The organism is Brevundimonas sp. Root1423, from assembly GCF_001426805.1.
The window spans coordinates 1-52752 of the sequence record NZ_LMFL01000010.1; the positions used below are offsets into that span (position 1 = coordinate 1).

Annotated in this window: 60 protein-coding genes, 1 tRNA gene and 8 pseudogenes (1 of these 69 only partly in view); 28 read left to right on the top strand and 41 right to left on the bottom strand. The window is 69.5% G+C overall.

From position 1 onward, the window contains the following. Window positions 1–273 precede the first annotated feature (273 nt). The 15 genes and pseudogenes from recF to ASD25_RS06390 all read right to left on the bottom strand — a co-directional run bounded on the left by recF (window position 274) and on the right by ASD25_RS06390 (window position 11508). On the bottom strand, window positions 274–1422 hold the full coding sequence (gene recF, locus ASD25_RS06330; RefSeq protein ID WP_055827145.1) for a DNA replication/repair protein RecF: 1149 nt from the start codon (window positions 1420–1422) through the stop codon (window positions 274–276). Next, on the bottom strand, window positions 1419–1718 hold the full coding sequence (locus tag ASD25_RS06335) for a hypothetical protein (protein WP_156376878.1): 300 nt from the start codon (window positions 1716–1718) through the stop codon (window positions 1419–1421). Before ASD25_RS06335 ends, recF begins: the two co-directional genes overlap by 4 nt. A 176-nt stretch (window positions 1719–1894) precedes the next feature. After that, on the bottom strand, window positions 1895–3013 hold the full coding sequence (dnaN, locus tag ASD25_RS06340) for a DNA polymerase III subunit beta (protein ID WP_055827139.1): 1119 nt from the start codon (window positions 3011–3013) through the stop codon (window positions 1895–1897). A gap of 234 nt (window positions 3014–3247) precedes the next feature. Beyond that, the coding region (locus tag ASD25_RS29200; RefSeq protein WP_304439648.1) for a helix-turn-helix domain-containing protein at window positions 3248–3403 on the bottom strand (156 nt) is incomplete at its 5' end. Window positions 3404–3409: 6 nt separating this feature from the next. Next, window positions 3410–3914 (bottom strand): annotated as a pseudogene (locus tag ASD25_RS29205) (helix-turn-helix domain-containing protein); the annotation flags it as partial. Window position 3915: 1 nt separating this feature from the next. Continuing rightward, window positions 3916–4991 (bottom strand): annotated as a pseudogene (locus ASD25_RS06345) (DnaA ATPase domain-containing protein); the annotation flags it as partial. A 440-nt stretch (window positions 4992–5431) separates the two neighbouring features. Then, a partial coding sequence (rpsT, locus tag ASD25_RS06350; RefSeq protein ID WP_235562636.1) for a 30S ribosomal protein S20 occupies window positions 5432–5665 on the bottom strand: 234 nt, incomplete at its 5' end. 78 nt (window positions 5666–5743) lie between these two features. Continuing rightward, the gene (locus tag ASD25_RS06355) at window positions 5744–5929 is read right to left on the bottom strand and encodes a hypothetical protein (RefSeq protein WP_055827130.1); all 186 of its coding nucleotides are present in this window, start codon (window positions 5927–5929) and stop codon (window positions 5744–5746) included. A 26-nt stretch (window positions 5930–5955) separates the two neighbouring features. After that, the gene (locus ASD25_RS06360) at window positions 5956–6744 is read right to left on the bottom strand and encodes an enoyl-CoA hydratase-related protein (RefSeq protein WP_055827128.1); all 789 of its coding nucleotides are present in this window, start codon (window positions 6742–6744) and stop codon (window positions 5956–5958) included. 133 nt (window positions 6745–6877) lie between these two features. Continuing rightward, window positions 6878–7327, bottom strand: coding sequence for a hypothetical protein (locus ASD25_RS06365; protein ID WP_055827125.1), 450 nt, complete (start codon window positions 7325–7327; stop codon window positions 6878–6880). Between the two features lie 122 nt (window positions 7328–7449). Beyond that, window positions 7450–8136 (bottom strand): hypothetical protein, encoded by a 687-nt coding sequence (locus ASD25_RS06370; protein ID WP_055827120.1) that lies wholly within the window; start codon window positions 8134–8136, stop codon window positions 7450–7452. Between the two features lie 62 nt (window positions 8137–8198). Further along, window positions 8199–8747 (bottom strand): DUF3828 domain-containing protein, encoded by a 549-nt coding sequence (locus ASD25_RS06375; protein ID WP_055827117.1) that lies wholly within the window; start codon window positions 8745–8747, stop codon window positions 8199–8201. A gap of 60 nt (window positions 8748–8807) precedes the next feature. Next, window positions 8808–9347, bottom strand: coding sequence for a DUF1697 domain-containing protein (locus tag ASD25_RS06380; protein WP_055827116.1), 540 nt, complete (start codon window positions 9345–9347; stop codon window positions 8808–8810). A gap of 4 nt (window positions 9348–9351) precedes the next feature. After that, window positions 9352–10215 (bottom strand): bifunctional DNA-formamidopyrimidine glycosylase/DNA-(apurinic or apyrimidinic site) lyase, encoded by an 864-nt coding sequence (gene mutM, locus ASD25_RS06385; protein ID WP_055827113.1) that lies wholly within the window; start codon window positions 10213–10215, stop codon window positions 9352–9354. 3 nt (window positions 10216–10218) lie between these two features. Continuing rightward, window positions 10219–11508, bottom strand: a complete 1290-nt coding sequence (locus ASD25_RS06390) for a hypothetical protein (RefSeq protein WP_055827110.1) — start codon at window positions 11506–11508, stop codon at window positions 10219–10221. A gap of 163 nt (window positions 11509–11671) precedes the next feature. Here ASD25_RS06390 and ASD25_RS06395 point away from each other — a divergent pair. From ASD25_RS06395 to truA, 6 genes are all read left to right on the top strand, one after another. Continuing rightward, a tRNA-Arg gene (locus tag ASD25_RS06395) sits at window positions 11672–11748 on the top strand. Window positions 11749–11837: 89 nt separating this feature from the next. Continuing rightward, on the top strand, window positions 11838–12185 hold the full coding sequence (locus tag ASD25_RS06400; protein WP_156376940.1) for an acyl-CoA thioesterase: 348 nt from the start codon (window positions 11838–11840) through the stop codon (window positions 12183–12185). Window positions 12186–12244: 59 nt separating this feature from the next. Continuing rightward, window positions 12245–12835 carry a peptide deformylase gene (locus ASD25_RS06405; RefSeq protein ID WP_055827105.1) on the top strand — a complete coding sequence of 197 codons (591 nt, stop codon included), beginning with the start codon at window positions 12245–12247 and terminating at the stop codon, window positions 12833–12835. Continuing rightward, window positions 12835–13062, top strand: coding sequence for a hypothetical protein (locus ASD25_RS06410; protein WP_055827102.1), 228 nt, complete (start codon window positions 12835–12837; stop codon window positions 13060–13062). The genes ASD25_RS06405 and ASD25_RS06410 overlap by 1 nt, the downstream gene beginning before the upstream one ends. 27 nt (window positions 13063–13089) lie before the next feature. Next, complete coding sequence (fmt, locus tag ASD25_RS06415) at window positions 13090–14016, top strand: methionyl-tRNA formyltransferase (RefSeq protein WP_055827099.1); 927 nt, start codon at window positions 13090–13092, stop codon at window positions 14014–14016. Next, complete coding sequence (gene truA / locus ASD25_RS06420; RefSeq protein WP_055827095.1) at window positions 14016–14753, top strand: tRNA pseudouridine(38-40) synthase TruA; 738 nt, start codon at window positions 14016–14018, stop codon at window positions 14751–14753. Before fmt ends, truA begins: the two co-directional genes overlap by 1 nt. A gap of 87 nt (window positions 14754–14840) precedes the next feature. Here truA and ASD25_RS06425 read toward each other — a convergent pair whose 3' ends face one another. Then, the gene (locus ASD25_RS06425; protein ID WP_055827092.1) at window positions 14841–14978 is read right to left on the bottom strand and encodes an entericidin A/B family lipoprotein; all 138 of its coding nucleotides are present in this window, start codon (window positions 14976–14978) and stop codon (window positions 14841–14843) included. Window positions 14979–15078: 100 nt separating this feature from the next. Here ASD25_RS06425 and ASD25_RS06430 point away from each other — a divergent pair, with 100 nt between their 5' ends. From ASD25_RS06430 to ASD25_RS06445, 5 genes and pseudogenes are all read left to right on the top strand, one after another. Further along, the gene (locus tag ASD25_RS06430) at window positions 15079–16737 is read left to right on the top strand and encodes a thiamine pyrophosphate-binding protein (protein WP_055827089.1); all 1659 of its coding nucleotides are present in this window, start codon (window positions 15079–15081) and stop codon (window positions 16735–16737) included. An 11-nt stretch (window positions 16738–16748) separates the two neighbouring features. After that, window positions 16749–17189, top strand: coding sequence for a hypothetical protein (locus ASD25_RS06435; protein ID WP_055827086.1), 441 nt, complete (start codon window positions 16749–16751; stop codon window positions 17187–17189). 114 nt (window positions 17190–17303) lie between these two features. After that, on the top strand, window positions 17304–19468 hold a 2165-nt coding region (gene polA, locus ASD25_RS06440; RefSeq protein WP_369816554.1), incomplete at its 3' end, for a DNA polymerase I. 1 nt (window position 19469) lies between these two features. Next, window positions 19470–20094 (top strand): annotated as a pseudogene (locus ASD25_RS31705) (DNA polymerase); the annotation flags it as partial. A gap of 140 nt (window positions 20095–20234) precedes the next feature. Beyond that, window positions 20235–21302 (top strand): hypothetical protein, encoded by a 1068-nt coding sequence (locus tag ASD25_RS06445; RefSeq protein WP_156376877.1) that lies wholly within the window; start codon window positions 20235–20237, stop codon window positions 21300–21302. Window positions 21303–21324: 22 nt separating this feature from the next. Here the strand turns inward: ASD25_RS06445 and ASD25_RS33095 are convergent, their stop codons facing one another. The 4 genes from ASD25_RS33095 to ASD25_RS30205 form a co-directional block, all read right to left on the bottom strand. After that, a complete protein-coding gene (locus tag ASD25_RS33095) occupies window positions 21325–21852 on the bottom strand; it encodes an HNH endonuclease (RefSeq protein WP_082559994.1) in 528 nt (175 codons plus the stop codon). A 36-nt stretch (window positions 21853–21888) separates the two neighbouring features. Beyond that, complete coding sequence (locus tag ASD25_RS06450) at window positions 21889–22308, bottom strand: hypothetical protein (protein WP_055827079.1); 420 nt, start codon at window positions 22306–22308, stop codon at window positions 21889–21891. Between the two features lie 88 nt (window positions 22309–22396). Next, the gene (locus tag ASD25_RS06455) at window positions 22397–22672 is read right to left on the bottom strand and encodes a hypothetical protein (protein ID WP_055827078.1); all 276 of its coding nucleotides are present in this window, start codon (window positions 22670–22672) and stop codon (window positions 22397–22399) included. 103 nt (window positions 22673–22775) lie between these two features. Further along, the gene (locus tag ASD25_RS30205) at window positions 22776–22946 is read right to left on the bottom strand and encodes a hypothetical protein (protein WP_156376876.1); all 171 of its coding nucleotides are present in this window, start codon (window positions 22944–22946) and stop codon (window positions 22776–22778) included. 370 nt (window positions 22947–23316) lie between these two features. Between ASD25_RS30205 and ASD25_RS06460 the strand changes: the two genes are divergently transcribed. The 5 genes and pseudogenes from ASD25_RS06460 to rplS all read left to right on the top strand — a co-directional run bounded on the left by ASD25_RS06460 (window position 23317) and on the right by rplS (window position 26441). Further along, window positions 23317–23940, top strand: coding sequence for a hypothetical protein (locus ASD25_RS06460; protein ID WP_055827077.1), 624 nt, complete (start codon window positions 23317–23319; stop codon window positions 23938–23940). A 9-nt stretch (window positions 23941–23949) separates the two neighbouring features. Then, window positions 23950–25131 carry an NAD(P)/FAD-dependent oxidoreductase gene (locus tag ASD25_RS06465; RefSeq protein WP_055827074.1) on the top strand — a complete coding sequence of 394 codons (1182 nt, stop codon included), beginning with the start codon at window positions 23950–23952 and terminating at the stop codon, window positions 25129–25131. 10 nt (window positions 25132–25141) lie between these two features. Beyond that, window positions 25142–25602, top strand: a pseudogene (locus ASD25_RS31710) (tRNA (guanosine(37)-N1)-methyltransferase TrmD); the annotation flags it as partial. 1 nt (window position 25603) lies between these two features. Continuing rightward, window positions 25604–26011: pseudogene (locus tag ASD25_RS31715) on the top strand (tRNA (guanosine(37)-N1)-methyltransferase TrmD); the annotation flags it as partial. Between the two features lies 1 nt (window position 26012). Beyond that, on the top strand, window positions 26013–26441 hold the full coding sequence (gene rplS / locus ASD25_RS06475; protein ID WP_055827069.1) for a 50S ribosomal protein L19: 429 nt from the start codon (window positions 26013–26015) through the stop codon (window positions 26439–26441). Window positions 26442–26519: 78 nt separating this feature from the next. Here the strand turns inward: rplS and ASD25_RS06480 are convergent, their stop codons facing one another. From ASD25_RS06480 to ASD25_RS06510, 8 genes are all read right to left on the bottom strand, one after another. Continuing rightward, window positions 26520–27005: a PA2169 family four-helix-bundle protein gene (locus tag ASD25_RS06480; RefSeq protein ID WP_055827065.1), complete on the bottom strand. Its 486-nt coding sequence runs from the start codon at window positions 27003–27005 to the stop codon at window positions 26520–26522. Window positions 27006–27079: 74 nt separating this feature from the next. After that, window positions 27080–27889 carry a tryptophan 2,3-dioxygenase gene (locus ASD25_RS06485; protein WP_055827063.1) on the bottom strand — a complete coding sequence of 270 codons (810 nt, stop codon included), beginning with the start codon at window positions 27887–27889 and terminating at the stop codon, window positions 27080–27082. A gap of 31 nt (window positions 27890–27920) precedes the next feature. Then, on the bottom strand, window positions 27921–28196 hold the full coding sequence (locus ASD25_RS06490; RefSeq protein WP_055827060.1) for a hypothetical protein: 276 nt from the start codon (window positions 28194–28196) through the stop codon (window positions 27921–27923). 44 nt (window positions 28197–28240) lie between these two features. Then, a complete protein-coding gene (locus ASD25_RS06495) occupies window positions 28241–29284 on the bottom strand; it encodes a sensor histidine kinase (RefSeq protein WP_055827056.1) in 1044 nt (347 codons plus the stop codon). Between the two features lie 100 nt (window positions 29285–29384). After that, entirely contained in the window at window positions 29385–29552 is a 168-nt protein-coding gene (locus ASD25_RS30210) for a hypothetical protein (RefSeq protein ID WP_156376875.1), read from the bottom strand. A 76-nt stretch (window positions 29553–29628) separates the two neighbouring features. Further along, window positions 29629–29991, bottom strand: a complete 363-nt coding sequence (locus ASD25_RS06500; protein WP_055827053.1) for a DUF1318 domain-containing protein — start codon at window positions 29989–29991, stop codon at window positions 29629–29631. A gap of 17 nt (window positions 29992–30008) precedes the next feature. Next, window positions 30009–30197: a YnbE family lipoprotein gene (locus ASD25_RS06505; RefSeq protein WP_055827051.1), complete on the bottom strand. Its 189-nt coding sequence runs from the start codon at window positions 30195–30197 to the stop codon at window positions 30009–30011. A gap of 82 nt (window positions 30198–30279) precedes the next feature. After that, on the bottom strand, window positions 30280–33462 hold the full coding sequence (locus ASD25_RS06510) for a YdbH domain-containing protein (protein ID WP_055827048.1): 3183 nt from the start codon (window positions 33460–33462) through the stop codon (window positions 30280–30282). 423 nt (window positions 33463–33885) lie between these two features. Here ASD25_RS06510 and ASD25_RS06515 point away from each other — a divergent pair, with 423 nt between their 5' ends. Beyond that, a complete protein-coding gene (locus ASD25_RS06515; RefSeq protein WP_235562637.1) occupies window positions 33886–35232 on the top strand; it encodes a M23 family metallopeptidase in 1347 nt (448 codons plus the stop codon). Between the two features lie 9 nt (window positions 35233–35241). Here ASD25_RS06515 and ASD25_RS06520 read toward each other — a convergent pair whose 3' ends face one another. After that, window positions 35242–35892 (bottom strand): glutathione S-transferase family protein, encoded by a 651-nt coding sequence (locus ASD25_RS06520; RefSeq protein ID WP_055827042.1) that lies wholly within the window; start codon window positions 35890–35892, stop codon window positions 35242–35244. 47 nt (window positions 35893–35939) lie between these two features. On the opposite strand from ASD25_RS06520, the gene ASD25_RS06525 reads away from it, so the two are divergent. After that, on the top strand, window positions 35940–36830 hold the full coding sequence (locus ASD25_RS06525) for an alpha/beta fold hydrolase (protein ID WP_055827040.1): 891 nt from the start codon (window positions 35940–35942) through the stop codon (window positions 36828–36830). Here ASD25_RS06525 and maiA read toward each other — a convergent pair. After that, complete coding sequence (gene maiA / locus ASD25_RS06530) at window positions 36827–37459, bottom strand: maleylacetoacetate isomerase (RefSeq protein WP_055827037.1); 633 nt, start codon at window positions 37457–37459, stop codon at window positions 36827–36829. The two genes, ASD25_RS06525 and maiA, sit on opposite strands and share 4 nt — an antisense overlap. Continuing rightward, window positions 37456–38109: a fumarylacetoacetate hydrolase family protein gene (locus tag ASD25_RS06535; protein WP_055827034.1), complete on the bottom strand. Its 654-nt coding sequence runs from the start codon at window positions 38107–38109 to the stop codon at window positions 37456–37458. The genes maiA and ASD25_RS06535 overlap by 4 nt, the downstream gene beginning before the upstream one ends. Window positions 38110–38245: 136 nt before the next feature. On the opposite strand from ASD25_RS06535, the gene ASD25_RS06540 reads away from it, so the two are divergent. The 3 genes from ASD25_RS06540 (at window position 38246) to ASD25_RS29215 (ending at window position 39281) form a co-directional block, all read left to right on the top strand. Further along, entirely contained in the window at window positions 38246–38626 is a 381-nt protein-coding gene (locus ASD25_RS06540; protein WP_055827031.1) for a DUF883 family protein, read from the top strand. Then, window positions 38626–39030, top strand: coding sequence for a hypothetical protein (locus ASD25_RS06545; protein ID WP_055827028.1), 405 nt, complete (start codon window positions 38626–38628; stop codon window positions 39028–39030). The genes ASD25_RS06540 and ASD25_RS06545 overlap by 1 nt, the downstream gene beginning before the upstream one ends. An 86-nt stretch (window positions 39031–39116) precedes the next feature. Next, a complete protein-coding gene (locus ASD25_RS29215; protein WP_082559993.1) occupies window positions 39117–39281 on the top strand; it encodes a DUF1328 family protein in 165 nt (54 codons plus the stop codon). A gap of 41 nt (window positions 39282–39322) precedes the next feature. Here the strand turns inward: ASD25_RS29215 and ASD25_RS06550 are convergent, their stop codons facing one another. The 3 genes from ASD25_RS06550 to ASD25_RS06560 are packed head-to-tail and all read right to left on the bottom strand — an operon-like array spanning window position 39323 to window position 41542. After that, the gene (locus ASD25_RS06550) at window positions 39323–40174 is read right to left on the bottom strand and encodes a metallophosphoesterase (protein ID WP_055827026.1); all 852 of its coding nucleotides are present in this window, start codon (window positions 40172–40174) and stop codon (window positions 39323–39325) included. Further along, the gene (locus ASD25_RS06555) at window positions 40174–41145 is read right to left on the bottom strand and encodes a diacylglycerol kinase family protein (protein WP_055827023.1); all 972 of its coding nucleotides are present in this window, start codon (window positions 41143–41145) and stop codon (window positions 40174–40176) included. Before ASD25_RS06555 ends, ASD25_RS06550 begins: the two co-directional genes overlap by 1 nt. Window positions 41146–41200: 55 nt before the next feature. Beyond that, on the bottom strand, window positions 41201–41542 hold the full coding sequence (locus ASD25_RS06560) for a hypothetical protein (RefSeq protein WP_055827020.1): 342 nt from the start codon (window positions 41540–41542) through the stop codon (window positions 41201–41203). A 159-nt stretch (window positions 41543–41701) separates the two neighbouring features. Between ASD25_RS06560 and ASD25_RS06565 the strand changes: the two genes are divergently transcribed. From ASD25_RS06565 to ASD25_RS06580, 4 genes are all read left to right on the top strand, one after another. Further along, window positions 41702–42043, top strand: a complete 342-nt coding sequence (locus ASD25_RS06565; protein ID WP_055827017.1) for a glycine zipper domain-containing protein — start codon at window positions 41702–41704, stop codon at window positions 42041–42043. Between the two features lie 80 nt (window positions 42044–42123). Further along, window positions 42124–42570, top strand: a complete 447-nt coding sequence (locus tag ASD25_RS06570; RefSeq protein WP_055827014.1) for an OmpA family protein — start codon at window positions 42124–42126, stop codon at window positions 42568–42570. A 211-nt stretch (window positions 42571–42781) separates the two neighbouring features. Further along, complete coding sequence (locus tag ASD25_RS06575) at window positions 42782–44830, top strand: protein-disulfide reductase DsbD (protein WP_082560065.1); 2049 nt, start codon at window positions 42782–42784, stop codon at window positions 44828–44830. 150 nt (window positions 44831–44980) lie between these two features. Continuing rightward, a complete protein-coding gene (locus ASD25_RS06580; protein ID WP_200943562.1) occupies window positions 44981–45571 on the top strand; it encodes a superoxide dismutase in 591 nt (196 codons plus the stop codon). A gap of 122 nt (window positions 45572–45693) precedes the next feature. Here the strand turns inward: ASD25_RS06580 and ASD25_RS06585 are convergent, their stop codons facing one another. Both ASD25_RS06585 and ASD25_RS06590 read right to left on the bottom strand, forming a co-directional pair. Next, window positions 45694–46068: a hypothetical protein gene (locus tag ASD25_RS06585; protein ID WP_156376874.1), complete on the bottom strand. Its 375-nt coding sequence runs from the start codon at window positions 46066–46068 to the stop codon at window positions 45694–45696. A gap of 216 nt (window positions 46069–46284) precedes the next feature. After that, on the bottom strand, window positions 46285–46539 hold the full coding sequence (locus ASD25_RS06590) for a GlsB/YeaQ/YmgE family stress response membrane protein (protein WP_055827007.1): 255 nt from the start codon (window positions 46537–46539) through the stop codon (window positions 46285–46287). 185 nt (window positions 46540–46724) lie between these two features. Here ASD25_RS06590 and ASD25_RS06595 point away from each other — a divergent pair. Continuing rightward, window positions 46725–47086 (top strand): annotated as a pseudogene (locus ASD25_RS06595) (helix-turn-helix domain-containing protein). A gap of 97 nt (window positions 47087–47183) precedes the next feature. Then, window positions 47184–47969, top strand: a complete 786-nt coding sequence (hisN, locus tag ASD25_RS06600; RefSeq protein WP_055827002.1) for a histidinol-phosphatase — start codon at window positions 47184–47186, stop codon at window positions 47967–47969. Between the two features lie 39 nt (window positions 47970–48008). Here the strand turns inward: hisN and ASD25_RS06605 are convergent, their stop codons facing one another. The 4 genes and pseudogenes from ASD25_RS06605 to ASD25_RS06615 all read right to left on the bottom strand — a co-directional run bounded on the left by ASD25_RS06605 (window position 48009) and on the right by ASD25_RS06615 (window position 50978). Beyond that, entirely contained in the window at window positions 48009–49037 is a 1029-nt protein-coding gene (locus ASD25_RS06605) for an alpha/beta fold hydrolase (RefSeq protein ID WP_055826999.1), read from the bottom strand. Next, window positions 49034–49261 (bottom strand): annotated as a pseudogene (locus ASD25_RS31720) (methyltransferase); the annotation flags it as partial. The pseudogene ASD25_RS31720 and the gene ASD25_RS06605, both read right to left, overlap by 4 nt. A 1-nt stretch (window position 49262) precedes the next feature. After that, window positions 49263–50046, bottom strand: a pseudogene (locus ASD25_RS33100) (class I SAM-dependent methyltransferase); the annotation flags it as partial. A 104-nt stretch (window positions 50047–50150) separates the two neighbouring features. Then, window positions 50151–50978 carry a class I SAM-dependent methyltransferase gene (locus ASD25_RS06615; RefSeq protein ID WP_055826993.1) on the bottom strand — a complete coding sequence of 276 codons (828 nt, stop codon included), beginning with the start codon at window positions 50976–50978 and terminating at the stop codon, window positions 50151–50153. A 254-nt stretch (window positions 50979–51232) separates the two neighbouring features. Here ASD25_RS06615 and ASD25_RS06620 point away from each other — a divergent pair, with 254 nt between their 5' ends. Further along, the gene (locus ASD25_RS06620) at window positions 51233–51697 is read left to right on the top strand and encodes an Hsp20 family protein (RefSeq protein ID WP_055826991.1); all 465 of its coding nucleotides are present in this window, start codon (window positions 51233–51235) and stop codon (window positions 51695–51697) included. 71 nt (window positions 51698–51768) lie between these two features. On the opposite strand, the gene ASD25_RS06625 is transcribed toward ASD25_RS06620, so the two are convergent. Beyond that, a protein-coding gene (locus ASD25_RS06625) for a pentapeptide repeat-containing protein (protein ID WP_055826988.1) crosses the window boundary here: on the bottom strand, window positions 51769–52752 show its 3' portion. Its footprint extends 300 nt past the window's final position; 984 of the gene's 1284 nt are visible here — the last part of the coding sequence; its start codon lies off the right edge, out of view — the gene reads right to left on this strand; it ends in the stop codon at window positions 51769–51771.

The following is a 52752-nucleotide window of genomic DNA, read 5'->3' on the forward strand; positions in this document are numbered from 1 at the left end:
ACCGCGTCCAGGCCCTTGAGGACCTTGATGGAATCGGCGCCGTAGGCGGCCTCTTCGGCGGTGTCGACGTTGCGCGCGGTCTCGGTGTTGTCGGTCATATATTCGGTCGGTGAAACGCCCTCGCGGAGGGCTTCGGAAGGCGGCGGTTCGGCCGCCTTGAACGGACGGTTTTCAGGACGCGAATCCGATCCGCGCCGATGCCCGCAACATATAGGAAATCCGGGCGGAATTGCGAGGAAAAGCGACGCTGGAAAGGGCCGCGCGCGGAGGGTTTCAGCCTTCCGCCGCGAACCCGCCGTCCGCCACCCGCACGAACTGCGCCCGGCCGCGCAACGGGGCGAACAATTCGGCCTCGGTGCCGGTCATGAAGGCCTGCAGACCCAAGGCCTCGATCTCGTCGAACAGGGCGGCGCGGCGGGCCGTGTCGAGGTGGGCCGGCGCTTCGTCGAGCAACAGCACAGGCGGCGCGGGCTGGTCCGCCAGACGGGCGATCTGGGCGAGGATCAGGTTCAGCACCAGGGCCTTCTGCTCGCCCGAGGAGCCCTCGGCGGCGGGGCGGTTCTTCTCGCGGTGCAGGGCGGTCAGGTCGGAGCGGTGCGGGCCGTACAGCGAGCGGCCGGCGGCGGCGTCGCGGGCGCGGGAACGGACCATGCCGTCGCGGATGACGGCGGCGATGGCGGCTTCGTCGGCGCCTTCGGCCGCCTGCATCTCGGCCTCGCCAGTCAGGCCCAGGTCGGCCTGAGGGAAGGGCCGGTCGGAGCGGGCGTCGATGGCCGACTGGAGGGTGGTCAGGGCGGCGGCGCGGGCGTGGGCGGCGGCGGCCCCGGCCTCGCCCAGCCGGATTTCCAGCGCGTCGAGCCACAGCGGGTCGGCGGCGCGGTTCATCCCGCTTTCGTTGGGGGCCCCCTCGGTCAGCAGGCGCAGCCGCTCGCGCAGGGCCTTCTCATAGGCCGAGACCGAGGCGGCGTGGGCAGGGTCGGCGGCGAAGACCAGCCGGTCGAAGAAGCGCAGGCGCGCGGCGCGGGCGTCAGAGAACAGCCGGTCCTGTTCGGGCGTGGCCCAGACGGGGCGCAGATGGTCCAGCAGGCGGCCGGGCTGGGCCGTCTCGCCGTCGATGCGGACGATGCGGCGGGCGGCGCCGGCGGACTGGACGCCGGTGCCCAGCTTCGTCTCGCCCTCGCCGTCGGTCAGGACGGCGGCGACGGCCCAGGCGCGGCCGGTCGCCTCGCCGGGTTCGCGCCGGCCCATCTCGGGCGCCGTGGCCCCACGCAGCCCCTTGCCGGGGGTGAACAGGCTGAGCGCCTCCAGTAGATTGGTCTTGCCGGCGCCGTTGGGGCCGTGGAGCACCACCGACCCCGCCGCGATCGGCAGGGTGGCCGCTGCGTAGGAGCGGAAATCGGTGAGGGTGAGGGAGGTGATCATTGGCGCTCGTGCGCCACACCTCTGATCCGCGAAGCCTCCAGATCGCGCATCACCTCGGCCAATGCCGGCCCGTAGATATCGGGCACATACACCGCGCGATTCTTGCCGCCTTCGAGTCGCTCAAATCGAATCATGGGCATGAACAACCACCAGGCTGGTCGGACCAGACGTGCCGGGCTCATTTCGCGCCAAGGGAAGATTTTCCTTCGGCCGGGATCAGCGAGCCCATCAGCCGTGAGAAGAAGGGACGGCGGCACCATGGTGCGCCAAACGACCAAGCCGATCGACAACGCCAATACACATATCAAGAAGAGAGCTTGGAACGGAGCCAACGGTCGACCGAGAGCATCAGATCCCCTCAGGAGAAACGTCGCGGCGAACACTACCGGGATGAACATCACCGCCCCGGTCAAGACAGCTTGCTTCAGGCCTGACCCCGGAATGAAACGCTCCGGCCATGGATCCCGTAGCGTCACACCCGCAGCGGCATCAGCACATACTGCACGCCCGGATCGCCCGGATCGAGGACGAGCGTGGGCGAGGCCGGGTCGGCGAATTTGAAGTGGGCGGTCTCGCCGGTGATCTGGCCGGCGACGTCGAGCAGATAGCGGGCGTTGAAGCCGATCTCGAAGGGCTCTTCGGAATAGCCGATCTCGACCTCTTCCACCCCCTGCCCGGCCTCCATGTTGCGCACCGTCAGGGTGACGCGGTCGAGGTCGAAGGCCAGTTTCACCGACCGGCTCTTTTCAGCGGAGATGGTGGCGACGCGGTCGACAGCCTGGGCGAACAGGGCGTTGTCGATGTCGGCCTGTTTGTCGTTCCCCTTGGGAATGACGCGCATGTAGTCGGGGAAGGCGCCGTCGATGACCTTGGAGGTCAGGCTGGCCTGGCCGAATTCGAAGCGGATCTTCTGCGGGCTGACCATGACCTCGACCGGGCCGGAGCCGTCGTCGAGCAGGCGGCGGACCTGGTCGATGGTCTTGCGCGGGACGATGACGCCGGGGCCGCCGGCGGCGCCTTCGGGCGCGGGCGTCTCGGCCAGGGCCAGGCGGTGGCCGTCGGTGGCGACGGCGCGCAGCAGCGGGATGCCGGCCTCGGCCACGGTGTGGAGGTAGAGGCCGTTCAGATAGTAGCGGGTCTCTTCCGTCGAGACGGCGAAGCGGGTCTTGTCGATCAGCCGGGCCAGGTCTTCCTTGGGCAGGGTGAAGCGCGTGCCCGAGGTGTCGGTCGACATGACCGGGAAATCGCCCGCCGGCAGGACCGGCAGGTTGAATTTCGAACGGCCGGCCTGGACCACCAGGCGGGGGTCGTCGCCGTTGTAGGACAGGGAGACCTCGGCGCCGTCGGGCAGCTTGCGCACGATCTCGTACAGGGTGTGGGCCGGGGCGGTGATCTGGCCCTCGACATTCACCTGGGCCTCGGCCTCGTCGACCATCTCCATGTCCAGATCGGTGGCGGCGAAGGCCAGCTTGTCGCGTCCGGCGCTGAGCAGGACGTTGGACAGGATGGGGATGGTGTTCCTGCGCTCGACGACGCTCTGCACGTGCCCGAGGGCCTTGAGGAGCGCGGATCGTTCGATGGTCAGTTGCATGTCGTCTCGCCCGCCGTCGACGACTCACAAGCCGCCGCAAAGAGATAGGGCCACCGACACTAGCGGATTGGCCGGGCGGGGCAACGGTCTGGAACGCGGTCCACAGACTTCTCCCTCCCCTTCATGGGGAGGGATGTCGGCGCGAAGCGGCGACAGGGTGGGGTACGTCTGGAATTCCCCACCCGGTCGCTGCGCGACCACCTCCCACTTCGGGGGGGGGAGAGCCGTGCGGCGTCAGCCCCGCAGCTTGCGCGTCAGCGTCTCGACGTCCCGGGCGATCTGGTCGTCGAGCCCCATCAGCTCCTCGATCTTGCGCACGCCGTGCAGGACCGTGGTGTGGTCGCGTCCGCCGAAGCGGCGGCCGATGTCGGGATAGGAGCGGGTCGTGTGNCAGGGTCAGGACATGCGCGGCAACGCCACCGTCGTGAACGCCTTCGTGCCGCTGGCCTCCAGACCCATCAGCTCCTCGATCTTGCGCACGCCGTGCAGGACCGTGGTGTGGTCGCGTCCGCCGAAGCGGCGGCCGATGTCGGGATAGGAGCGGGTCGTGTGCTGCTTGCACAGCCACATGGCGATCTGGCGCGGACGCGCGACCGCGCGGGTGCGGCGCTCGCTGAGCAGGTCGGCCTGTTTGAGGCTGAAGTGATCGGCGACGGTCTTCTGGATCTCGTCGACGGTGATGCGGCGCTCGGGCCCGCCGCGCAGGGCCGAACCGAGCAGGGCCTGGGTCTCGTCGATGCTGAGCGAGGACAGGCGGGCGCCGGCGACGGCGGCCAGGGTGTTCACGGCGCCCTCCAGCTCGCGCATCGAGCCGGGCGTGCGGTCGACCAGATGCTCCAGCACCTCGGCCTGGGCCTCGCCCGAGACGACGCCGAGCGCGGCGGCCGCGAATACATTCCTTNTTCACGGCGCCCTCAAGCTCGCGCATCGAGCCGGGCGTGCGGTCGACCAGATGCTCCAGCACCTCGGCCTGGGCCTCGCCCGAGACGACGCCGAGCGCCGCCAGGGTCTGCATGCGGTTGCGGGCCACGGCCAGTTTCAGGGCGCGGTCGGCGGGCTCGACCGGGCAGGTCAGGCCCGAAGCCAGGTGGCTGCGCAGGCGCGGCTCGACCTCGGTCAGGGCCATGGGCGGACGGTCGGCCGAAATGACGATCTTCTTTCCGTCCTCGATCAGGGCGGTCAGCGTCGACAGCAGCTCCTCCTGGGTCGAGGTCTTGCCGCCGACGAACTGGACGTCGTCGATCAGCAGCATGTCGGCGCTGCGCAGGCTGTCCTTGAAGGCCGCGGTCGAGCGATCCTGCATGGCGCGCACGAAGGTCGACAGGAAGCGTTCGGCGGTCAGATAGACGACCTTCGCATCCGGTCGAAGCCGCTGGGCCTCCCAGGCGATGGCGTTGAGCAGGTGGGTCTTGCCGTAGCCATAGGGGCCGCAGAAGAAGATCGGGTTGAAATGGCCGTCGGCCCAGGCCGCGGCCTGGCGGGCGATGGCCAGGGCGAAGGCGTTGCCCTGGCCTTCCACGAAGCTGTCGAAGGTCAGCCGCTCCTGCAGGCCGGCGGCGCGCACGGCGCGGGCGCCGTCGGCGACCGGCGGCACGGTGGCCATGGGCATGGCCATGGGGCGGGGCTGGGCCAGCGGGATGACGTTGGCGCCCTCGGCGCGACCGGCGGCGACCTGGGACGCCGAGGGGGTCGAGCCCATCTCGGCGCGGCAGCGCACGTCGAGACGGCGGGACAGGCCGTCGAGGCCCAGCCACAGCTCATTCATGCGGCGCAGGGCGTTCTTGCGCACCCAGTCGCGGGCATAGGCGGTCGGGGTGACCAGGATCAGCTGGCCCGAACCGTCGGCGCGGACGGCCGACGGCGCGATATAGGAGCTGAACGGCCCCTCGCCGATTTCCGAGCGAAGACGGCCCGCCGCCTCGGTCCAGATGCGATCCGGATCCGTCATCCCCGCCATGCCCGCGCTCCCCGTAACCATCAGCCACCCACTCAAGCCATCACCGCTGACGTCCTTCGAGCGCGCCTGAAACGGGGACGACTTCTCCTGTCCCGCGTGGCGATGGCGCCGCGCAGGTGGGGTCGAACTCTCGAACAGACGTCTCACGCCGACACGAAAACCAGTTCCGCGCCGTCTTCATCCGTGTGGGGATGGAAGTGCGTCAGCGCCCCAAACTTACGCCCGGCGAGGGGGGCGTCAACGCTGATTCGCGACTCGATTTGCACTTAAAATTGTTGACTCCGCTAAAGCCAAACACAGTCAACGAAAAACCGTATTTCGCCACAGACGAGAGCGCCAATTCCAGCCAGGGAGGTTAGCCGCACGCGTGCAAACGGCGAGGAAGCGTCTGCTCCCTCGCCGTTGAAATCGTTGGTATTAACTATGACAGGCCGATGAAAGGCCGTCCGTAACCCGCTGTGTCAGGCAGCCGACATTTTCTTCAGCTGGGCGGCCAGGCGTCCGACCTTGCGCGAGCCCGTGTTCTTGTGAACCACGCCCTTGGAGACGGCGCGCATCAGCTCGGACTGAGCCTCGACGAAGGCCGTCTTGGCCGCGCCGGCGTCGCCGCCCGTGACGGCTTCCTGGAACTTGCGCAGGAAGGTGCGGACACGCGTACGGCGCGCCTTGTTCACTTCGGTGCGGGCAGCGATCTTNCGGGGAAATCTCGAAGAGCGCGCGGCTATAGCGGAAAGGGGTTGGGGGGTCAACGCGAGTCTGGCCGGACGTTTCGGTCACGCCGGCGGAGCCGTCAGCGGCGGCGCGCCTGTCGACTCGCCCACGCCTGTGCAGATCCCGCGATTGGTGTCGATGCTCCCGCCTGCCTCACGGCAGGCGTCGGCGTTGCGGTAACTGCGCAGGGTCCAGCCGCCGCCGAAGCCGATGGCCAGAACGAGAATGACGCCGAGAAGCTTGAGCATGACAGATCTCCCTGTCAGCCCAACGCTCAGCGCCCCGTGAAGTTCGGCTTCCGCTTCTCCACGAAGGCCGCCATCCCTTCCTTCTGGTCCTCGAAGGCGAACAGGGAGTGGAACAGGCGGCGTTCGAACTGAACGCCCTGGGTCAGGGTGGTCTCGAGGGCGGCGTTGACCATCTCCTTGTTGGCCATGACGGCCAGGGGGCTCTGCGAGGCGATCTTCGCGGCGATCTTGCGCGCCTCGTCCAGCAAGGTCTCGTGCGGGACGACGCGGCTGGCGAGGCCCGCGCGCTCGGCCTCGGCGGCGTCCATCATCCGGGCGGTCAGGACCATGTCCATGGCCTTGGACTTGCCGACAAGACGGGTCAGGCGCTGGGAGCCGCCGATGCCGGGGGCGACGCCGAGGTTGATCTCGGGCTGGCCGAATTTGGCTTTCTCCGACGCCACGATGAAGTCGCACAGCATGGCCAGTTCGCAGCCGCCGCCGAGGGCGAAGCCGTTGACCGCGGCGATGACCGGCTTGCGGAAGCGGGTGATGCGGTCGTGGCCGAGGGCGAAGAAATTGGCCTTGTACATGTCGGCATAGGACTGGTCCGACATCTCCTTGATGTCGGCGCCGGCGGCGAAGGCCTTGTCGCCCGAGCCGGTCAGGATCAGGCAGCGCACCGTGTCGTCATGCTCCACCGCGTCGAGGAAGTCCGACAGGTCCCTGAAGAGGGCCGAGTTCAGCGCGTTCAGCGCCTCGGGGCGGTTCAGGGTCACCACCGCATAGCCGTCGGCGTGGCGTTCGATGAGCAGGGTGGAATAGCTGTCGGACATGGGGCGCTCCCGAAGTGGCTGGTGGCTAGTGGCTAGTGGCTCGTGAGCGGTGCGTCCAGATTTGGCGGAGATTTGGGCGCCGCCAGAGCCTGCCGGCGACCCGCTGAACACGGGCCACTGGCCACTCGCCACTCTAGCGGCGCGGGATCAGCGCCAGCGTCAGGGCCGCGCGCAGCAGTTCGGCGACAACCACCATGGCCAGAAGGGCGTTGGCGGCGACGACCTGGCCGCGCGGGCCCGAGAGATTCAGCGTCCAGCCGAACAGGGAGGCGAGGGCGAGGACGGCGGCGGCGGTCAGGGCCAGGAGGATCAGCAGCATCAGGGCGACATGGCTGGCCTTGAGCGCCGCCTGCAGCGTGGGACCCTCGTCGAGAGGGCGGGCGCGGCGGCGGAACAGCCAGGCGATCAGGCTGGTCGCCACGGTCTCGGCGAGAACGATCACCGCCAGGGCGCCGAGGAACCACAGGGCCAGGCCACCCGTCTCTCCGCGACGCATCTGCTGCAGGAAGTGCGCGAAATAGGCGCCCCAGACGGCGAGGCCGACGACGAGACTGATCCAGAGGTGGGTCCGGCGATGGGTCATGCGCGGTCCTTACCCCTTCAGTCCGGCCCTGTCCGCTTCAGTCCGATGTCGGCGGGCCTGGCCGTCGCCGGCTCACGCCTGCAGAAGTCGGGGCGGCCGCCAAGACCGCCCCGTTTCGGCGACTAGAGGACGCTGCGGGGCGACTCGTCGCGGCGAACGTCGTCGTGGCGGCCGTCCACGGCCCGGTCGATCCAGCGATGGTTCCGGCCGCCGTAGAGGCCGCCGAAGATCGCGGCGATGGCGCCGATCAGCATGGTCAGGAAGCCCCACAGGGCCAGCATGGCGGTGGTGTCGGCGACTTCCTCGGCGGCGACCGGGGCCGGCAGCGGAGCCGGGGCGACCAGCTCGCCCTCGATCACGCGGCTGCCGGGGGTAACGTCCGTCACCACCGTGTCGCCGATCTCGCCGTCCCGGGCGTCGCCGCCGACCAGGGCCGCGGCCCCGCCGGCGCCGGCCGCGCTGGCGATGGTGATGGCCAGCAGGAAGGCAAGGGCCCAGACGGCGAGGCCGTGCAGGGCGCCCTTGTGGTGATCGGCGTATTTGGCCGCGCGCGACGCGACCGCGCCGCCGACGAACAGGGCGATGGCGTTGGCGAAGGCCATCCACATGCCGGCCGCGGCAGTGAAGCCGGACGAGTCGCCGCCGTCGAAATCATAGGGATTGAAGGCCGAGGCTCCGAGGGCCACGCCGAGCAGGTTCAGCATCGCGCCCACGGCGACGGCCACGATGGCGCCGGCGATGACGGCCGGCCACGAGATCAGGGTGTGAAGCGGGTGGCGAATGGGGTCGGAGATATAGGCGTCGGTCATGGTGTCCCTCCAAGGCAATGACTTGGGGCCACAACCGCTGCACGGCCTCGCGGTTCCGTCCGTCAGGTCGCGGGGTCCGCCTTCGCCTCGCTGATCCAGACGGTGAGGCGCCGGACCATCGGCTCATACGGGAACTGGCCCATCGATTCATAGTGCTGGTCGTCGATGCGCCACTGGCCGTCCTCGAGGACGAGGTTGTAGGTCTTGCGGTGGACCGCATTGCCCGGTTCGGCGAACCCCTGGACGACGGCCACGTCCGCGCTGTCCGGCCCGGTCGAGGTTGCGGTGACCGACTGCAGCACCGGCGTGCCGTCCTGACAGTCGCAGATCGGGTGGGCCTCGAAGAAGCCGACGTCGCCCTCGTGCGTCAGCCGGTCGCTCTCGGCGAGCAGGGCCCGGGTGCGCGCGGACCAGATCGTGCGCTCCTCAATGCGTTCGGCGGGGCCGCCCGGCATGTCGCCCTCCCCGTAGAGGGACCGCACGAAGGCCTCGGGCGTCGCGGGGGCCGGGGCCGCCGTAGCGGACGCTCCGGGCGCCCCCGACGGCTCCGGAGCGGGAGAACAGGCGGCCAGCGCCAGGGCGGCGACTGCAGGCATCAAGATCTTGCGCATGGGCTTCCTGTCCGGGTCATTGATCCGGGCCGCGGTGCGCCTTTCGACCGTGGCCGGCGTTCAGGCCTTCAGCTCTACCATATCCGCCAGCTTGAGCACCGTGTTCCAGTTGCGGCCCGTGCCCATGCCCAGCATGCGGGGCGTCCCCTTCCTGAAGATCGCGGACTCGCCCTGTCCCTTGGGGAACCAGAAATAGAGAACGCCGTCGACGGCCTGGACCGCCTCGCCGTCCTCCGCCAGGGCCCGGCAGGCCTCCAGCGCGCCGTCCCTGATCCCGTCCTTCATGACCATCGCCTGCACCCTGGCCGGATGAGCCCTCGCTTCGGCGGGGAAGGGGTTGGCGGCGATCAGCCTGGCCCACTGTTCCGGGGTGCGGACCATGGCGGCGACCTTGAGGCCGAAGGTCCTGTCCATGGCGGCTTCGATATCGGCCTCAAGGGCGGCGGCCGCCTTGCCGCTTTCGACGACCAGATTGCCGCTGGCCTGAAGCGTGCGCGGATTCTTCAGCCCCATGGCCTCGGCCATCGCCCGCTGCTCGCCGGCCGGCGCGCGGACGCCGCCGGTGTTCATGCCCCGGAACAGGATGATGCGGTGGGTCATGGCGTCACCGCTTCTGGCAGGACGGGCAGAAGAAGGTCGAACGTCCACCCTGGACGATGCGTTTGACCACGCCGGAGCAGCCGTCTCCGGGGCAGGGCTTTCCTTCGCGGCCGTAGACGTCGAAGCGGTGCTGGAAATAGCCCTGTCCGCCGTCGGCGTTGGCGAAATCCTTCAGCGTCGAACCGCCGGCGGCGATGGCGTCGTTGAGGACATCGCGGACCACCGCGGTCAGGGTTTCGAGGCGCGGTTTCGACACCTTGCCGGCCGGGGTCAGGGGCGAGATGCGGGCGCGGTACAGGGCCTCGCAGACATAGATGTTGCCCAGTCCGGCGACGATGCGCTGGTCCAGCAGGCTGACCTTGATGGTCTGCTTCTTGCCCGTGAAGGCCTCGGCCAGCCGGGCGCCCGAGAAGCCGTTGCCCAGCGGCTCGGGGCCAAGACCGGCGAACCAAGGATGGGCCTCGACCTCGCCGGTCGGGATCAGGCCCATGAAGCCGAAGCGGCGGGCGTCGGCGAAGCCGAGGCGGGTGGTCGCTCCGCCCTTCACCGCGCACAGGCTGACGTGCTCGTGCTTGCCGGCGATGGGGGCCGGCTCCTCGAACTCGCCCAGCTGTTCGCCGTCGAGGGTGAAGCGGCCGGTCATGCCGAGGTGGGTGACCCAGGTCTCGCCGGTCGACAGCGGCATCAGCAGATATTTGGCCCGGCGGTCGATGCGTTCGACCGTCGCCCCCTCCAGCCGGTCGACGAACCGGTCGGGGAAGGGGAAGCGCAGGTCGGGCCGGTTCTGGCGCACGCGCGTCAGCCGCGCCCCGGTCAGGACCGGCTCGAGGCCGCGGCGGACGGTTTCGACCTCGGGGAGTTCGGGCATGGACTACGGCAGCAGGTCCGCGGGCAGAATCTGGCTGGCCAGCAGGGTCTCCATGCCGTCCCAGCGGTTCGGCCCCTGCCGTTCGACCCAGGCCTGGACCACGTCGCGACCGAGGCCGTAGTTGATGACGTAGCTGCGGTAGGTGTCGATGAAACGCAGGCGCTGGGCGGCCTTGGCCGGGTCGGCGAGGCTGTATTTCGACAGCCGGGCGATGGTCTCGTCGCGTCCGACCCGCCCGGCCAGATAATCGTCGGCGATGGTGTATTCAGCCCGCGCCAGACGGCGCTGCAGCGCGCCGAGTTGCGCCTTCTTCTCCGCCATCGACGGGTCGAGACCGGCGAGAGGAAACAGGACGTCGCGCTCGAACGCGGTGGCCTCGTCGCCGGGGAAGGCCAGGTCGATGCCGTAGTTGGCGCTGCCCTCGGCCACGAAGGACATGGGGCTGAACAGCGGATAGACGCTCATCTCGACCCAGTTGCGGTCGCGCACGAAGGTCTTTTCCAGCAGGGCGTTGTAGACGTGGTGGCCGGGGTAGCCCTCGTGGCAGCCGAGGTCGATCGCCCGCTCGGTATAGATGGGGAAGTCGGCGTTGATCTCGATCCGGCTGGCCGCGTCGCCGAGGTAGTAGTTGTACCCCGACCACGGCTTGTCGCCGACGAAGCTGAGGGTGAACCGCTCATTGGCCGGCAGGTCGATGTGCCGGACGGTGCGGCGGCGGCACTCGGCGATGGCGGCCTCCATCACCGGCTGCAGCCGATCCTTCGGAATGACATAGTGGGCCTTGAAGGCCGTGACCCGGTCGGTCAGCGAGCCGGGACCCGGGATCAGGGCGTCGATCTCGGCCAGGATGGGGTCATAGGTCGACAGCGGCAGGAGGTCGGGGCGGATGCCGAACAGGGCCTCGGCCTCGTCAGCGAAGCCCATCTTCTCGCCCGACAGCATGCGCAGTCGCGCCGAGGCGGCGGAGACGTGGGCCAGCAGATATTTACGGCGCTGGGCGACGACGGGCTCGACCCCGCGGGTCGCGACAGCGTTCAGCCGTTCGGTCAGGGATGCGGCGCCCTGGATCAGCTGCGGGACGGTGCGCGGGTTCGCCTTCGCGGCCTCCTGCCATTCGGCGGGGCCGTAATAGGCGTCGACATAGCCGGGCTCGCGTTCGCCGATCTCGAGGATCAGGGCGACATAGTCGCGGGCGATGGCGTCCAGATTGTCCCCGGACGGATCGGGCGCCGGCGTCGGCGCGGTGGCGCAGGCGCCCACCAGCATCAGCAGTCCAAGCAGAAAGGCGCGCATCGGGGACCTCCATCGGCGAAGCGGGCGCACGCTAGATCACGATGCGCCGGGCCGGAACCGTGTAAATCGTCCCGGGCGGCTTTGGTTCGAGGGGCGCGCATTCGGGATTGAGGGCGGCGCGGTCCTGCTGTAAGGCCCTTCGTCCGGCGCTTTCGCCGCCGACGCACCCGTAGCTCAGCTGGATAGAGTACTGCCCTCCGAAGGCAGGGGTCAGAGGTTCGAATCCTCTCGGGTGCGCCATTCTTCTCCTGCCCTCCGGCCCGGAGCTCCCCGTGACCGACGCCCTGCCGACCCAGCCGACCGGCCAGCCCGTCGGGCGGGTCATCGCCATGCCGGCGGACACCAATCCCGAGGGCGACATCTTCGGCGGCTGGCTGCTGGCGCACATGGATCTGGCGGGCGCGACGCCGGCTTTCGAACTGGCCCAGGGCCGCTGCGTGACCATCGCCCTGGACGGCATGGTCTTCCACCAGCCCGTCTCGGTGGGCGACGAGGTGTCGCTGTACGCCCAGGTGATCAAGGTCGGCCGGACCTCTGTCCGCGTCCATGTCGAATGCTGGAAACGGCCCCGCGACAAGGGCTCGGCCGCCTCGGTGCGCGTGACCGAGGGCGTCTTCACCTATGTGGCCATCGATCAGGACCGCAAGCCGCGGCCCCTGCCGCATCTGTCGGCATAAAACCCAGCGCGACACTGGGAAATCTTGATCTTTCGGCCCGCTCCGCCTATCTCGCGGGCATGTCCATTCGCCGCATCCTCACCATCGACAACGCCGCCGACCTGGCCGTGCTGAAGCAGGTCTCCACCCCCGTCGAAGGGCCGGTGACCGACGACCTGCGCCGTCTGATGGACGACATGCTGGAGACGATGTACGACGCGCCCGGCATCGGCTTGGCCGCCGTCCAGATCGGCGACACGCGCCGCGTCATCGTCATGGACCTGGGCGACAGGGGGGGCGCCGCCGACGACCTCGACCCCGCCGAAATGAGCGATGAGGACCGCGCGAAGTGGGACGCCGAACGCCGCAACCCGCGCTTCCTCGTCAATCCCGAGATCGTCTGGGCCTCCGACGAGATGTTCACCTATGAGGAAGGCTGCCTGTCGGTGCCCGAGTATTTCGACTCGGTCGAACGCCCCGCGCGCGTGCGCCTGAAATACCTGAACTACGACGGTCATACCGTCGAGGAAGAGGCCGCAGGGCTTTATGCGGTCTGTATCCAGCACGAGATGGACCACCTCGAGGGCGTGCTGTTCATCGACCACCTGTCGCGGCTGAAGCGCGACCGCGCCGTGGCCAGGGTGAAGAAGAACGCAAGGCTGGCCGCCTGATGGCCCGTCTCAAGCGCGCACGCGACCGCATCATCGACCCGGCCGGCCGCCGCCGCCTGACCCGCAACGAGAAGGTCGGCGTCGCCAGCGTCGCGACCCTGATCGGCGTCGCCGCCCTGGGCGTCATCGCCGGGGTCATCCTGGACCGGCTGCTCGATTTCGACGACGCGCTGGACGCGGGCGGCGAATGGGATGAGGGCGGCGGCGTCTCGACCCGCTGGCAGTAAGCGGCGCCAACCTCTAAAGGCCCTCCCATGCGCCTCGCCTTCATGGGTACCCCCGATTTCGCCGTGCCGTCGCTGGCCGAGCTCATCGCCTCGGGCCATGAGATCGTGGCCGTCTATTCCCAGCCGCCCCGACCGAAGGGCCGGGGCCAGAAGCTGACGCCGTCGCCGGTCCACGCCTTCGCCGAAACCATGGGCCTGCCGGTGTTCACGCCGGAGTCGATGAAATCCCCCGAAGCCATCGCCACCTTCCGGAGCCTGGATGTCGACGCGGCCTGCGTGGTCGCCTACGGCCAGATCCTCAAGCGTGAGGTGCTGGACGCGCCGCGTCTGGGATGTTTCAACCTGCACGGCTCCTTGCTGCCGCGCTGGCGCGGGGCCGCCCCGATACAGCGCGCCATCATGGCCGGCGACCGCCAGACCGGGGTGCAGATCATGCGCATGTCCGAGGGTCTGGACGAGGGGCCGATCCTGCTTTCGGAGGTGATGGATATCCGGCCTGACGACACCGCGGCGACCCTGTCGGAGCGCATGTCGCACACGGGGGCCAGCCTGTGGCCGCGCGCCCTGGCCGCGATCGAGCGCGGCGGGGTGGAGGGGACCGGACAGGCCGGAGAACCGACCTATGCGAAAAAGATCACACCGGCCGAGGCGCGCATCGACTGGACCCGCCCGGCGACCGAGGTCGACGCCCATATCCGGGGCCTGTCGCCCTTCCCCGGCGCATGGTTCGAGGCGCCGGGCCCGGAGGGTCCGGTGCGGATCAAGGCCCTGATGTCGCGTCTGTCGCTGCGCGGATCAGGCGCGCCGGGCGAGGTGCTGGACGGCGAGCTGCGCATCGCCACGGGCGATGGCGCGGTTCGGCTGTTGCGGGTGCAGCGCGCCGGCAAGGCGGTCCAGACGCCGGATGAAATGCTGCGCGGCTTCCCCCTGCCCGCCGGAACGCGGCTGGTCTGATGGCCCGCTACCGGCTGACCCTGGAATACGACGGCTCGGACTATAACGGCTTTCAGGCCCAGCCCGACCAGCCGACGGTGCAGGGCGCCGTCGAGACGGCCATCACCGCCTTCAGCGGTCAGACCGTGCGCATCGCCGCCGCGGGGCGGACGGACACCGGGGTTCACGCCACCGGTCAGGTGATCAGCTTCGACCTCGACAAGGCCTGGCCCGAGCGGACGGTGATGAACGCCCTGAACGCCCATCTGGTCGGCGAGGCGGTGTCGGTGCTGGACTGCGCCGCGGTGGACGACGAATTCCACGCCCGTTTCTCGGCGACAGGGCGGCGCTATCTGTATCGCATCCTCAACCGTCGCGGTCCGCCGGCGCTGGACAAGGGCAAGGTCTGGCACGTCCGCAAGCGGATGGACGAAGAGGCCATGCATGAAGCGGCGCAGGCCCTCGTGGGTCTGCATGACTTCACCACCTTCCGCGATGTGAACTGCCAGTCGAAATCGCCGGAGAAGACGCTGGACGTCGCCCGCGTCTTCCGCAACGGGGACGAGATCTATCTGCAGTTCGAGGCGCGCAGCTTCCTGCACCGGCAGGTGCGCTCCATGACTGGCACCCTGGCCGAGGTGGGTCAGGGCCGCTGGGCGGTCAAGGATGTCGCGGCGGCGCTGGCGGCGCGCGACCGCGCGGCCTGCGGGCCCGTGGCGCCGTCCGACGGGCTGTATCTGACGTGCGTGGACTACTGATGTGAAAAGGCCCGCCGGACGTCGGCGGGCCCCTCGTTCGCTCTGCGGCGTCCCGGAGCGCCGCGCCGCGGCGTCCGGGATGACAACCTAGTTCTTGGCGTCTTCAGCCGTCGTGGCGACGGCGTTGCCGACGGCCGAGACGTCGCGTCCGGCGCCGGCGACGGTGTTGCAGGCCGAGACAGCCAGGGCGGCGGCGACGAGGGTCAGGGCGATGATCTTCTTCATGGGAGTTTCCTTTGGGGGAGTTGAACCTTCACCGTTAAACGCAAGCGTGGCGGCGGGGTTGCATGGCCAAGCCGGGGGTCGATCTGCTAACCCGCCCCCTATGACCCAGCCCGCGAACACCGCCGCCCGCCGCCTTGTCGAAACCCTCGTCATGAACGGGATCGACCGCGTCTTCTGCGTCCCGGGCGAGAGCTATCTGGCCGTGCTGGACGCGCTGGCGGACGTGCGGGACAGGATCCAGGTGATCGCCTGCCGGCATGAGGCGGGGGCCGCCAACATGGCCGAGGCCTGGGGCAAACTGACCGGCAGGCCCGGCGTCTGCATGGTCACGCGGGGGCCCGGCGCCACCCACGCCTCGATCGGGGTGCACACGGCGCACCAGGACTCCACGCCGATGCTCCTGTTCGTCGGCCAGATCGCCCTCACCGACCGGGGCCGCGGCGCCTTCCAGGAGGTCGACTACCGCGAGGTGTTCGGCGGCCTGGCCAAATGGGCGACCGAGATCGAGAGCCCGGAACGCACCGTCGAGGTGGTCGAGCGCGCTTTCGCCACCGCGCTTCAGGGGCGGATGGGGCCGGTGGTCATCGCCCTGCCCGAAGACATCCTGCACGCCGACGGGGGGCCGGCGCCGATCCGGCCGGTCACGCCCGCGCAGGCGGCGCTGGATCCGGCCTTCGTCGAACAGGTCCGCGCCCGTCTGGCCAAGGCGGAACGCCCGCTGCTGGTGCTGGGCGGCTCGGGCTGGAGCGAGGAAGCCGCCGCCGCCATCGGCGACTGGGCCGAACGGCTGGGCCTCCCCGTCAGCCTGTCCTTCCGGCGCAAGGACATCCTGTCCAACGACCGGCCCAACTACGCCGGCGACCTGGGCCTCGGCTGCAATCCGAAGCTGACGGCCCGGGCGAAGGCCGCCGACCTCGTCGTCGCCATCGGCGCCCGGCTGGGCGAGAATCCGACGCAGGGCTACACCCTGTTCGACCGCGCCCGGACGGCCGAGACCCTGGTTCACATCCATCCCGGCGCGGAGGAGCTGGGCCGGGTCTGGACCCCGCTGATGAGCGCCACCGCCGACAATTCCCTGGCCGCCCTAGCGCTCTCGGCCATCGATCCGGGCCGGACCTGGCATGACGAGGCCGCCGCCGCGCACGCCGACTATCAGGCCTTCTCGACGCCCGTGCCCGTGACCGGGGCGGTGAACATGAGCGAATGCATGGCCCATCTCGGCGAGAGCCTGCCGCCGACCGCCATCGTCACCAACGGCGCGGGCAATTTCGCCGCCTGGCTGCACCGCTTCTATCGCCACCGCGCCTGCCGCACCCAGCTGGCCCCGACATCCGGCGCCATGGGCTACGGCTATCCCGCCGCCATCGCGGCCAAGAGCGTGCATCCCGACCGCGACGTCGTCTGCATCGCCGGCGACGGCGACTACCTGATGACCGGCCAGGAGATCGCCACGGCGGTCCAGTACGGCATCAACGTCGTGGTCGTGGTCGTCGACAACGGCACCTACGGCACTATCCGCATGCACCAGGAAGGCCACTATCCGGGCCCCGACCGGGTCATTGCCACCGATCTGAGGAACCCCGATTTCGTCAAATACGCCGAGGCCTTCGGCGCCTTCGGCGTCCGCTGCGAGCGGACCGAAGACTTCCCCGCCGCCCTGGCCGCGGCGCGGAACGCCGGCCGCCCCGCCCTCGTTCACCTGATCACCTCGGCCGAGGATATCGCGCCCAACCGCACGATCACCGGCCTGCGCTCGTAACAGGAGCCGTCATGCGCCCTGCCCTCGCCCTGACCGCCGCCGCCCTGCTGGCGGCCTGCGCCACCCCCGCCGCGCCGCCGCCCCAGGGACCGCCTGAGGTCGTTATCGGCGAGGACTGCGCCGTGATCGCCGCCGTGGCGAAGGATCACTATCGCTTCAACACCACCGACAACCGGCCGCCGCCGCTCCGCTTCGAGGGCGATTACGCGCCGCGCTGCGACTGGAGCCGCTACGGTCTGGCCTTCGAAGCCTGGGATCCCAACGCGACCGGCGATCCACGCCGGCGGGTGCGCTGGGTCAGCTTCGCCCGGCCGGTCTACGACGGACGCGGCGCCCTGGTGGCGACCGGCATCATGCACGGCCCCCTCGCCGGCATGGGCTACGAATGCCGGGTTCATTCCGGCTTCAACGGCTGGACCGTCGGCGAATGCCGCAGGACCTGGGTCTCCTGACGCTCAGCCGGTGACGGCGGGGCCGCGCCCGCCTATGTTCCGCCGATGACCGACACCGCCGCCGACTCCGCCGACCGCCCCCTCACCCAGGACGGCCCCGCCGTGCGGCTGTGGATGATCGACGCCTCGGCCTACATCTTCCGCGCCTACCACGCCCTGCCGCCCCTGACGCGCAAGTCCGACGGCCTGCCCGTCGGCGCCGTTCAGGGCTACTGCAACATGCTGTGGAAGCTGATCCGCGACATGAAGGGCGACGACGGCCCGACCCATCTGGTCGCCGTCTTCGACCATTCGGAGAAGACCTTCCGCAACGCCATGTACGACCAGTACAAGGCCAACCGCTCGGCCCCGCCCGAGGACCTGATTCCCCAGTTCCCGCTGGTCCGCGAGGCCACGGCGGCCTTCGGCGTCCCCTGCGTCGAACTGCCCGGCTACGAGGCCGACGACCTGATCGCCACCTATGCCTGCAAGGCCCGCGACGCCGGCGGCGAGGCGGTGATCGTCTCCTCCGACAAGGACCTGATGCAGCTGATCGGCCCCTCGGTGGTCATGTGGGACCCGATGAAGGAGCGCCGCCTCGCCGAGGAGGCCGTGTTCGAGAAATTCGGCGTCACCCCCGACAAGGTGGTCGAGGTCCAGGCCCTGATCGGCGACAGCGTCGACAACGTCCCCGGCGCCCCCGGCATCGGCCCCAAGACGGCGGCCCAGCTGATCCTCGAATACGGCGACCTCGACACGCTGCTGGCCCGCGCCGGCGAGATCAAACAGCCCAAGCGGCGCGAGACCCTGATCGAATTCGCCGACCAGATCCGCCTCTCGCGCGAGCTCTGCCGCCTCGACTGCAGCGCCCCCGCCCCCGAACCGATCGACGACTTCATCGTCCGCGACCCCGACCCCGAAGCGCTCGCGGCCTTCCTCGACCGGATGGAGTTCCGCTCCCTGCGCAGCCGGGTCGGCGACGGCAAGGCCCCGGCGACCAACGGCACGGCCTTCGTCGCCCGGCCGAAAATCCCTTCCGCCCCGGTGGCTGCGCCCCGCTACGGCCAGGTCGCGACCGGCCCGGCCGAGGCCCAGGCCTTCGACGTCGAGGCCTATCGCTGCATCCAGACCCTGGAGGAGCTGGACGCCTGGATCGCCCGGGCGACGGAGGCGGGGGTGGTCGGGTTCGACACCGAGACGGACGCGCTGTCGGCGACGCATGCGGGGCTGTGCGGGGTGTCGCTGGCGATCGGGCCGAACGACGCCTGCTATGTGCCGCTGACGCATGCGCATGAGCCGGCGGCGAACGCGGGGGGGCTGGATTTCGGCGAGCAGACGGAGACGCGCGAGGCCATCACCCAGGTCGACAAGGCCGAGGCGCTGCAAAGGCTGAAGGGCCTGCTGGAGAACCCCGCCGTGCTCAAGGTGATGCAGAACGGCAAGTACGACATGGCCGTCATGGCCCAGCGGGGCGTCCGCGTCGCGCCGATCGACGACACCATGCTGATCTCATACGTCCTCGAGGGCGGGCTGCACGGGCACGGCATGGACGAGCTGGCGCGGCTGCATCTCGGCCACGACCCGATCCCGTTCAAACAGGTGGCGGGGACGGGCAAGTCACAGAAGTCGTTCAAACATGTCGAGCTGAAACCGGCCACCTGCTACGCCGCCGAGGACGCCGACGTGACCCTGCGCCTGTGGCGCCGGCTCAAGCCGCGGCTGGCCGAGGAACACCTGACCACCGTCTATGAGACGCTGGAGCGCGGCATGCCCGCCGTTCTCGCCGACATGGAGCGGGCCGGCGTCCGCGTCGATCCCGACCGGCTCAAACGCCTGTCGTCCGAGTTCGGCATGCGCATGGCCGAGCTGGAGGCCCAGGCCCACCAGATCGCCGGCCGTCCCTTCAACATCGGCTCGCCCAGACAGATCGGCGACATCCTGTTCGGCGAGATGAACCTGACCGGCGGCAAGAAGACCGCCAGCGGCCAGTGGGGCACCGACGCCAGCGTGCTGGAAGAACTGGCCCTGACCCACGACCTGCCGCGCGTCCTGCTGGACTGGCGCCAGCTGTCCAAGCTCAAGGGCACCTATACCGACGCCCTGATCGAGGCCGCCGACAAGRCCACCGACCGCGTCCACACCAGCTACCAGCTGGCCGCCGCCACCACCGGCCGCCTGGCCAGCAGCGAYCCCAAYCTSCAGAACATCCCGATCCGCACCGAGACCGGCCGCCAGATCCGCCAGGCCTTCATCGCCGCCCCCGGCCATGTCCTGATCAGCGCCGACTACAGCCAGATCGANCGCCTTCGCCGCCGGCATCGACATCCACACCGCCACGGCCAGCGAGATGTTCGGCGTCCCCGTCGACCAGATGGACCCCGAGACSCGCCGCCGCGCCAAGGCGATCAATTTCGGCATCGTCTACGGCATCTCGGCCTTCGGCCTGGCCAACCAGCTGAACATCGACCAGGGCGAGGCCGGGGCCTACATCAAGACCTATTTCGAGCGCTTCCCCGGCATCCGCGMCTAYATGGACGCGAYSARGGCSMAGGTGCGCGAGACGGGCMKGGTCKMGACCGTCTTCGGCCGCCGCATCCACATTCCCGCCATCCACTCAAAGTCGGGGGCCGAGCGACAGTTCGGCGAGCGCGCCGCCATCAACGCCCCCATCCAGGGCGCCGCCGCCGACATCATCCGCCGCGCCATGATCCGCATGCCCGGGGCGCTGGCCGAGGCCGGGCTATCGACGCGCATGCTGCTGCAGGTCCACGACGAACTGGTCTTCGAGGCCCCGGAAGCCGAGGCGGAGCGGGCGATCGTGGTGATCAAGCGGACCATGCAGGGGGCGGCGGAACCGGCCGTGGCGCTGACGGTGCCGCTGGTGGTGGAGGCGCGGGCAGCGGGGAACTGGGACGAGGCGCACTGAGGGGGCAGCCTCGGGGCGGTCCATCTCTGATCGGAGCGCCATCCTCGCAGCGGCAGACGAAGCTGAGCCGTTGCCATAGTTCGACTAGCTGATAAGTTGCATCACCCGCTTATGGGGCGGTAACGCGGGCGGCCATTTGCATGAATATCGACGAACTTCATAGGCTAGCAATTTGGTTCAACGGCCAATTTCGCGACACGAACAAGCTTTACGCCGCGCTTCTTGAGCCCCTAAATCATAACGCGAGCCAAGCCGACAAACGGCCCTTGGAAGAACATCTTCAAGCGCTGATCAATTTCCTCAACGATCAGCGGTTTGATGAGCTGTCTATTCAGCAACTGAAAATGCTGACGGCGCTGGGCGCTGACGCCTACATGGGCCCCGCCGGCGCGGAATTCGTGAACGATGTAGTTCGCACTTCAAACTTCGATCCAGCGACCGCGGCTCAAAAGATCACCGAAGCAATGCAAACTCTTAGCAAGGCTCGTGCGTCTTTCACTGCCTATGCAGAAGCAGTGAAGAACCTTGGGTTCGAAGTTCGCGACATCGAAGACGACGAAGATCGCATAATCATCCGGATCGGTTTTCAGAATGACGTGTCCATCGACAACGTCACCGACTGGAAAGATGCCGGGAAGGAATGGTACGAAATCATTCGCGGCCTAGCCATGGCATGCGATGAAAAGCCCGAAGATGTCAAAGTTGTCGGCACCGCAACAGGCTCCATCATACTAATTCTGGCTGGCACTGTTGTTTTCACGACCCTTCTGGCGAGAATTTCAAAGAACATCACTAGCGTGGCCATGGACGTACTTGGTGTGCGCTCCGCCATGGAAGACCTTCGTCAAAAAGGTATTCTGACGAAGACGATGGAAAAAGAATTCAGAGACATAGAAAAATCCAAACGCGACTCTGCGGTAACCACTATTGAAGGTGTGCTTGCTGAGCAACTGAAGGGTAAGGACGGGGAAATTAATACCGCCCTCGTCAAATCTATAGAAAAACTACTGACCTTCAGCGAGAAGGGTGGAAGTGTCGACTTTGTCGCCCCTGAAGAAAACGAAGAGGAAGAGGAAGAAGAAGAGGGCGACGACGTTGCGAATATCAAGCTTAAGGCCGCGCTACTTGAAGCGCGAGAAGCGATCCACGAATACCAAGGCCAACGCCTTAGCCTGAAGCTTCTTTCGGACGGGACAAAGACGGTCTAACCGCAACCGGGAAGTGTCATTGTCAGTCATAAGACCGACGCTGACGATCGGACGTGGGCGTGTCGGGAAGCTCACCTGGAACGTCGACTTCCCTTACGGCGAGGCCACGCTCGGCTCTCCATTCAAGGAACTCATCGAGAGTTTTCGCTAGCTTGGCGCGATTGCAGGGCGTGCAGGCGAGCGTGAGGTTGCTGATCCCACTTGTTCCTCCCCGGGCCACCGGAGTGAGATGGTCCACCTCACCGCCCTTTCCGAGGGGTGCTCCACAGTAGCGGCAGGCATCGCCAAGAGGCCCGCGAAGGCGAACAGCGTGCGCCGCCATTTCCTGCGGACGGGCGGGTCCTGCTCGTTCGGCGCGACGACGCCCGCGCTCCGCCTTCTGCTCTGGATTTGCCATGGAATGGCGAGCGGATCGGGCGGCCATGCACTTCCGGCAACTTGATCGAAATCCGATCGTCACGCCGCCGTTGCGCACGTTTTTATACTGGCCAAAAAACTCGCGAGTAAGCGGTAGGCGCTCACCGCAATCCTTGCAGGTCTGTTCGGTCATGACGAACCCGCCAAAGCTATCGGGATGCCCGCCCCGCTAGTGAATATCGACCTTCTTGACTGCCATGAACCACGCAGCAACGCACGCCACGACCAGTTGCACGGTGGCGAGCACCGCCTGCCACACCCCATCATGATAGCCTTGGAAAATCGCCACGGTATTCAGTAGCCCAAGCACGACTAACAAAACGAACACCGGCCAGCCCGACCACGCCTTGAAGGCTTTGTCGCAGACCCATCGGCCCGCCCACACCCCTAAGACGGATGAGATTACGGTGGCGGTCAACTCGACAAAGCGAGGCACACCATCCGTGACGGAGCCCGCCATAAACGTGTGAACGACGTAGTAGACGACGGCGACGACAAGGAAGCTGACCAAGAAGAGCGGAACGGACAGAATCGTCCCGAGAACCAACGAGCCTCGGTCCTGCGTTTTGACGTCATTACTGGCGGTCATATAGCTCCCCCGAGCAGTCGTCTCAGATAGCACATCGGACGGTTGCGTGAAACCTACTTGCTACCTTCCGTCGCTCGCCACATTCCCCTCACGTCATCGCCACATCCCCGCTCGCCCCATGCGGCCGCACCCAGAAGGTGACCCGCCCCGGGCAGCCCATCCTGCGGCAGGTCGTGGCGCGGCCCCACAGGACGAAGCTGGAGCCGCGCTCGCGGGCGATGCGTTTCAGGTCGGCGCGGATGCGCAGCTCGCACAGGTCGCACTCGGTATAGACCAGCCAGCGGTTGGCGATGATCGCGCCGACCGTGGGGCCGGCGAACTTCCAGTCCTGGGCCGTGTAGCGGTCCGGATTACGCCGGGTCATCTTTGTTGGGCGCTATCGCTTGGCCCGCGGGGCCTCGCTGCCTGAGCGCGGGATGGAGCCAGCTAACGCCCGGCGTGTGGCGCCTCGCCTCCGCGCGACCCCGTCACCCCAGCGCCCGCAGCTCGATCCGGGCCGCCTGTTGGAGGACTGCGCCGGGGGCGAGGCGCTCGATCTCGGAGAGCAGGCTGCCGATGCCGGCGCGGCCGTCGGCGCTGGTCAGGTCGAGGCCCTGGAGGACGGCGAGGAGGCGGGTGGTCGGGTCTTCGGGCGTCATGGCTGGCTCTCTCTGACTGGCTGGATGTGAAGACCGACCCGGGGAGATGGAAAGCATTCCGGAAGGAGACTCGCAACGGGAATGTTGCTGGTTTGTTCTTTTTTGTGTGGAGGGTGCGCGGCCGTCCCCGCCCCGTCGGCGCGGGGCGCCGACGACCCTCCCCCGAGGGGGAGGGAGAGGGTCCGTGCGGTTGCTACCCCTCCACCCCTTCGGGGTCCCCCTCCCCATTCGCTGCGCGAACAGGGAGGAGACAGGAACGTGCGCGCCAGAACTTTTTTGCTGGCGCCGGGATTCCTGTCGGCGTTGGGGTTTGCGCGGCGCGTCGGGGCGTTTGCGCGCCGCAGGAAGGGGCGGGGTCATACTCCGCCAGATGGAAGAGAAGCATTTCAACGCCCGGTATGACGACAAGACGTGGCGGGCGCTGTTCCGGCGCTGGCATGCGGGGGAGACGTCGCGGTCGCTGAGGGCCGGGGCCGGGGTGGCGATGGACACCTGGCGGTACAACGCCCGGCGGCTGAAGATGCGGATCAAGGATCTGCCCGAGGACGATCCGCGACGGCGGCGCGTGCCGGCCTATGAAGAGCGGACGGGCGAGTTCCGGCATCCGAAAGGCAGTCTGGACGAGCGGGACTGGCTGAGGGTCATGGCGCTGAGGGCGGGCGGTGTGAAGGCCCCCCTGCTGGCCGAGGTGTTCGGGGTGAAGCCGAACACCATCTGGCAGCAGGCCAAGGCGCGGGGCCTGCCGCCGCCGCATCTTGCCAGGGCGGCGCCGCGACCGGAGATGATGTTCGATGTGGACCTGGACAAGCCGGTCAGGACCTTCCTGTCGCTGGCGGAGACGATCGGGCGGGCCATCGACGACGGGCGCCATGACGACGTCGACACCCTGTTCCGGCGGTGGAAGATGGTGGAGGAGATGTTCGTGGTGAAGCAGCGGATCGACGCCACCGACCGCGCGCGGGGCCGCTCGCCGCCCGGGCGGGGGGTGTGGTAGAGGCCGGCGATGCAGACTGTGGATGTCCTGATCGTCGGCGCCGGCGCGGCCGGGATGATGTGCGCCATAGAGGCGGGGCGGCGCGGGCGCAGCGTGCGCATCCTCGACCATGCGCGGGCGCCGGGCGAGAAGATCCGCATCTCGGGCGGGGGGCGGTGCAACTTCACCAACCTGGGGACCGGGCCCGGCAACTTCCTCGGCGAGAACCCGCGGTTCGCGACCTCGGCGCTGAAGCGGTTCACCCAGCATGATTTTGTGAAAAGGGTCGATCAGGCGGGGATCGCCTGGCACGAGAAGACCCTGGGCCAGCTGTTCTGCGACGACTCGGCGAAACAGATCATCCGCATGCTGACCGACGACATGCGGGCGGCGGGCGTGGTGCTGTCGCTGGGGACCTCGGTGGAGCGTGTCGAGCGCGGCGGCGACGGGTATGAGGCGGCGCTGTCGGACGGGTCGGTGGTGCGGGCGCGGTCGCTGGTGCTGGCGACCGGGGGCAAGTCGATCCCCAAGATGGGGGCGACGGGCTGGGCCTATGACGCCGCGCGGGGGTTCGGGCTGAGGGTCACGGAGACGCGGCCGGCGCTGGTTCCGCTGACGTTCGAGGCGGGGCTGCTGGAACAGCTGACGCCGCTGGCCGGGGTGGCGGTGGATGCGGTGGTGAAGGGCGGGGGGACGAGCTTTGCGGAGGCGATGTTGTTTACGCACCGGGGGCTGAGCGGGCCGGCGATCCTGCAGATCAGCTCCTACTGGCGCGAGGGCGAGGCGATCACCGTGGCCATGGCGCCCGGCGAGGACGTCTGGGCCCGGCTGAAGGCGGCCAAGGAGGAGAACGGGAAACAGATGGTGCACACAGCGCTGGGGCACATCGTGCCGCGACGGCTGGCCGAGAGCATCTGCGAGCGCGAGGGGGTGAAGGGCAAGCTGGCCGAGGTCGGGGACAAGACCCTGCGCCGGCTGGACGCGGCGGTGAACGGCTGGACGGTCAAGCCGGTGGGGTCCGAGGGCTATCGCACCGCCGAGGTGACCCTGGGCGGGATCGCGACGGACCAGCTGGACCAGCAGACCATGGCGGCGAAGGCGGTCCCGGGCCTGTACGTCATCGGCGAGGCCGCCGACGTCACGGGCTGGCTGGGCGGCTATAACTTCCAGTGGGCCTGGTCGTCGGGTTGGGCCGCCGGGCAGGTGTGCTAGGAGAGCCGCCATGCCCTTTACCGCCACCGTCCTGACCATGTTCCCCGAGGCGTTTCCGGGCCCGCTCGGCGTCTCGCTGATCGGCACGGCGTGGCGYGAGCGCGGGCTCTGGAGCCTTGAAACGGTTGACATTCGGGCCTTTTCCACAGATACGCGCGGCTTCCTGGACGACACCCCCGCGGGTGGCGGYCCGGGAGCCGTGCTCAAGGCGGACGTGGTGGCGAGGGCGCTCGACAGCGTATCCGGACCCTCTGACGCGTCTTTGGCGCGGCCGCTTTTGTACATGAGCGCCCGGGGTCGGCCCCTGACCCAGGCGCGCGTCAAGGAATGGGCGAAGGCGGACGGCATAGTCGTCCTCTGCGGCCGTTTCGAGGGGGTGGATCAGCGCGTGCTGGACGCGCGCGGGTTCGAGGAGGTCTCCGTCGGAGACGCGGTTCTCGCCGGCGGCGAGGCGGCGGCGATGGTGGTGATNGAGGGGGTGGATCAGCGCGTGCTGGACGCGCGCGGGTTCGAGGAGGTCTCCGTCGGAGACGCGGTTCTCGCCGGCGGCGAGGCGGCGGCGATGGTGGTGATCGAGGCGTGCGTAAGGTTGCTGCCCGGCGTCCTCGGCCAGGCGGACAGTCTCAGTAGCGAGAGTTTCGAGGACGGCCTTCTGGAGCATCCGCAGTACACGCGACCGCGGACGTTCGAGGGGCTGGAGATACCCGAGGTGCTTCTGTCGGGCGACCACAAGAAGGTCGCACAATGGCGCGAAGAGCAGCGGCGAGAGACGACCCGGGAGCGGCGGCCAGACCTCTGGACGGCGYATCTGGACAAGACCMATGCGGGCCATGAGCCCGCCAAATCACAGGTAAAGAGCGCAAAAGCTCGAGGAGAATAGAATGAACATCCTTCAGACCATCGAGGCCGAAGAGAAGGCCCGCCTGATCGAAACCCGCAAGATCCCGGACTTCCAGCCCGGCGACACCCTGCGTGTCATGGTCAAGATCAAGGAAGGCGAGCGCGAACGCATCCAGGCCTTCGAGGGCGTCTGCATCGCCCGCGCCGGCGGCGGCGTGAACGAGAATTTCACCGTGCGGAAGATCTCCTTCGGCGAAGGCGTGGAGCGGGTCTTCCCGATCCTGTCGCCGAACATCGACGCCATCGAGGTCAAGCGCCGGGGCGTCGTGCGGCGCGCCAAGCTCTATTACCTGCGTGATCGTCGCGGCAAGTCGGCCCGGATCGCCGAGAAGCAGACCGTGCGTCCGGTCAAGGGCGTCGTCGTGCCGGAAACCGGCAAGGCCGAAACGGCCGCCGACACCGAAGCCTGAGCCGCTCAACGGCAGCCAGAATGACGAAGGCCCCGGCGGAAACGCCGGGGCCTTTTTCATTGTCGCCGGAGACGACGGTCAGTTCGGATACAGGCGTCCGCCGGCGTCCTTCTGGCCTTCCAGGCTGTGCTTGAGGTCGCGCATCTGATCGTGGCCGTCCTTCACCGTGGCCCAGGCGCGGCGGATGGTTTCGCGGGTGGTGGCCGAGACGCTGGAATCCTCGAGGGCGGTTTCGAACTTGCCCTTGATGAAGTCCTCGCCGTTCTCGACCGAATTCACCACCGCCTGTTCGTCGCGCAGCAGGGCGTGTTTGACGTCGAGGAAGGCGCGGTGGGCCTTGGCCAGGATGGAGCCGTCATCCTCGGGCTCGCCGCCGAGGGTGCGGACCGCGCCCTGGAGGTCGGTGACGACCTGCTGGCGCTCGAAGCTGCGGGCTTCGAACAGGGCCTTGAAGGTGGGCTTGTCGGTTTCCTTCGCGGCTTCGCGATAGCCGTCGGCGCTGTCGATGGTGGTCTCGATCAGGCTGTTCAGGACGTGGATGTCGTGGTGATTGGGGCTGCTCATGATGATCGGCCTTCTGTTGTGGGGAGGAGCCCACAAAGCGCCGACCGGGTTGAAAAGGTTTCAGCTTCGCCGTTCTACAATTTCGTGCGCAGCGACCAGAGCTCGGGGAAACAGCGCCGTTGCAGGGTCTCGGTCAGATAGGCGACGCCCTCGGTGCCGCCGGTGCCGCGGCGGCGACCGATGATGCGCTCGACGGTGACGACGTGCTTGTGCCGCCAGGTCAGCAGGGCGTCGTCCAGGTCCACCAGCTTTTCCGCCAGCTGGTAGAAGGGCCACCAGCGGGCGGTGTCGCGATAAACCTCCAGCCAGGCGGCCTCGACGCCTTCCGACGGCTCCCACGGCTGGCTGACGTCGCGGTTCAGCGCCTCGGCCGGAACCGGCAGGCCGGCGGCGGCCAGCTGATGCAGGGCGTCGTCATAGAGGCTGGGCGCGGCCAGGGCGGCGCGCAGGGCGGCGTGGGCGGCGGGGCGTTCCTCGTGGAAGCGCAGGAAGCGGTCGTCCTTGAGCCCCAGCATGTATTCGAAACGGCGGAACTGGTCGCTCTGGAAGCCCGAGGACGAACCGAGCACGCCGCGGAAGCGAAGATAGTCGGCGGGAGTCATGGTGGCCAGGATGTCCCAGCTCATCGTCATGACGGCCTGGATGCGGCTGACGCGGGCCAGGATCTTGTAGGCGGGAACCAGATCGCCGGCGCGGACCAGCGTCTGGGCCAGGGTGACCTCGTGCAGGATCTGCTTGAGCCACAGCTCCTTGGTCTGGTGGATGACGACGAACAGCATCTCGTCGTGTTCGTCCGAGATCGGATGCTGGGCGGCCAGCAGATCGTCCAGCGCCAGATAGCCGGCGTAGGTCATGTCGGAAGGATGGGCGGGGGCGTCGGTCATCCGCGACCTATCGCGCGGGCGGCGCATCGGCTCAAGGGCGGTCGGCGTCGTGGTCGGTTTCGGGGCGGCCCGGATCCAGGGTGTTGTCGACCCGGTCGTCCCAGCCCTCGCGGCTGGATTTGAAGGCCAGCCCCATCAGGACCCATGCGAGGACGACCGTGCCCAGCACGCCGAGCGACAGGGCGATCCAGCCGTGCAGCGGCAGGTCGCCGCCCCCGATCAGCTTCCAGACCAGGCTGATCAGGCCGGTGGCCACGGCCGAGACCCCGGCGGCGATGAAGAGATTGCGGAGGACGCGAAGCACCATGTGGACAGATGTAGACGCGAGGCGCGGCGGAGGCGAGCCGGGGCTCAGCCCCCGTGGCGCACCGACACCGTCATGCCCGGGCTGGGCGCCGTCGTCATGCGCGCATCCAGCTGCTTGACCAGGGCCTCGACGATGGCCGTTCCCAGGCCGCCGTGGGCGGAAGGGACCGCGTCCACGGCCCCGACGCCGTTGTCGTGGACGACCAGGGTCCAGCCGTCTCCCGCGCTCGCATAGGTCACCAGGACGAGGGCGTCCGCCCGGTCGGTGGGGAAGGCGTATTTGATGGCGTTGATGACCAGTTCGGTGACGATCAGCCCCATGCTGACGGCCTTGTCCGAACCGATGAAGCCATGGTCGGCCTCGACGAGGATGGCGATGGGCTGGGTCTCGCCGACCATGGAGGCCGCGAGGCTGGCGCACAGCTTGGTCAGATAGGGGCCGACCTCGATCTGATCGAGATCGCCCGAGGCATGGAGATGGGACTGGACCTCCGCCACCGAGAGCACGCGCTGATGCGCGTCCTTGAGGTGCAGGCGGGTCTCGTCGGAGGTCACGGCGCGGGCCTTGATCAGCAGGATGCTGGCGATGATCTGCAGGCTGTTGGCGACGCGGTGCTGCATCTCCTGCAGGAGGATCTGCTTCTGGCGCAGCAGCTCCTCGGTGTGTTCCAGCAGGTCGGCCAGCTGGCGTTCGACGGCGCGGCGGGCGGTGATGTCGGTGAAGGCCAGCAGGATGGTGCTGTTCTCGCTGGTTTCGTAGATCACCTTGCGCGCGTTCAGCAGCATGGTGCGGCGGCCGACGCCGGGGAAGTCGTGGTCGACCTCGAACCCGTCCATGGCGGTCTTTTCGGGGATGATCGTCTCGAGCAGCAGCCGCAGGGCCGGGATGTTCCACTGGCCGTCGCCGAGGTCATAGAGCAGCCGTCCCATGGTGCGGTCGGGATCGACCTTGAAGATTTCATAGAAGGCGCGGCTGGCGGCGAGCACCGTCAGGCCGCCATCGAGGACGATCAGCGGCTCATGGATGGTGTCGACGATCGCCTGAGCGAGCGTCTGGGCATCCTCAACCCCGGGGATCGTCGTCGGCATGCGGAGCGGGCGTCCAGAGCGAGCGCGCGGAAAGAGGCGGCCTGCGCCACAGCCTTACGCGCAAAAGCCGGGGCGTGGCAAAGGGGGTCGCGAGGCTGACCTAGGGATGTCGCGCCGTATAACGATCCTGCCAGTCGGCCTGATGCGCCAGATCCCGCCAATAGGCGGCCATGCCGACCCACTCGGCGCGTAGCCGGAGCGAGGAATCGCGCGCGGCGAGGCCGTCCATCCAGGCGGCCATGGCCCTGCATTCCGAGGCGGTTCGCATCGTGTTTCCCGTCAGGCCGGATCAACCGGCTGCACAGGGAACCCCCGCGGACTCCGAAGGGTCCGTACGGCGACGCTTAGCGCTGGACCCACTGGCCCTGGGCGTTGCGGTACCACTGGCCCGAGCTGATGCGCGGCAGCAACTGGCCTTCGAACATCCGGGCGCCGGCGACGTCGGGCGTGGTGCCGGCGGCCTGGGCGCTGCGGGCGTAGGCCGCGCGGCGGGCGCTGTTGGTCACCTGGACGGCCTGGGTCAGGGCGGGGTCGGACGCCGGAACGCGGAAGCCGAGATAGCCGTCGGCCTGTTCGCCCACGGTCCCTTGCGCCTTGGCGGCGTCGATCATCGACTTCTGGGCGGAGGTCTGGGCGAAGGCCGCGCCCGCGGCGACGCCGAGAGCCGCGACGGCCGCGGCGACGACGAAGAACTTGCGGAAAGACATCTGGGTCAACTTTCGCGTCAGAACAGGTTGGGGTTCGCGACGAGGAGGTCCTGAAGCTCCTTGTCGAGACGCACGCGGACGTCGGCGTCGAGTTTCGCGTAGATCTGGATCGGATCGACCTGCAGCCGGACCGTGGGCGTGCAGGCGCTCGCTCCGAGCGCGGCGACGAGGCCGAGGATGGCGAGGCGTGTGCGGGTCCGGTTCATGGTCTGTGGTCTCCGGTCTTCAATCCGCGGCGATCTAACGCCCGGGCGGGTGAACGGGTTCTGAACGGCGAAGGGGGCAGGATCACGGCGTCGTGGGCGGCGGCGGCGGGACCGGCGAGGCCTGGCCGTTGCGGGCGCGGTTGAGCTCCAGCAGGTCGCCGACAAGCTGGTTGAGATTGAGGGTGGTGTCCAGCGTCAGGTCGATGCCGGTGCCCGACGGCAGCGGCAGTTCGCGGTTCAGGAACTCACGGCTGATGAAGTCGGCGATCGAGATGCGGAGCTCTTGTCGTACGGGCGGATCGTGGCGGCCGCGGATGCGGAACAGGACGCCGATCCGGCCTTCGTCGAGGCTGTTCACCTCGGCCGAGAGCAGGTCGAAGGACAGGTTCTCCATCGCCTGATAGGCGAGGTCCTGAATGGTGTTGGGAGGCACGGCCTCGCCGCCGCCGCCGGCTTCCAGGCCGCTGAGAGCCTCGCGGGCGATGGACAGGCGTCCGGGCTGGACGGCGGCCAGGGTTCCGCCGGTGATGCGGACGCCCGCCTCGCGCGTCGAAGTGAAGGGCAGGCGGCCCGAGACGACGGCGTCCAGCCTCACCTTGTCGCCGAAGCCGGAACCGGCGATGACCTCGCCGAGCTGCACCTTGTCGAGAACGATGACGCCGGTGATCGGCTGGGTCGGGTCCAGCGGCACGGCGAAGGGCTCGATGCTGACGCGCCCCCCGGCGACGGCGAGGTCGCCGGCCTGGAGGGTCACCGCCGCCTTGTCGAGGCCGAAGGTCAGTTCGATGTCGGTCAGGGGCGTGACCGACTCGAGGCTGTCCGCGGTCAGGCGCTGGCCGGGGGCGGCGGTCAGGGGCGCCAGATTGATGAAGTCGACCGTTCCGCGAAGCCCCTTCACCGGACCGGCGGGGCTGACAAAGTCGAGCCCCGGGATAGTCAGGCGGCCCGAGCTGGTTCCTTCCGCGTCGGCGCGCCAGTCGACGCGGCCGGCGAAGCCGACCGAGCCGGTCGCGGGCGAACCAACGAAGTCGCCGGCCAGGGGGCTGAGGTCGCCGGGCTGCAGGCCGCCCTCGGCGAAGACGATGGACGGGGCGTCGATGACGACGCCGCCCGCGCCGGCGCCGCCGTCGTGGGCCAGGGTCAGGCGGCCGAGGGCCGCGCCGTTGCGGGTCAGGTCGAAGGCGCCGGTCCAGTCCTCGCCGGTCATGCGGGCCGAGCCGGAGGCGCCAAGCGGATTGAAGCGCAGGGGGCTGGTGGCGTCGGAAACCGTGGCGCCGGCGACGCGGGCGTCGAGATTGATACCGGCCCGGCCGCCGATGGCGGTGAAGCCGCCCTGAACGTCGCTGAAACGCAGGGCGAGGAAGGGGGCGTCGGCCGAGAGCCCCTGCACCGTCCCGTCCGAGCGCCAGCCGCCGTCGGCGACACTGGCCAGCGGGCGGGCCGCCGGGCAGAGCCGGCCAGCCAGGTCGGTGACGTCGCTCTCGCCCAGCTCCAGCCCTTCGACCGTGACGGGCGCGCAGCCGGCGGCGACATAGGTCACGCGGCCGTTGGACGAGGTCAGCCGGCCCCGGGTCTGGACGGCGATCCCCCTCGCGAGGCCGAAGTCGAGGGCGGCGCGGCCGTCCAGGGCGGCCGTGAAGCCGGTCGGTGTCAGGCGCCATGCCGGGATGGCGAAGACGGCCTCGGGCATGCCCCGCCCCCGGGTCGCGGTCAGGCTGAGCGCGCCGCCCCCGGCCTGGCCGCGCGCGGCGGCGAAGACCGGCGTGGCGGCGGGCCGCAAGGTCAGGACGCCCCCGTTGGCCGGGCGCAGGGTGGCGGGACGGGTCAGGACGACGCGCGTTCCCGCAGGCCCGGCGGTCACGCTGAAGGCGGGGACGTCGACGGCGAAGGCGGACAACGCCTGTTTCATCCCGGCCAGTTCAGGCGGGTCGTCGCGACCGACGGGGCCGAACAGGGGCCAGCTGCCGCGCGCGGCGGAGAGCGAGCTCGTCGCCGAGACGCGCAGACCCCCGTCGACGACGAGGTCCAGACGGCCGCCGCCGCGCACGCCGTTCAGGGCCAGGTCGTCCCGGACCAGACGCGCGGCGGACACGGTCATCGGCCCGCCGGCCTCCAGCGCCGCGTTTCGCCCGCCGAGGACGAGGCGGGAGGAGGTCAGGGTCAGGCCGCTTCCGTCCAGCCCGGCGCCCGAGGCGCGCGCGGCGGAGACGGCCGCGGGGCCTTCCAGCCGCCAGCCGAAGCCGCGCGCGTCGCGGGTGAAGACCGTCCGGGCCCGGTCGAGACGCAGGCGGGCGCCGGAGACGGCGGTTCCCGGTCCGTCGATACGGGCGGCGCGCACGTCGAGGTCGCCGGCGCCCGCGATGCGGAAGGTTTCGAGCCAGCCGGCGGTCTGGCCGTCGAAGGCCAGGCGCGCGTCGGCGGTCCGGGCGACCGTTCCGCCGGACGAAAGGCGGGCCGCTGTGAAGGCGGCGTTGAGGGCGGCCCGGCCGTCGCCCCTGCGGCCCTTGAGGTCGGGATAGGGCAGGTTTCCGGCGACGACGAGCCGTGGGGCCTGGCCCGCGACGCCCGGCAGGTCGGCGCTTTCGGCGGCGGCGTCGAGGCGGACGGCGATGCGGTCGCCGGTGGTGGTCAGGTCGACGACGGCCTGCAGGCCCTTCGCCTCGATCTCCCCGCTCTTGAAGGCGGTGGCGGGCATCCGGGCGTTGAGCCGCATCAGCTTGCCGTTGTCGATGCGTGCGTCGCCGAGGATGTTGGTCGGGCCATAGTCGGTGTCGAGCCGCACGCGGGCGCCCTCGACGATGACCAGGGGAGAGCGGCTGTCGGGGCGGGGCGGTCGGCCCATGAAGCGTTCCACCAGGGGGTCCAGCGAGCCGAAGGTCAGCTTGCCGCCGCGCACGCTGGCGCGCACCACGGGGCGGACCAGGCGGATGCGGGTCGGGGTGACGCCGAGGCCGCCCTTCGACCAGGGCGCGCCGATGCCATAGTCGACCTCGACCCGTTCGATCATGACGTCGGGATGGGCGGGATCGCCGATGCGGACGCGGGCGACCAGACCGTCCATCTCGAGCCGCTCGATCTGCATGTCGGCGTCGACGCCCTGTTGCTCCAGCCAGCCGACCAGCACCTGACGCGTGGCGGCGCGGCGGTTGAGCCACGCCAGGGCGACCAGCACCAGCACCACGCCCAGCACGGCGCCGACGACGATCAGCAGACGGCGACCGCGGGGACGGCGGCGGTCGGGAGCGGAGGACGCGTCGACGCTCATGGCGCGCTCATGGCCGGAGCGATGAGGCCGCGAAAAGCCCGCTGAGCAAAGGAGCCCGCCGGCCGAACACTATAGCCGTGTCCATTTAAGCACAGTTGAGTGGCGCATCGGCCACTTTGAATGCATCCAGAGTCGGGGCGAGATGGATCACACACGTCGCGGCCGACTCCTGTTCGCACGGTTGCGAATACACTGATCAACTCGCAAGGTATTCTCCTGGTTCACGCAAGCTTTACCAGCGGCGCCTGCCCCGGTTAACGGGTTGTAACGAACCGTCTTCCCATGATGGGATGGACGGGCTATAGGGCCTGTCTCGCGACGGGGGGCTCTTCGGCGCGATCCATGCTTCTAGTGGCTTTGGCGCCGGACGGCGTCGTCGTTTTTCGGGGACCGATGGCTCAGTTCGATCCACGTCGCCAACCGATGCGCATCGCGCCTCACGCCCTGACGGCGGTGGCGGCGATCTCGGTGGCTCTGCTTGCCGGACGCGTATACCAACCCGCGAAGGCGGAAGAGGCTCCGCCTCTCACCCAAATTCAGATTTCCGCCCTGGCGGACCAGGCGTTCGCCGCCGCCGGCACTCCGGCCGGCCTGACCACGCCGGAAGCCATCCCCGTCCAGATTCGCCGCGGCGAGACCTTCGAGCAGGCCGTGCGCCGCACCGGCATCGCGCCGGAAGAAGCCTCGGCCGTCGCCGCCACCCTGTCGAACGCCATGGACGTCACCGCGATGCGGGTCGGCCAGCGGTTCGAAACCGCCATCTCCAGGCCGCGCGGCGGCCGGGGCGACGCCCGCCTGATCGGCCTGACCATGCGCACGGGGCCCGCGACCCAGTTGACCGTGTCGCGCAGCTTCGACGGCGCCCTGCGCCTGCGCGCCCTTGAGGAAAAGGTCACGCACGAGACGGTGGTCCTGACCGGCAAGGTCGAGGGTTCGCTGTCGCGCACGGCGCGCCGCGAAGGGGCCCCCGCCGACGTCGCCCGCGCCGCCGGCCGGCTGTTCTCGCACAAGTTCGACATGGACCGGGACATCCATGCGAACGACGAATTCACCTATGTGTTCGGCCGCACCGTGACCGAGAACGGCCGCACCATCGGCACCGACGGCCTGTTGTACGCCGAGCTCAAGGGCGTGGTCTTCTATCGCTTCCAGCCCGCCGGAGCGAAGGAGCCGCAGTATTTCGACGGCACAGGCAAGAACACGCGTTCGGCCTTCATGCGCACGCCGCTGGAGCGGGGCTTCCGCGTCTCGTCCTCGTTCGGCTTCCGCCGCCACCCGATCGCCGGCTATCGCAAGATGCACCAGGGCATCGACTTCGCCGCGGGCATGGGCACGCCGGTGGTGGCGCCCGCCGACGGCGTCGTGGTCGAGGCCCGCCGCTGGGGCGGCTATGGCAACTGGCTGCGCATCCGTCATCCGAACGGTCTGGAAAGCGGCTACGGCCACCTGTCGCGCTACGCCTCGGGCGTCCGCGCCGGCCAACGCGTCCGCCAGGGACAGGTCGTCGCCTTCGTCGGTTCGACCGGCGCCTCGACCGGTCCGCACCTGCACTACGAACTGTGGCGCAACGGCCAGAGGATCAATCCGGCCGGCGTGCGCACCACCGAGGGCACCATCCTGGCCGGGGCCGATCTGGCCGCGTTCAGGGCTGAAAAGGCCCGCATCGACCGCATCCGCGCGGCCGGCGGCGAACGCCGTCCGCAGGTCCAGCGCGCCGCCGCGGCTCCGGCCGTCGCCGCGCCGACGGGCCTGCGTCCCGCCCAGGGCTAGGCCGCTTCCTCAGCCCTTCGCATTCGCCGCCGCGATCAGGGCGTCGTCGATCTCGCGCGCCCGCACCGCCGCCTCGCGCCCGGACAGCCGGCCCGCATAGGCCTTGAAGGCGTCGCGCTCGGGCAGGGATTTGAACTGCAGGCCCCAGCCGATCTGGCTGCCCAGATAGACGTCCAGCGCGCTGAACCGGTCGCCCAGGAGCCAGGGTCCGCCGCTGCCGGTCACCGCGGATTCGAGCGCATCGACGACCTGTTCGAAACTGCCGTAGCCGGCCATGGCGGCCTTGTCGGCCGGGGCCAACAGGTTCAGCGCCCTGGCGGTCACAGCCGCCTCGAGGGGGCCGGCGCCGAAGAACATCCAGCGCAGATAGGTCCCCCGCGCCGGGTCGTCGAGTGCCGGAGCCAGGCCGGCTTCGGGAAAGGCGTCGGCGAGGTAGGTGCAGACGGCGGCGCATTCGGTCACCGTGACCCCGCGATGGGTGATGGCCGGAACCTTGCCCATCGGGTTGATGGCCAGATACTCGGGGGCCTTCATCGTCGTGCCGTAATCCAGAACCACGGTGCGGTAGGGGCGGCCGACCTCCTCCAGCATCCAGCGCGCGATACGGCCGCGCGACATGGGGTTGGTGTAGAAGACGATTTCGTCGGACGGCTGGCTCATTGTGACCTCCCTTGCGTTTCTCACGGCAGGCTAGACTCAAAGACGGCATGGAACAAAGACGAAACATATTGATCGGGTTGGCGGCGGGAACCGTGGCGCTGGGCGCCGGCCCCGGCGCCTGGGCGCAGACCGCGTTCCGGTCGTCGCGCATCACCGTGACGACGCGCGGGCGAGGCCCCGATGTGATCCTGATTCCCGGCCTGGCCTCGACCGCAGACGTGTGGCGCGGTCTGGCGAGCCAGCTGGAGGGCCGACGGCGGCTGCATCTGGTCTCGGTGCGCGGCTTCGGCGATCTCGCGGCCCAGGCCAACGCCGACGGATCGGTCATGCCGGGCGTGGCCAATGAGGTGCGCCGCTACATGGCTGAACAGCGGCTGGACCGGCCCGCGATCATCGGCCATTCGATGGGCGGTCAGGTCGGCATCCGGGTCGCCGCCGACTCCGCCGGCCGCGTCGGCCGGGTGATGGCGGTGGACTCATCGCCCTTCTTCGCCGCCCTGATCAGTCCGGGAGCGACGGTCGGCGACGTCGAGCCGATCGCCCAGCTGGCCTTTCAGGCGATCCAGTTCCTCGGCGACGAGGCGCTGAGGACGCGGGGCCGGTCCATGGGCCTGGAGCTGGGCGGAGCCGCCGACGCGGTGTTCGGATCAATGGGCTGGCAGGGCGGCGATCGCCGGGTGCTGGCCCAGTCCCTGTACGAGGTCATGACCGTCGACCTGCGCCGCCGCCTGCCCGACATCACGGCGCCGGTGACGGTGGTCTACGGCTGGAGCGCCGACCAGAACTCGCCGCGCGCCCGCGCCGACAGTCTGTTCCGCGGCGCCTATGCGCGCCTGCGCCGGCCCGCCACCTTCGAACGGATCGAAGGGGCCGAGCATATGGTGATGATCGACCAGCCGCGGCGGTTCCTGGCGGCGGTGGAGCGGTTCCTGGCCTAATCTGCGTCGGGCTGGACGTCCGGGTGGGCGGCGGCGAAGGCGGGGTGGCGTTTCGCCGTTTCGTCGATAGCCAGCAGCCTCGGGAAGGCGTCGAGGGGGACGTTGAAGCGCCGGGCCGAATAGATCTGCGGGATGAGGTAGCAGTCGGCCAGGGTCGGGGCGTCGGCGAAACACCAGCCCCCGCCATGCCGTCCGACGAGCGCCTCCAGCGCCGTGAAGCCGGGGACGATCCAGCGCGCGGCCCAGGCGTCGACGGCGGCCTGATCGGCGCCGAAGGTCTCGCGCAGGGCCTTGCCGACCCGCAGATTGTTGAGCGGATGAATGTCGCAGCCGATCAGGGCGGCCATGGCGCGAACGTGAGCGCGGTCGACAGGGCCCATGGGCAGCAGCGGCGGCCGCGGATGGGTTTCCTCCAGCCATTCGAGAATGGCGGGGCTCTGGGTCAGGACGGCGCCGTCCACCTCCAGCGCGGGGACCATGCCCTGCGGGTTGAGAGTGACGAAGGCGTCGGACCTGTGAGCGCCGGTGCGCAGGTCCACGCCCTGCTGATCATAGCTCAGGCCCTTGAGATTCAGGGCGATGCGGGCGCGATACGCCGCGCCCGAGCGCCAGTATCCGTGCAGGATCATCGCGGCCTCAGGGTGAAGACGAGGGGCTGGAGGCCGCCGATCGAGGCCTCGACCCGGTCGCCGGGCTGAAGCGGTCCGACGCCCTCGGGCGTGCCGGTGAAGATCAGGTCGCCGGGCCGGATATCCCAGAGGGTGCGCGCCTTGGCGAGGATTTCATCGGGATTCCAGACCATGTCGTCCAGCGCGCCCGACTGGCGGACCTCGCCATTGACGGACAGGGCGATAACGGCGGCGGGGTCCGGCAGGGCGCCGAGGCTGATCGGGCCGCAGGGGGCGGACTGGTCGAAGCCCTTGGCGGCGTCCCAGGGACGCCCCTTCTCCTTGGCGGCGGCCTGGAGGTCGCGGCGGGTCAGGTCGCAGCCGACGGCCCAGCCGGCGATCGCCCCGTCCGCGCCGACCGCGCAGACCAGTTCGACCTCGTGGTGCAGGTTGGCCGTCGCCATCGGAAACACCGGGTCGCCGCCGTCGGCGACCACGGCGTCGGCCGGCTTGGTGAAGAAGAAGGGCTCGGCGCGATCATGGCCCATTTCCCGGGCATGGGCCGCGTAGTTCTGGCCCACGCAGAGGATGCGCCGCACGGGGAAGCGCTGCGCGCTCCCGAGGATCGGCAGGGACGGGGTCGGAGCGGGGTCAAACAGCCAGTCGGTCATGAGCGCCTGTCTATGCCGGGATGCGGCGCTTCGCCACCCGTCGGAAATGGTGCGATGCGGAACCGGCGCCGCGCGGTGGCGTTTCCGCTCTGAATTCTCTATTTAACAGCCAAGCTTGAACACCGGAGCGCGCATCATGGCCACGACCAAGGCGGCACGAGCTGCCGTAAAGAACGACCTCAACACCCTGAAGGACGACCTGAAGGTCCTCGGCGCCGAGGAAAAGGCGCGTCTGCGCGAGAAGGCGGCGACCGCGGAAACGCGCGTGCGCGCCAAGGCCGCCGAGGCCGAAGCCCGCCTGCGTGAACAGTCCGAGGTCATGCGCGAGCGGGCCCGCGGCTATTACGACACCGCCCGCGTGCGCGGCCAGGAATACTATGACGAGGCGCAGGAGCGTCTGGACGAAGCCCAGCGCTACATCACCGAGCGGGTCCAGGAGCGCCCCGTGCAGTCGACCGCCATCGCGCTCGGCGTCGGCGTCGTGCTCGGCCTGCTGCTCGCCGGTCGTCGCCGCTGATGTTCGGCGGGGGGCTGGCCAGGGGTCTGGTCAAGAAAGCCGTCGCGGCTTCGGTCGTGGCGGGGGCCGCCCTGGTGGCGGTCATGGCGCTGGGGGCGACGATCTTCTTCGCCCTGCTGCTGGTGCTCGTGCCGCTGGCCGCCGCGGCGACCACCTTCCTTCTGTTCGCGATCGTCGCCATCGTCGTCGCCCTGGTCCTGGTGAACCGGTCAGAGACCGAGGAGGACTTTGAAGACGAACCCTCCGGTCTGGGCGCCCGCGCCTACAGCCTGTTCCGCCAACGCCCCATCCTGGGCACGGTGGCGGCCCTGGCCGGCGGATGGATCTTCCTCAGGAATCCGGCCCTCGCCACCATGGTCGCGGCCGCCTTCACCGAAAAGCCGCACCGGTCACGTCGGCGCTGAATCGGAACGGCGCCGGTTCCGGAACGTTGGTCCGTCAGGCGCGGCGGTTGTCGCTCCTTGGATCAACCGCTCTGGAGGAACCGCTGATGCTTCGTTGGGCTCTCATCTTTCTCGTTCTGGCGCTGGTCGCCGGCGCCCTCGGCGCCGGGGGCGTGGCCGGTCTGTCGATGAACATCGCCTATGTGCTGTTCGTCGTCTTCATCATCCTGCTGATCGTGCATTTCGTCACGGGCAGGGGACGCCGGATCTAGACCGGCTCAAACCCCGGACAGACGGACGAGGCCGCGGTCGCTCAGACCGCGGCCTTTTCCTTTGCGCCCGCGACGTTCGGGTTGGGCGCCGTGGCCGTCCTGAGGGTGTCCTGACGGCGCGGAAGCTTCCAGGTCTGGCTCGGTTCGAACCGCTGGCCGTCCCAGCCGACAGCGGTCACCGTGATGTGGTCCGCGTCCCATTCGATCTGGTTGAAGCTGGGCGGCGCGCCCCGCTCGCGATGTGACAGCGTCCCGCAGCCGACAGCGTAGGAGCAGTGGTCGCCCAGACTGATCGGCAGGGCGAAGGGCACATGAACGTGGCCGGTGGCGATGATGTCGACCCCGGCCTCGGCGAAGATCTGGGCGGCGCGGTCGCCGCGTTTGACGTCGCCGGTCATCGGCGTGCCGATCATTTCGACGAGGGGGTGGTGGCAGGCGAGGACGCGCAGTGCGCCCACCGGCGCCTGACGCAGGGCCTCGGCCGCCTTGCGCGTCTGCATCAGGTCGATCACCCCCTTGGACCAGTTGGTCCGGGCCTGCCAGCCGCGCGCGGTCACCACGCCCCGCACCATCACCGTGGGACTGAGGAACTGGTGGTCGTGGGCCGGATGGCCCGTGGCCTTCTCGAACGCCTTCCACGGGTAGAACAGGCGGGCGAAAAGGCTCCAGTAGGGGACGTCGTGGTTGCCGACGATTACGAACTGCGGGTCTGGCATCTGATTGATCCAGCGGCCCGCGGCCTCGAACTCGTCGGGGAAACCCTGCTGGGTGATGTCGCCGGTGATCAGGACCAGGTCGGGGGAATTGGCGTGCGCATATTCCAGCGCGGCGGCGCAGGCATGCTTGTGCTCCACGCCGAAATGGATGTCCGAGAACTGGAGAATCCGCCCCACTAGACGCTATCCTCGGCCGCGGGGGGATTGGGAGCCAGCGCCTGAAACGCCTTGCGGATGAATTTCACCCTGGCCTCGTGGGACAGCAGGATGGGTTCGCCGTCGATCACGGCGGGAATGCGCGAACGCGCGCGGACGGTGGCGCGCTGGATCGCCCGGGTGGTCACCGCCGGGTCCTGACGCCAGTCGCTGAACACGGCGTGGGCGGCCAGGCGAAAGGCCTGGGCGGCGTCCGACGGATTCATCGCCGCGGCTTCGAGACCGGTGTTCTCGTCCATCGCCCGGGAGATCATCGGACTGATCAGGACCAGGGCTTCGGCCCGCCGGGCGACCTTGCCGTCGAGAGAGTAGCGAAGCCGGCCCGAGAAGGCGCGGCGCAGCGCGCGGCGGGCGTACATCCACGCCAGACGCATCTGGCCGTCGCGGACGGCCTCGCGCGCCGGAGCCCACAGGGCCGGCGATCCGAGAATGGCGGCGCAATAGAAGGCCTGGGTCGTCCGGCCGTCGGAAACCTCGCCGCCGGCGACGCACTGCGGCGCGCCTTCCTCGAGCGCCAGCCGGAGGGCCGCCTTCCAGTCAGCGGTCCCGTACAGCGCCTTGGGCAGCATGTTCATCGTCCCGCCCGGCAAGGGCGCGATCAGGGGGCCGTCCGGCCCCGCGCGCGAGGCGATGGTCCCGGCGGTGCCGTCTCCCGCCAGGACGAACAGCACGTCCGGCCGCGCGTCCAGCGCCGCCTGGACCTGGGAGTCGAACGCGCCGGACTCCAGGGAGACGACAGACGCGTCGCAGGCGTAGTCGGCCAGAATGGCTTCCGCCTCCCCGACCGCGCCGGAGCCGACGCCGCCCGCGGCGGGATTGACCAGCATGATGACCCGCCCCAGCACTGTGTGGGGTGTCAGCACGCGTGGTTCGACGGCCGCGTCTTCAGGCGCGGCCGTCGGATCAACGGTCGGGGTCAGGCTTTCAGTCATGCCGCCCGAACGCCCCGGTGAGGGCGATGTTCCGGCGCCTTCGCCCCCGGTGAAGCTATTGCTTCTTCAGCTCGTCAGAAGCGGCCGCCGCGCCGGCCTGGGCGGCGTCGCCCGCCTTTTCGGCGGCCGCTACGGTGGCGTCGGCGGCCTGGTCGGCGGCCTCGGGCGCCTTGCCCTTCACCGTGGCGACGCCCTGGGCGATCCAGCCGTCCATGACGGCTCCGCCCTCGGCCAGCGAACGCTCCTTGACGCCGAGCACCGCCGTCAGCACCCCGAACAACGCCAGCAGCGTCACGATCAGTCCGATAAGCGGATTGCCGGAGCGGCGTTTCGAGCGCGCCCACACCGGACTGTGCTCGCCATCGTCCGCCATGCGGACCGGTTCAGAAAAACGCATACAAGACCCCCGTCTCTACCCATGAAGCATCGGCCGCCGCGTCTGGCGCGGCGCCGCCCGAACCTGACACAGGCCCGTCCCCCATCATAGCGGGGGAACCGCCACGCTTATCCAGCGTTCTCACCGCAGGGGCGAACCCAAGGGATGAAGGACATACCCATGAACAAGGCAATCATCGCGATCGCGGCTTCGGGCCTGCTGGCCAGCGCCTGCGCAAGCGACGGCTACGGCGGCGTCAATGAGACGACCCGTCAGGGCGCGATCGGCGCGGGCCTCGGCGCGGTCGCCGGCGCCATCATCGGCAACAACGTCGGCAGCGGCAACGCCGGGACCGGCGCGGCCATCGGCGCCGTCGTCGGCGGCGCGGCGGGCGCCATCCGCGGTTCGCAGCAGGACCGCGCCAATCAGCAGCGTTATCGGGACAGCTCGAACCGGTACTACTACTGCTACGACGGCCGTCAGGACGAATGCTACTGGGAGAACGGCCAGCGCCGCTACTAGGCGTCGGCTTTTCGCTTGAACATCGGGGCGGTTCGTCGGCTGGCGGGCCGCCCTTTTCACGGGTCGGTGGAGGGCTGGATATGAAGCGATCGATTGTGCTGCTGGGCCTGGCGGTGGCCGTCTCCGGCTGCGCCGTGGGCGGATTCAGGCACCGAAGCGACCTGGTCGCGGAGCCTTCGGCCTGCGCGACCAAACGGTTCGAGGTGTATTTCGCCGATGGCGAGGCGCGGCTGACGGAGCCGGCGCGGCAGGCCATCGGCATGACGGCGGCCCAGTTGCAGAGCTGCGAGATTCGCAAGGTGCAGGTCCTTGGCCTGTCCGACGCCCGCGGCGGCGGGGCGGCCAACCAGAGCCTGTCGGAGCGCCGCGCCATTGCGGTGGCCGAGGCCCTGACGGCGGCCGGCTGGCCGGCGCCGGCGTTCGATGTCGAGGCGGTCGGCGACACGGGCGCCGTGGCCGAGACCGGCGTGCGCGAGCCCATGCGGCGGCGCACCGAGGTGCTGATCGAGGCCGTCCCGCGCAGCTGAGGCGACGCGCCGCTGCGACGGACGGTGACGCGGCGGGGTCGGGACGGCTAAGGTCGCGCCGACGCCTCGTGGAGCCCGTGTGTCCCTGCTCACCCGAATCCTGACCGCCGCCCTGCTGTGGCTGGCCGCCGGCGCCGCCGTCGCCCAGCCCGCACGCACCTCCGCGCCGGGGCCGCAGCGCACCGAACGGATCGAGGCCGAACTGGTCCCGATGTCGGCCTGGGCCGCGCCCGGCTCGACCGCCGTGGTGGCCGTCAGACAGATCATCAAGCCCGGCTGGCACACCTACTGGCGAAATCCCGGCGATTCCGGCGGGGCGACGACCCTGACGTGGACGACGCCGCAGGGCGTGAAGGCGGGTGAGATCGTCTGGCCCCTGCCCGAGCGCCAGCGGCTGTCGGGCCTGATGAACTATGGCTATTCCGGCGAGGTCTATCTGCCCGTTCCGGTCGATGTCCCCGCCACGGCGCGGGCGGGGACCCCTGTGCCGCTGACGGTCAAGGCGCTGTTCTTCGTCTGCAGCGCCGAGATGTGCGTCCCGGAAGAACTGATCCTGAACCTCGACCTGCCGGTGCGCGAGGGCGCCGCGCCGCTGGACCCGCGCCACGGAGCGGCGATCACCCGCGTGCTGGAGACCGCGCCCCGGCCGGCCGGGATCGAGGCCCGCATCGCCCTTGAGGACGGCGTCCTGGTGCTGAGCGCGGTCGGCGGACCGTTGGCGGGCCGCGATCCGGGCCCGAGCTATTTCTTCCCCTTCGAGGGCGGCGTCATCGGCCATCCGGCCGCCCAGACCGGCGGCTGGGGGCCGCAGGGACTGACGCTGCGGCTGCAGCCGGGCGGGGCGACGCGGTCGGACGGCCTGGCGGGGCCGGTGGCGGGCGTGCTGGCCACGGCCCACGGGGCGTTCGAGATCGCCGCCGTGCCCGGGGCGGCGCTGCCCGGCAGCGACGGATCGGGCGATCTGGCCGCGGCGCCGGATGGCGGCGCGGCGGCGGCGGCCGCTGAAGGGACCGGCCCGACGGTCTTCGCCCGGGCCGTGCTGTTCGCGCTTCTGGGCGGGCTGATCCTGAACCTGATGCCCTGCGTCTTCCCCATTCTGGCGATGAAGGCGGCGGCGCTGGCGGCCTCGGCGCATGACCCGCGGCACGCGCGGCGCGACGGACTGGCCTTCCTGGCCGGGGTGCTGACGACCTTCCTGCTGCTGGCGGGCGTGCTGCTGGCGCTGCGGGCCGCGGGCGAGGCCGTGGGCTGGGGCTTCCAGCTGCAGTCGCCGCCGGTGACGGCGGGGCTGGCCCTGCTGATGCTCGCCGTGGCCCTCAACCTGTCCAGCGTCTTCCACGTCGGCGCCGGACTGCAGGGCGCCGGCTCGGGCCCGCTGGCGCGTCTGCCGGGCGGGGTTGGCGCCTTCTTCACCGGGGCGCTGGCCGTGGTGGTGGCGGCCCCCTGCACCGCCCCCTTCATGGCCTTCGCCCTTGGGGCGGCGCTGCTGATGCCGTGGCCGATGGCGCTGATGGTGTTTCTCGGGCTCGGGCTGGGACTGGCCCTGCCCTATGTGGCCGTCAGCCTGAGCCCCGGTCTGCTGGCCCGCCTGCCGCGGCCCGGACCTTGGATGGAGCGGCTGAAGGGCCTGCTGGCCTTCCCCCTGTATGCGACGGCCCTGTGGCTGGCCTGGGTGTTCGGCCGCCAGGCGGGAGCGGACGCCCTGGGCCTGCTGTTCGCGGCCGGCGTGCTGCTGGCGCTGGGCCTCTGGCTGATCGGCGGGGCGCAGGCCGAGCGGATGGCCGGGCGCCGCGGCGTGCTGCAACTGACGGCTGGCGCGACAGCCCTATTGCTGGCCGCCGGAACCGGGTGGCTGGCGGCCGTCCTGCCCGCGGAGAGTCCGGTCGCCGAACCCGGCGAAGGCCTGGCCGGGCCCCGGGCCGCGCCTTGGTCGCCCTCCGCCGTCAAGGCCGCCCTGGCCGAGGGCCGGCCGGTGCTGGTCAATTTCACCGCCGACTGGTGCGTGACCTGCAAGATCAACGAACGAACGTCGCTGACCTCGCCCGGCGTCGCCGCGGCCATGGCGCGGACCAGGGCCGTCTATCTGGTGGGCGACTGGACGCGACGGGACGACGCCATCACCGCCGAACTGCAGCGTCACGGCCGCTCCGGCGTGCCCCTGTATCTGCTGTATTCGCCCGGATCGGCCGAGCCGCGCATCCTGCCGCAGCTGTTGACCGAGGGGGTGGTCGTCGAGGCCCTGACGCACGCCGAAGAGTGACCCGGTACGCCATGTGGCGCTCCGGAAGCCGGAATCGGCCAATCCGGGCAGGGCCAAGGTCATTTCGGGGCGGACGAAACAAGGCGTCATCCGCTGTGTTAGCCAGTCGGTGCGAGCCCCTCCCCGCTCGCTTTGACCAAGGCAGACATCATGCGAAAGACCGCGCTCCTCACTGGCGTCGCCGGCCTGTTCCTCATGACCGCTCCCGCGTTCGCCCAGGACAGCACGGCCCCGCAAACCCCGGCCCCGGCCGCCGAACAGGCCGCCCCCGCGCCGACGCAGAACCTGACCCTTCAGCCCGGATCCGACGTCAAGGGTTCCGACGGCGCGCTGCTGGGCAAGCTTGAAGGCGCCCGCAATACGGAATCCGGCCAGGAGCTGACCGTGCGCGGCGCCGATGGCGAGCTGCGCGGCGTTCCGGTGTCCGGCGGCGTGCGCCAGGACGGCGCCGGCGTCGCCGTGGGCTGGACCAGCGCCCAGTTCGCCGCCGCCGCCGCGATCGAGGATGCGGCGACGCCGGTCGACGAACCGGCCGCCGAACCGACTGAAGAGGCTGCATCCGAGCCGGCGACGCCGGCGACCCCCGCTACCCCGGCGACGCCGGCGAACCCGGGCGTGACGCCCGCCACGCCGGCCACTCCGGCCACCCCCGCGACGCCGGCCAGCCCGGATCATTCGGGTCACCACGGCGCCACGCCGGCCCCCGGCGAAGGCCAGAAGCCGAACAAGCCCGGCGCCTGATCCCGGGATCGAGGCAAGAAAAAAGGGCGGCTCCGCACGGAGCCGCCCTTCGTCGTTTCGGATGGGTCAGAGGCGGGCGAAAGCCAAACTCCTGTTGGGCGTCGCCCTGCGCGGTTTCCAGATCAAATCCTGTGCACGCTCATGGGAAGAAGAGCCTTGGCCTCGGCCACGCTGCGCGCCACCAGGTGTCGGCGTCGAAGGAAGGTGCGGGCCATGAGGGCGCACCGGTCGTAGGTCGCAGGGTCGTGGCTGATGAAGATCGTGTAGCTCTGCTGGCTCGTCACGGCGTTAAACGCGGCCGAGATGCTTTCGATCTCTTCCGGCGTCGCCTGTGCGTGCGGATTGCGTATGTCGATGATCCAGTCCCAACTGCCGAGGACGGGACGCTGGTCGGTCAGCTGCAGCACCGTCTCGGCGACCGTACTGGTCTGGGGCTCCGGGAGAACGGTGACCCAGGCCCGGCAAAGGCCCTCGTCCAATTTGACCTGAATAGACATGGGCTGAGACTGAAGCGAAGCGAGCAAAAAAGGGGTTAACGTTCAAGACGCTAAGTCGACATCGCTTGAGCGCGCCGGAGATTCCTCCTCACCCGCACCGTGATCGCCGAAAGGGTCGAGTCGACGCAGGACCGACGGCGTCTCCCGCCGTCTCGCCATGGAAAAAGGGCGGCTCCGGAGGGAGCCGCCCTTCGTCATTTCAGACCGGCGAAGCGCCTAGGTGCGACGCTTGACCAGGCCGACGAGGAACAACAGCAGGCAGGCGCCGAGGAAGGCGACCAGCAGCGTGATCAGATTGAAGCCGCCGACCGGAATACCCAGCAGATTGCCGGCGATGAAACCGCCCAGCAGGGCGCCGACGACGCCGACGATCAGGTTGGTCACCAGGCCGTGGCTGCGGCCCATAACTTTTTCAGCGAGCCAGCCGGCGACGATGCCGATGACGATCCAGCCAATGATACCCAAGCCCATGTTGTCTCTCCCTTGAAGCCCAATGCTCTGTCGCCGTAATGCGCGTGAAGCGTAACGGTTGCGGAACCCCACACAGAACATTGCTCACCGACTCTCTCCCGTCAGGCGAGCGCGGCACGGTGCTTGCCGCGTGAAGGGCGAGCCGTCCCGCTTCGGGACAGCCTGCCAATACGGGGAATAGGGCCATGGCCACCGACATCGACCTGCACTTGGGACGCCGCCTGCGCCGCCGCCGGCGCCTGCTGGGCCTGACGCAACAACAGCTGGCCAACCAGGTCGGCATCCGCTTCCAGCAGATCCAGAAATACGCATCTCGGCCGCCCGCCTGTGGCAGCTGTCCGAGGCGCTGGAATCGCCGGTCAGCTATTTCTACGACGGTCTGGAAGAGGCCATCGAACGCCGCGAGGTCGCCAACCAGGGCGGCGAGATGTTTTCCCGCAAGGAAACGCTCGACCTGATCCAGGCCTACTATCAGCTGGACGAGAAGCCGCGCCGGCGCCTGCTGGACCTGGCCAAGTCCCTGCACGTCGAGGCCGACGCCGCATAGGGGTCAGGGACCTGGGATTAGGGATTAGCGGGCGAGGAGCAGTATTTGCGTTGAGTGGCTTGACTAACACCTAGCCCCTGACACCTAACCCCTCCCCATGACCGAGTACGAACTGTTCGCCGTCGAGCTGGCCCGCGAGGCCGCGCGCGTCTCCCTGCCGTATTTCCGGGGCGACTATGCGCAGTCCGACAAGGGCGGAGCGGGCGCCTTCGATCCGGTCACCGAGGCCGACCAGGAGGCCGAGGCCGCGCTGCGCCGGCTGATCGCCGCCCGCTATCCCGACCACGGCGTGATCGGGGAAGAGTATGGCGAGGACCGGCCGGACGCCGACCATGTGTGGATTCTCGACCCCATCGACGGCACCCGCGCCTTCATCGCCGGCCTGCCACTGTGGACCAATCTGATCGCCCTTCGGGCCGGGGGGCGGCCCGCCGTCGGCGTGATCGCCCAGCCCTATCTGGACGAGATCTTCCTCGGCGGCCCCTCCGGCGCGCGCCTATTGCGGGGCGATACGGAGACGGCGCTGGCCGTCCGGCCCTGCCCGCGGCTGAACGACGCCCTGATCGCCACCACCGATCCCGACCTGTTCACCGGCGCGGAGCTGGGGGCCTGGACCCAGGTCCGGGCCGCCGCGCGTCTGGCCCGGCTGGGCTGCGACGCCTACGCCTACGCCATGCTGGCGGCGGGCCGGATCGATCTGGTGGCCGAAAGCGCGCTGAAGGTCTGGGACTGGTCGGCGCTGGTCCCGGTCATCGAGGCGGCCGGCGGCGCGGTCAGCAACTGGCGCGGCGAGGCGCCGGACGGGTCCGGGCAGATCCTCGCGGTCGGGGACGTGGGCATCCGCGAGCAGGCGCTGGTGACGCTGCGAAGGGCGGCGGTATAGGCCGTTAAATCCTCCCCCGAACGGGGAGGATTTGGAGCCTCAGGCCGCTTCGATCGGCTCCTTCGCCGGCAGCGGCGACAGGTCCTCGACCGGCGAGACATAGGCGGCCATGGCGTCGAACTCGTCGAGGAAGACCGCGCGCTTGTCGTCGGTCTCCATGATGACCTCGTGCTTCGCCCCCGGAATCTCGACGTAGCGGCCGCGGCCCAGCCGTTTGGCGGCCCATTTGTTGGTCTGTTTCCAGACGCGGTCGTCCTCGGCGGCCTGGACGATGGCGACCGGGACGGACACCGCCTTCAGGGCCCTGGGCTTGAGCGCGCGTTCGCCGGCGTCGAGGCCCACGGCCAGCCAGCCCCAGGTCGGGCCGCCGACGGCCAGATGCGGGCAGGCGTACAGCTGTTGCCGCCACTGTTCGTAGCGGCTCTCGTCGGTCGTCAGGGCGTCCTTTTCGAAGGTGTGGTCGAACGGGTCGTCGGCGTCGTCCAGCACATAGTCGCCGGCCTTGCCGTGGCGCAGGTTCCAGCGCACCGCCAGCTTGACCGACCACATCGACCGCTTGCCGGTCCTGATGCGCAGCATGGGGCTGGTCAGCAGGGCGCCGGAAAAACGGCTCTCGCCGCCCTCCAGGCTCATCAGGTTCAGGACGCCGCCCATCGAATGGCCGACCATGATCCAGGGCTTGGGCGCGCGGCCTTCCCAGGCGTCCAGCAGGCGGGCGTAGTCGTCGAGGAATTCCTCCACCGCCCGGGCGTGGCCCTTGAGCCGGTCCGGCAACAGGCGGGCCGAAAGGCCCTGACCGCGCCAGTCATGGGCCAGGACGCACCAGCCGCGGGCGAGGAAATTGCCGATGACCTCGTAGTATTTCTCGATCGGCTCGGTCCGGCCGGGGCTGACGACGACGGTGCCGCGCGGCTTCCTGGCGATGAGGGCCGACGGCGTCCAGAAGGCGGCCCGCAGGCGCAGGCCGCCGGCGCCGCGGAACCATTCGCCCTCGCCCCCCGGAGGCGCGGAGGCGCCCGGAACGCCCATCAGGGGCGCATTGGCGGCGTAGGCGACGGCTCGGTTCACTCTGGCTTCCTGAATCTCAAGGTCATGCGGTCACTCTCTCCGATGCGGTCGTACTTCGACCGGTCGAAGGCCGGGTTCGGCGGCGAACCGCGCGGGGCGGTCAGCGACATCGGCGGCAGGGTCTCGACCCCGAACGGATGATCCTTGGTATCCCTTTCATTCGCGTTGATTTCCGACGCGGCGACGAAGGCGAAGCCCGCTTCCGCCGCCAGCTGTTTGACGAANCGACCCCGAACGGATGATCCTTGGTATCCCTTTCATTCGCGTTGATTTCCGACGCGGCGACGAAGGCGAAGCCCGCTTCCGCCGCCAGCTGTTTGACGAACGCYTCCTGGACGTATCCGTTCGCSGCSGCRGGGTCCTGATCTTCCTCRGGGCCGAGGCGGTGCTGTTCGACCCCCAGGATCCCGCCCGGACGCAGGGCGGCCCAGGCGTCGGCGAAGGCCTTYTCGGCGATGCCGGCGGCCATCCAGGCGTGGATGTTGCGCATGAACAGSACCATGTCGACCGTGCCGGCGGCGGTCACCGGGCCCGAGGTGGGGCCGAAGGCGCTGAGCTCGATCTCGCCGTAGAGGCGCTTGTCGGTGGTGAATCGCTGCTGGAAGGCGGCGGCCAGCTGGACCTGGGACGGGTCGGCGCCGGGGCCGGTCTGGAAGCCGGCGGCGACGTATTTTCCGGCGCCCTCGGCCAGATATGGGGCCAGAATCTCGGTGTACCAGCCGCTGCCGGGCCAGAATTCGACCACCGTCATGCGCGGCTGCAGGCCGAAGAAGCGCAGGGTCTCCATCGGATGGCGGGCGGCGTCGCGCGCCTTGTCCTGGGCGCGCCAGGGACCGGCCACGGCCCACTCGAGCGAGCCCTTGGGCGGGCCGTCGGGCGTCGGCGGCGGCTCGGCGGTCTTTTCCTCGCGGCCGCAGGCGGCCAGACCGGCGACGGCGACCACCGCGACGCCGGACAGCAGGCTGCGGCGCGACAGCGGCCCGTGACGGCGTTCGGTGGATTCAGCCATGCACGCTCCCTGCGGCGCGGCCCCGTCTGATCAGGCGCCGCCCCGGCACGCAGGCCTTAACCGCGTTCCCCGAGCCCGTCAAAAGGGTTCCCGGCATGACGCCGTCAGGCCGGCTTGCGGAACCGCAGCGTCATGCGGTCGCTTTCGCCGATGGCGTCGTACTCGGCCCGCTCGGCCTCGGTCAGGGGGGTGGAACGGTCGTTGGCGTTGCCCTCGCGCGGCGCACTGGTGCGGACGGGCGGCAGGGTCCAGACGCCATAGGGGTGGTCGTGGTCGTCCTTCGGATTGGCGTTCAGCTCGCTGCGGGCGTCGAGCACGAAGCCGGCGGCCTGGGCGGCGTGGATGACATAGCTCTCGGAGACATAGCCGAAGGGGGCCGTCGCGTCGGCGTTCAGACCCTCGGCGCCGCGGTGCTGTTCGACGGCCAGGACGCCGCCCGGCTTCAGCGCCTTGAAGAAGGCGGCCATATAGGGGGCGGTGCGGCCGGCGCGGTGCCAGTTGTGCAGGGCCCGGGCGACCACGACCAGATCCGCCGTCCCGTCCGGCACGCCCATGCTTTCGAGCGGACGGTTGACGGCGACATAGGTCCCGCCGGTGGCCTGGGCGTAAGGCTCCAGGATGTTGCGCCACCAGCCGGCGCGACCCGGCTCGATCTCGACCACGGTCGATCCGGGCGTCAGGCCCCAGAAGGTCAGGGTCTCGAACGGATGGCGGAAGGGGTCGCGGGCGACGTCGGCGGCGGGACGGGCGTCGGAGCCCACGGCGGCCTGGAGGGCGGCGTCTTCCTGAAGGACCGGAGGCGTCATGGCGGCGCGACGAACGGTGCGCTGGGCCCCCGTCTCATTCAGGGCCGGAAGCGCCGGCAGGGCCTGGGCCGCGGCGATCGACGGCAGGACGAGGGCGGTGGTCACGGCGAGGGCGAGCAGGCGCATGGGTGGCTCCAGAAATGTGCGGGCGAACCCTACGGCGTCTGCGGACGGGAGCAAGCCTCGCGAACGGACGGCGACAGATTGGCGCGGTCTTGACGCCGGACGAACGCTTCCCACATCGCAATCGAGGCCGCCGGTTCCGGGGCCTCCAGACCGGGCGGGGCCGATATCCGGACCGCCGGGGCTGAACTCCCACCGCCGTCCCGGGCCAAATCGCTGGGGCGGTTCAACCTTGCTGATCCTCAGGAGGATGACCCATGCGTACCTATGATTTCACCCCGCTGTACCGTTCCGCCGTCGGCTTCGACCGTCTGGCCGGCCTGCTGGAAAGCGCCGCGCGCACCAGCCAGGAAAACGGCTGGCCGCCCTACAACATCGAGACGACGGGCGAGAACGCCTATCGCATCGAGCTGGCGGTGGCCGGGTTCAAGCCCGACGAGCTGACCCTCGAGGTCAAGGAGAACCTGCTGACCGTCACCGGCCGCAAGACGGCCAATGACGACGCGGCCGGACGGACCTATCTGCATCGCGGCCTGGCCGAGCGCGACTTCGAGCGCCGGTTCCAGCTGGCCGACTATGTGGTGGTGAAGGGCGCCGACCTGGCCGACGGCCTGCTGTCGATCGAACTGGCCCGCGAGCTGCCGGAGGCCCTCAAGCCCCGCCAGATCGAGATCAACACCGGCCAGCGCCTGATCGAGGGCAAGAAGTCCAAAGCCGCCTGACGCCTCAGGAAGCGCGAAGCGCGGCAGGAAGACTGGAGAGGGCGGCGTTCGCGCCGCCCTTTTTTCGTGCGTCAGGGCTGGGGAGCGGGCGTCGGCTCCGGCATGCCGCGCACGCCGTTGACCGTGGCGTCGGTCAGGTCCGTCTGGTGCATGGTGGCGCCGTGCAGCATGGCCCGGGTGAGATCGGCGCCCGCCAGCACCGCTCGGTTCAGGTCGGCCCCCGACAGGTCCGCGCCGCGCAGGCAGGCGCCCGTCAGGTCGGCGGGCAGCAGCCGGTCGGCGGCGATCAGCAGCGGACCCAGCTTGGCGCCGCGCAGATCCGAGCCGTTCAGCCGCACCCGCGCGAGCCGCGCGCCGCGCAGATCGGCGCCCTTCAGATTGACCGAGCGCAGGTCAGCGTCCTCCAGGTGCGCGCCCTGAAGCTGCACCCCCTCCATGTCGAGGCCGTAGAAGACCGCGCCCTTGGCGGACAGGGCGGTCAGATTGTAGCCGTGGATGGAGCGCAGGGCCCGCAGGTCGACGCCGTCGAAGACCGAGGGCCGGCCCTGAACGCCGCCGGTCTCGCACCACTGGGCGTGTTCGGCCAGCATATCGGCGGCGGGCATCTTGCCGACAGGGGCCCCGGCGGGGCGGTCGTCGGTCAGGCAGCCCGTCATATTGGCCCCGTCGGTCCGCCACATGGCCATCTTGCAGCCCACCAGCACGGCGTCGCGCATGTCCGCGCCCGAGAGGTCGGCGCCCGACAGGTCCGCGCCCGCCAGATCCGCGCCCCGGAAGCTGGCCTGCTTCAGGTTCGCGCGGACCATCTTGCAGTCCTTCATGATGGCGTCGGAGAAGTCGGCCGCGACCGCGACGATCCCCGTCAGCTTGGAGCGTTCCAGATTGGCGCCGGCCAGGCAGGCGCCCTGGGCCTGGGTGTCCTGGCGCGACTTGGCCTCGACGACGCGGAAGCCCAGCTTGGAGTCGGCCGCGGCGATGGTGCCCTCGCGCAGATCGGCCTCGAACAGATCGGCGCCGCTGAGGTCGGCGCCGCGCAGGCAGGCGCCGCGCAGATC

Bases quoted from the DNA above. Each gene is read 5' to 3' on its own strand.
- recF (WP_055827145.1), bottom strand. From the start codon at position 1,422: ATGATCACCTCCCTCACCCTCACCGATTTCCGCTCCTACGCAGCGGCC.
- dnaN (WP_055827139.1), bottom strand. From the start codon at position 3,013: ATGCAACTGACCATCGAACGATCCGCGCTCCTCAAGGCCCTCGGGCAC.
- ASD25_RS06355 (WP_055827130.1), bottom strand. From the start codon at position 5,929: ATGCTCAAGCTTCTCGGCGTCATTCTCGTTCTGGCCATCGGCTTCGGC.
- ASD25_RS06360 (WP_055827128.1), bottom strand. From the start codon at position 6,744: ATGTCCGACAGCTATTCCACCCTGCTCATCGAACGCCACGCCGACGGC.
- ASD25_RS06365 (WP_055827125.1), bottom strand. From the start codon at position 7,327: ATGACCCATCGCCGGACCCACCTCTGGATCAGTCTCGTCGTCGGCCTC.
- ASD25_RS06370 (WP_055827120.1), bottom strand. From the start codon at position 8,136: ATGACCGACGCCTATATCTCCGACCCCATTCGCCACCCGCTTCACACC.
- ASD25_RS06375 (WP_055827117.1), bottom strand. From the start codon at position 8,747: ATGCGCAAGATCTTGATGCCTGCAGTCGCCGCCCTGGCGCTGGCCGCC.
- ASD25_RS06380 (WP_055827116.1), bottom strand. From the start codon at position 9,347: ATGACCCACCGCATCATCCTGTTCCGGGGCATGAACACCGGCGGCGTC.
- mutM (WP_055827113.1), bottom strand. From the start codon at position 10,215: ATGCCCGAACTCCCCGAGGTCGAAACCGTCCGCCGCGGCCTCGAGCCG.
- ASD25_RS06390 (WP_055827110.1), bottom strand. From the start codon at position 11,508: ATGCGCGCCTTTCTGCTTGGACTGCTGATGCTGGTGGGCGCCTGCGCC.
- ASD25_RS06400 (WP_156376940.1), top strand. From the start codon at position 11,838: ATGCCGGCGGACACCAATCCCGAGGGCGACATCTTCGGCGGCTGGCTG.
- ASD25_RS06405 (WP_055827105.1), top strand. From the start codon at position 12,245: ATGTCCATTCGCCGCATCCTCACCATCGACAACGCCGCCGACCTGGCC.
- ASD25_RS06410 (WP_055827102.1), top strand. From the start codon at position 12,835: ATGGCCCGTCTCAAGCGCGCACGCGACCGCATCATCGACCCGGCCGGC.
- fmt (WP_055827099.1), top strand. From the start codon at position 13,090: ATGCGCCTCGCCTTCATGGGTACCCCCGATTTCGCCGTGCCGTCGCTG.
- truA (WP_055827095.1), top strand. From the start codon at position 14,016: ATGGCCCGCTACCGGCTGACCCTGGAATACGACGGCTCGGACTATAAC.
- ASD25_RS06425 (WP_055827092.1), bottom strand. From the start codon at position 14,978: ATGAAGAAGATCATCGCCCTGACCCTCGTCGCCGCCGCCCTGGCTGTC.
- ASD25_RS06430 (WP_055827089.1), top strand. From the start codon at position 15,079: ATGACCCAGCCCGCGAACACCGCCGCCCGCCGCCTTGTCGAAACCCTC.
- ASD25_RS06435 (WP_055827086.1), top strand. From the start codon at position 16,749: ATGCGCCCTGCCCTCGCCCTGACCGCCGCCGCCCTGCTGGCGGCCTGC.
- ASD25_RS06445 (WP_156376877.1), top strand. From the start codon at position 20,235: ATGAATATCGACGAACTTCATAGGCTAGCAATTTGGTTCAACGGCCAA.
- ASD25_RS33095 (WP_082559994.1), bottom strand. From the start codon at position 21,852: ATGACCGAACAGACCTGCAAGGATTGCGGTGAGCGCCTACCGCTTACT.
- ASD25_RS06450 (WP_055827079.1), bottom strand. From the start codon at position 22,308: ATGACCGCCAGTAATGACGTCAAAACGCAGGACCGAGGCTCGTTGGTT.
- ASD25_RS06455 (WP_055827078.1), bottom strand. From the start codon at position 22,672: ATGACCCGGCGTAATCCGGACCGCTACACGGCCCAGGACTGGAAGTTC.
- ASD25_RS30205 (WP_156376876.1), bottom strand. From the start codon at position 22,946: ATGACGCCCGAAGACCCGACCACCCGCCTCCTCGCCGTCCTCCAGGGC.
- ASD25_RS06460 (WP_055827077.1), top strand. From the start codon at position 23,317: ATGGAAGAGAAGCATTTCAACGCCCGGTATGACGACAAGACGTGGCGG.
- ASD25_RS06465 (WP_055827074.1), top strand. From the start codon at position 23,950: ATGCAGACTGTGGATGTCCTGATCGTCGGCGCCGGCGCGGCCGGGATG.
- rplS (WP_055827069.1), top strand. From the start codon at position 26,013: ATGAACATCCTTCAGACCATCGAGGCCGAAGAGAAGGCCCGCCTGATC.
- ASD25_RS06480 (WP_055827065.1), bottom strand. From the start codon at position 27,005: ATGAGCAGCCCCAATCACCACGACATCCACGTCCTGAACAGCCTGATC.
- ASD25_RS06485 (WP_055827063.1), bottom strand. From the start codon at position 27,889: ATGACCGACGCCCCCGCCCATCCTTCCGACATGACCTACGCCGGCTAT.
- ASD25_RS06490 (WP_055827060.1), bottom strand. From the start codon at position 28,196: ATGGTGCTTCGCGTCCTCCGCAATCTCTTCATCGCCGCCGGGGTCTCG.
- ASD25_RS06495 (WP_055827056.1), bottom strand. From the start codon at position 29,284: ATGCCGACGACGATCCCCGGGGTTGAGGATGCCCAGACGCTCGCTCAG.
- ASD25_RS30210 (WP_156376875.1), bottom strand. From the start codon at position 29,552: ATGCGAACCGCCTCGGAATGCAGGGCCATGGCCGCCTGGATGGACGGC.
- ASD25_RS06500 (WP_055827053.1), bottom strand. From the start codon at position 29,991: ATGTCTTTCCGCAAGTTCTTCGTCGTCGCCGCGGCCGTCGCGGCTCTC.
- ASD25_RS06505 (WP_055827051.1), bottom strand. From the start codon at position 30,197: ATGAACCGGACCCGCACACGCCTCGCCATCCTCGGCCTCGTCGCCGCG.
- ASD25_RS06510 (WP_055827048.1), bottom strand. From the start codon at position 33,462: ATGAGCGTCGACGCGTCCTCCGCTCCCGACCGCCGCCGTCCCCGCGGT.
- ASD25_RS06515 (WP_235562637.1), top strand. From the start codon at position 33,886: ATGCGCATCGCGCCTCACGCCCTGACGGCGGTGGCGGCGATCTCGGTG.
- ASD25_RS06520 (WP_055827042.1), bottom strand. From the start codon at position 35,892: ATGAGCCAGCCGTCCGACGAAATCGTCTTCTACACCAACCCCATGTCG.
- ASD25_RS06525 (WP_055827040.1), top strand. From the start codon at position 35,940: ATGGAACAAAGACGAAACATATTGATCGGGTTGGCGGCGGGAACCGTG.
- maiA (WP_055827037.1), bottom strand. From the start codon at position 37,459: ATGATCCTGCACGGATACTGGCGCTCGGGCGCGGCGTATCGCGCCCGC.
- ASD25_RS06535 (WP_055827034.1), bottom strand. From the start codon at position 38,109: ATGACCGACTGGCTGTTTGACCCCGCTCCGACCCCGTCCCTGCCGATC.
- ASD25_RS06540 (WP_055827031.1), top strand. From the start codon at position 38,246: ATGGCCACGACCAAGGCGGCACGAGCTGCCGTAAAGAACGACCTCAAC.
- ASD25_RS06545 (WP_055827028.1), top strand. From the start codon at position 38,626: ATGTTCGGCGGGGGGCTGGCCAGGGGTCTGGTCAAGAAAGCCGTCGCG.
- ASD25_RS29215 (WP_082559993.1), top strand. From the start codon at position 39,117: ATGCTTCGTTGGGCTCTCATCTTTCTCGTTCTGGCGCTGGTCGCCGGC.
- ASD25_RS06555 (WP_055827023.1), bottom strand. From the start codon at position 41,145: ATGACTGAAAGCCTGACCCCGACCGTTGATCCGACGGCCGCGCCTGAA.
- ASD25_RS06560 (WP_055827020.1), bottom strand. From the start codon at position 41,542: ATGCGTTTTTCTGAACCGGTCCGCATGGCGGACGATGGCGAGCACAGT.
- ASD25_RS06565 (WP_055827017.1), top strand. From the start codon at position 41,702: ATGAACAAGGCAATCATCGCGATCGCGGCTTCGGGCCTGCTGGCCAGC.
- ASD25_RS06570 (WP_055827014.1), top strand. From the start codon at position 42,124: ATGAAGCGATCGATTGTGCTGCTGGGCCTGGCGGTGGCCGTCTCCGGC.
- ASD25_RS06575 (WP_082560065.1), top strand. From the start codon at position 42,782: ATGTCGGCCTGGGCCGCGCCCGGCTCGACCGCCGTGGTGGCCGTCAGA.
- ASD25_RS06580 (WP_200943562.1), top strand. From the start codon at position 44,981: ATGCGAAAGACCGCGCTCCTCACTGGCGTCGCCGGCCTGTTCCTCATG.
- ASD25_RS06585 (WP_156376874.1), bottom strand. From the start codon at position 46,068: ATGTCTATTCAGGTCAAATTGGACGAGGGCCTTTGCCGGGCCTGGGTC.
- ASD25_RS06590 (WP_055827007.1), bottom strand. From the start codon at position 46,539: ATGGGCTTGGGTATCATTGGCTGGATCGTCATCGGCATCGTCGCCGGC.
- hisN (WP_055827002.1), top strand. From the start codon at position 47,184: ATGACCGAGTACGAACTGTTCGCCGTCGAGCTGGCCCGCGAGGCCGCG.
- ASD25_RS06615 (WP_055826993.1), bottom strand. From the start codon at position 50,978: ATGCGCCTGCTCGCCCTCGCCGTGACCACCGCCCTCGTCCTGCCGTCG.
- ASD25_RS06620 (WP_055826991.1), top strand. From the start codon at position 51,233: ATGCGTACCTATGATTTCACCCCGCTGTACCGTTCCGCCGTCGGCTTC.